Here is a 52,376-nt window from a genome sequence, read left to right as displayed (position 1 = left end):
TCCCACGTTGCACGTCGGATAAATGTTTATATTCTCGTTTCTTTGTGGTAAAATTGTCTTTGGTCATGTCGATACACTCCTATACTTTGGTTTAGACGCTAATAAGTATAACGTATCGACATGACTTTTTTCTATTTATTTTGTATGCACTTCATTTTACAACTTACCAAATCATAAGAAAAGTTGTATTTACTAGAAATTTCTTGGCAAACCTTGTGTAATTTCAATTGATGATAAATGGACTGTAAAAATAAATAACCAACATTAAATGTTTTTTGTTTCCCTTTTGGAATAACCTTATCGGGGTGATGTTTAATGAGGATGGTTTCGGTTTTTAATTTTTGTTCGAGTGTTAATTTTTTAGCATAGGCACGTGCCCACTCTTCTGGATCTACTCCAGGGTGTCTTTCACGAATTTGTTGCTCATTTCCTAGGGCTTCAATGACTTTTGTGGTTGATTTCCCATTAACGCCACGTACATTATCGATAACAGAATAAGAAACGGAATTTTTAGAAACACTTTTTTTAATTCGCATAACGACTTCACCTCACCTATATATCACCTATTATACACCAGTACTAAATAGTACTCAATAGCGAATGTAGAAATTTGACAAAAAAAATAAGCTATGACAAGCTTTTCGAGCGTTTTTATGAAGTGGAAGTGTCAAACTCCCGCGCAAGCCCACTTTGCGTTATTGTATCCATTTTTGCCGACACTTAGCGAAGTACCGGATTGGGAGAAGAGTTATCGTTACGAGTATCAAGCTATTTTTGGGGATGAAAAGGCGGCAGAAGCTTTAGCTGCATACCCAGAAATTCAGCAACTGAAAACAAAAATTCGCGCTTACTATCATGAATTTGCGTGAAATTTTGTAAATTTAGCAAAAAATAATGAATAAAAAAGAAAATCATCAGAACTTTTGTTTTAAAATGTTTACATTTCTAGGTGCTTAGTGTACTATTTAAAGGTATGCATGAAACTATTTCATATGTAAATTATTAGTTATTCGGAGGGAATTAAATGACTGCAAAATGGGAAAAAACTGCCACAAATGATGGCGTATTAACATTTTCTGTTGATCAAGAATCAATTCAAAAAGGTTTAACTCAAGCTTTTAATAGCGTGAAGAAAAACTTAAACGTACCAGGATTTCGTAAAGGGAAAGTAAGTCGTACTGTTTTTAACCGTATGTATGGCGAAGAAGCATTATATGAAGATGCTTTGAATGCTGTTTTACCAGAAATTTACGATGCAGCGGTTAAAGAAGCTGGAATTGATCCTGTTTCACGTCCAGAAATCGACGTTGAAAGTATGGAAAAAGGCCAAGATTGGGTTATTACAGCAAAAGTTACAGTAAAACCTGAAGTGAAATTAGGCGAATATAAAAACTTAACTGTTGAAAAACAAGACCGTGAAGCAACTGAAGCAGACGTTGACGCACGTTTAGCACAATTACAATCACAACATGCAGAATTAGTTGTGAAAGAAGACGCAGCTGTTGAAGGTGATACAGTTGTTATCGACTTTGAAGGTTTCTTAGGTGAAGAAGCGTTTGAAGGCGGCAAAGGTGAGAACTACTCATTAGAATTAGGTTCAGGTTCATTCATCCCAGGTTTTGAAGAACAATTAGTTGGTCAAAAAGCGGGCGATTCATTGGATGTTGTGGTAACTTTCCCAGAAGAGTATCAAGCAGAAGACTTAGCAGGTAAAGAAGCAACTTTCAAAGTAACAGTTCATGAAGTAAAAGGCAAAGAATTACCTGAATTAGATGACGAATTTGCAAAAGATATCGACGAAGAAGTTGAAACTTTAGCAGAATTAAAAGAAAAATTCTTAGCTGAAATTAAAGAAAGCAAAGAAGAAGCGGCGAAAGATGCAGTTGAAGAAGCGGCTATTCGTTTAGCAGTTGAAAATGCTGAAATCGTTGAATTACCACACGTGATGGTTCACGATGAAGTACACCGTGCAATGGACGAATTCTTAAACAACATGCAACGTCAAGGAATCGCGCCAGAAATGTACTACCAATTAACAGGTACAACGGAAGCTGACCTACACAAACAATTCGAAGGCGAAGCAGATAACCGTGTGAAAACAAACTTAGTGATTGAAGCAATCGCAAAAGCAGAAGGATTCGAGACAACTGCAGAAGAAATCGAAGCAGAAATCAAAGAATTAGCAGAAAGCTACAATATGCCTGAAGCACAAGTACGTCGCGTTTTATCAGAAGACATGTTAAAACATGATATTACAATGAAAAAAGCAGTTGAAGTAATTACTTCTACAGCTGTTGAAGCTTAATTTTACATTTAAAAAGACCGTCTGGGGAATTTCTCCTGGCGGTTTTTTAAATGAGGCCGTTGTTTCCGTAATTCTTTAGAATTCTTTAATGCAATTGAGTGAAAGTCTTTTTCTTTTAATTGAACTATGTTAGAATGTGCAAAGATTGTTAAATTAAGCTTTTCTACCTTTAGATTGAACGAAGGTGAAAAATCAAGGAGTGAACACCGTGTACGAAAATACAAAAGGAAATGATCCAGTTTGCTGTTCATTTTGTGGGAAAGCCCAAAATGAAGTGCGTAAAATCGTAGCTGGTCCAGGTGTCTACATTTGTGACGAATGTATCGAACTGTGTAAAGAAATTATCGATGAAGAATTTTATGAAGAAGCAGTTTTTGAGTTGATGGATCTACCTAAACCTAAAGAACTGTTAGATATTTTAAATCAATATGTCATTGGGCAAGACCGTGCCAAACGTGCATTAGCAGTAGCGGTGTATAACCACTATAAACGCGTAAACGCCGAAACAGAAGATGACGGAGTGGAATTGCAAAAGAGTAATATTTGTTTAATCGGTCCAACTGGATCAGGGAAAACATTTTTAGCACAAACATTGGCTCGTAGTTTAAATGTCCCTTTTGCAATTGCAGATGCGACAAGCCTCACCGAAGCAGGTTATGTCGGTGAAGATGTTGAAAATATTCTTTTAAAACTATTGCAATCAGCGGATTACGATGTTGAGCGAGCGGAAAAAGGTATTATTTACATCGATGAAATTGATAAAATTGCGCGTAAAAGTGAAAATGTCTCGATTACTCGTGACGTTTCAGGTGAAGGGGTGCAACAAGCCTTACTAAAAATTTTAGAAGGAACCGTTGCGGGTGTTCCGCCTCAAGGTGGCCGTAAACACCCACACCAAGAGATGATTCAAATTGACACAACGAACATTCTCTTTATTGTTGGTGGTGCTTTTGATGGGATTGAAACCATTGTTAAAAACCGGATGGGTGAAAAGACGATTGGTTTTGGTGCAAATAATCAAAAGATTTCAGATGACGAAAGTATCATGAAACATATCATCCCAGAAGATTTATTGAAATTTGGCTTGATTCCTGAATTTATCGGGCGCTTACCAGTGATGGCTGCACTTGACAAATTAACCGAAGCCGATCTTGTCCAAATTTTGACGGAACCAAAAAATGCTTTAGTCAAACAATACCAAAAATTATTGGCATTAGATGATACAAAACTTTCATTTGAGACGGATGCCTTAAAAGCGATTGCTGCAAAAGCAATTGAAAGAAATACGGGTGCACGTGGTTTGCGTTCGATTATTGAAGACATCATGTTAGATGTAATGTTTGATATCCCATCACAAGAAGACATTAAAGAAGTAATTATTACAAAAGAGGCCGCAAATGGCGATGCCCAACCGAAACTTGTTTATCAAGAGAAAAAAGTAGGATAATCTTAAAGCTAGCCAGATTGTTTGCTTACAATCTGGCTAATTCTAATGTTTATCTAGAAGGAAGGAATGAAAAAATGAACGTCCATTCAGCAGAAATTGTGATTAGTGCGGTGTCACCTGCACAATATCCAGAAAGTCCCTTACCAGAAATTGCCTTAGCTGGGCGATCAAATGTCGGGAAATCGTCTTTTATTAATACCCTAATTAACCGTAAAAATTTAGCGCGAACGTCTTCTAAACCTGGAAAAACACAAACTTTAAATTTTTATTTAATCGAAAACGCTCTTCATTTTGTTGACGTGCCAGGTTACGGTTACGCCAAAGTTTCAAAAACAGAGCGCGCAAAATGGGGGACGATGATCGAGACCTATTTAACACAACGAGAGCAGTTAAAAGCCGTCATTTCAGTGGTCGATTTACGCCATAAACCGACAGAAGATGATATTCAAATGTATCAATATTTGAAATATTATGATATTCCGGTGATTGTCGTTGCAACAAAAGCTGATAAAATTCCACGCGGTAAATGGAACAAACACGAAAGTATTGTAAAAAAAGCGCTAGAATTTGATTCAGCAGACCAATTTGTTTTATTCTCATCTGAAACAAAAATGGGGAAAGAAGAAGCTTGGGCTGCAATCGAAAAATTTATTTAAGCATAAAAAATAAACCCTTAAGAGAAAAAATCTCAAAAGGGTTTATTTTTAATTTTCTTGCTTTGTTTCTTTGTTTTCATTTGGTTGTGGTTCTAGGAATCGTTGTAGCGCTTTGTTTTTTTCTTCTGCCTCTTTTTCTAAGTCTTCTGGTAAAAAAGCAAATTCTTCAAACATTTTATCTAAAGAATCTTCTCGTTGAAATTTTAAGCCCATTTTGAATCCTCCATTAATCCGTCGCCAAAGACATTTTTCCTTTAGCTGTGGCATTTGCATTTTTTTCTAAGCGTTTGTCAATTCGATGAATAATTCCTTCGTTGACAGCAAGGCCACCCATATTTCTTCTAGCCTTAAGTAACAGTTCTTTTTCTTTTGAAGTGTTTGCTTGCCGGCGATAAAGATTCGCTAAGCGTTCCACGTACTCATAGTGGGTATAATCGGTTTGATTAATTAAAAATAAAAGAATATCTTCTGCCTTATCAAAGTCTTTATTGGTATAATAGTGAATCGATTCACGGTAAAGTTTAATTTCAATTTCGTTTAGTTTTTCGGCCTCTTCTTTTTTTGCTTTCCAATCGTTGATAGAGATTTTGCCAATAATGTTCCCTTGTTGATCATACTCAAAAATAACGGGTAAATCGTTCGGGTGGCCAGTATCTTCGTTAATTTTCTTCACTTGATATCACCATCCTCCATTTGTTCTCTTCTTACTATACTATAGCTTTTTTGAAAATACTAGATAGCACGAAATTTATGATAAAAAAATAAGATTCTCTTAACGTTTGACTCATAGGACATTAAATAAAAAACGCCTAAACTTTAGGCGCTTTTGACAAAGAGAAGCTTAGTTTAATTTTCGTAATTGGAAATAACCAATCATTTCTGAGACTCCCATAAAAATGAGAATGCCGGCAATAATGGTCATGATGCTTGTTGTCGCATTAAACATTAAAAACAAGCCAACAACAATTAAGATAATCCCGTATAAAATCCAAGGTAAAAAGGCTTGGTTCATACTTTTTAGACTAAGTGCTTGGAAAATGCGCATCGAACCATTGAAAACGATGAGTAAGCCAATAATAATAGTGGTTAGTGTTAATAAAGGTTTTGTTAAAACCAAAATAGCGAGTGCCGCAATGATTAAAATCACACCAAAGTAAACCTCGATACCGATGATTCCGCTGCGTTTCTTTTCTTTGAGTGCAGAAAAAACACTCAGTAGACCCAAAATACCCACATAACCAGCTACAATCCAAATCACTCCTTTAGTAAACTCCGCTGGGTAAAACCAAGCGATTAAACCTGTAATAAAATAAACAAGTGCTCGAATAAAAGTATAACGTTGGAACTGTTTTAATAAACTACCCATAAAAAACGTCTCCTTTCTTAAACTTTCTTTTCTTCTTTATTTTAACAAAGAAAAAGCGAAATCGGAAATAAAAATATGTTAAAATAGAAGAAAGTGGTTAGTTAGGAGGATAAAATGGCTGTTTTTAATCTTTTACTCGGTATTTTTACGGTTGTTTTATACAGTTATCTTTTTTTATTAAGAAAAGAGTTAGTCTTTGTTGCAAAAAGAAAAAGCAATCAGAGTTTTATTTGGCCCGTTTTTAGTGCGTTGTTTATTTTCTTATTTTATATGAAAGTGGACGATTGGCAAGAAGTGATGCGTGGGGGATTAGTGGTGTTAGTCGTATTGAGTTATCTATTTAATAATCGTGGATTAGCCGAAAATCGGATTGTGACTCATTCAATGGATAATCGCGGTGTAAAATATAGTGAAATCGATCGAGTTGTTATTTTTCATGATAGCGAGAATCAAGTTTTAAAAGTAAATTTTTTTCGATTGGGTTTACGCTTGCCCCTTTTCATTTTTACCCAGTCGCTAGAAGAGTTGTTGCCTTTTTTATCCAAACGTTTAAAAAAAGGGACAACGATTGACATTATTTTAAATCAGCCTTAACCGGGCGTTCCTTAGATGCGTATTATTTAAGGAGCGCTTTTTTGTTATTAGAAGAGCGAGAGGAGGCTTTTTTTTTTGCTAGAAATAAACGAAGAAATGTTAGGGTATGTTACAATTAGGATAGATTGAAAAATTTTGATTTTCGAATCTTCATATAAATGGCTTTACTTGAAATAAAATAAAGGAGGCAATCCGATGACACTACAATTTGTGACGGGAACAAGTAGCACCGATCACCAAACAACACTGATTCAAATGGCGCGAGAATGGTTACTTAAACCGAATCGCGAAGTTTTTTTTCTAGTACCAAACTATAATAAATTTGAACGCGAGATGGAGCTTTTGACGGCTTTAAAAGAAGCCGAAGAAAGCCAATCGTTCAGCACCATTAAAAGCCAAGTTTATAGTTTTCAACGCTTATCTTGGTATTTTTTAGAACGTGCCGGCCATTTAGGAAAACCTGCATTAAATGAAACTGGAAGTACCCTTTTAATGCGTAAAGTATTAACGCAAATAAGTGAGCAGCTTATTTTGTATCGGCGAGAAGTCAATCAAAAAGGGTTTATCGCGCAATTACTTGAGTTGTATCAAGAGTTTCAATTAGGCAAAATTGAGATGAATAACTTAATGCTACCGGATGAAACTAAAAAACAGTCGACCCAAGAAGCCAATTTTCAAATGAAGTTAAAAGAATTACAATTGATTTTTTTAACTTATGAAGAAGAATTAGCCAAACGTGATTTACAAATCGAGCAACCGCTTGTTTCATTGACGAATTTTTTAACCAGTGAAGGCGAAGAGGCCCAAGCTTTACTTGATTCTCTTCAGCAAACGAAATTTATTGTAAGTGGCTTTTCAAAGTTCTCAGCGCAAGAGTTCGCGCTCTTACAAGTTTTGATGATGAAAGCGAATCTTTGTGTCGATGTGGTCATGGATCAGGCGCAAAGTCAATTTGCAACGCATGACTTGTTTTTTGAAGGAAAAGAAACTTATCAATTATTGAAGCAATTTGCTTTAGATCAACAAATCCCGGTTTATTTTGACCAAAAGGCCGCGCAGTTAACGGACGTTTCACCAAGTTTTCATGGGCTTGAGACACACTGGCGGACCAATCAACGCCTAGAACAAGAGGTGAATGATTTTGTCGAAATTTGGCAAGTGGCCACACCAGAAGAAGAGTTGCGCCAAATTGCTGTCGAAATTAAACGTTTAATGAGCCAATCGAAAAAGCTAGGGCAAGCTTTGCGCTATCGTGACATTCAATTGTTAACGTTAACGCCAGCGGTCTACTACCCGCTGTTACCAAGTATATTTAAAGAGATGTCTTTACCTTTTTATTTAGATGAAAATAAAAAGATGGAAGAGCATCCGCTAATTGAGATGATCCAAGCTTTATTTGTTTTACCGAAATATCATTATCGCTTAAAAGATATTTTTCGCTTTTTAAGAAGCGAGCTGTATATTCCAAAGGATTGGTCGAAAGAAGCAACGAGTTGGCAAGACGCGCGCAATCAGTTTCGTTATCAAGTTGATTTGACAGAAAATGTTGCCTTAGCTCACCAGTTTCAAGGCAATGCTTGGCTAAAAGAAGCGGATTGGCAGTTAATTGATTATGATTTTGAAGCGAGTCAAATGAAAGACACGCAAATTTTAACAGAGCAGACGAATCAAGTACGCCAAGCATTTCGGCGGGATATTGTTACTTTTTTTAAACAACTAAAAAAAGCAACAACGATTCGCGAAGGGGTCACTTTATTTTATCAAATGCTAGTGGACTTAGATATTGAAGGGCAATTGATTCATTGGCGCGACCAAGCCATTGAAAACGGTGCGTTAGAAGAAGCGCGCAACCATGAACAAACGTGGGATAGTTTGATGGACTTACTAGACCAATTTGTCGAAATTAACGGTGATGATCCATTTGAATGGTCGCTATTTGAAGAGATGTTGACGAGTGGCTTAACGAATGCCCAGTTTGGTAAAATTCCAACGGCGATTGACCAAATTAAAGTCAATCCGCTTGATTTGGCTCGACCATTACAAGGGAAAGTGACGTTTGCGATTGGACTAGATGAAGCCACTTTTCCACGTAAAGTTGAAAATGCGACATTATTATCTAGAGAAGAACGGGCTTTTTTAAATACTTATTTGCCTGAGCAAGCCTTTATCCGCGACCGTCAGCAAGAAACGATTCGGCAAGAACCTTTTGTGGCGTATAATGTATTTTTATCAGGCAGTCAAAAATTATATTTAACTTATGCAGCAAGTCATGATGAAAAACAAAAGATTCAACCGTCAACGTATTTAAAGCGATTAAATCAAGCCGCAAACGTGCCAATTCAAGTACGTAAACCACTTAGCCTAGCCAGTCCACTAGTTGAACAAATTGGCTCTTACCGTGGCTTGGTTCGACAGTTAAACCAAATGACCCGACAAGTTCAGGAAGAAAAAGTTGGTTTACCGAAAGCTTGGCGTATTTTAAAAGAGGCCCTTTTACAAAGTTCTTACCAACAACTAGCTAAACGAGCCTTAACGAGTCAAATGGCTAAAAATATTCCCACAAAACTTTCTGAAAAGACCACCAAAAAACTTTATGGTAAAGATATTTATACTTCTGTTTCGCGAATGGAAACCTTTTATGAATGTCAATATAAATACTTTGCAAATTTTGGTTTGAGGTTAAAAGAAAGAGAAATTTACGGTTTAAGCCCCATTGTTACAGGGGAATTTTTCCATGATGCTTTGGACCACTTTTTGAATTTATTGATTCAAGCGAATGTGCGTCTGGCCGATTTAAAAGAGGCGGATAAGCAAATTTTTGTAAATCAAGTTTTACAAGAAATTTTCGGAAAACGCCAATACCATTTACTTGATGCGACACCACGAATGCAATTCATTCGTTATCAGTTAGGCAAGACGATTGAAAGAGTGACGTGGGCCTTGCATCAACAAGGAACAAAGAGTCAATTTGAAGCAAAAGCAACAGAAGTGCTATTTGGTCAAGTCGCAAAAGAACAAGGCGTTCCAGGACTCGAATTGCCGCTTACTTCTGGGGGAAAACTTTTTGTTCGTGGTAAAATTGACCGAATTGATACGGCTGTGATACAAGGTGAAACTTGGCTATCGGTGGTGGATTACAAATCGAGCCGTCGTGAATTTAATTTGACAGATGCGTATTTTGGTTTGGCGATGCAGTTAATTACTTATTTAGACGTCGCTTTAAAAGATGCTAGTGTACTATTAGGGATTGAAGAAGCCAAAGCAGCCGGAGCCTATTATTTCCATGTCCAAAATCCACTGGTGACCGTTGAGGGCGCAACAGAAAAAGAACGGTTAAAAACGTTCAAATATGAAGGCTTATTTGTTGATCACGCAGAAGTTTTCCCGCTTTATGATCAGTCTTTAGCTGAAAAGGAATATTCTTCTGTTTTCCCAATTCGAGCGGATAAAGATGGGAAATTAACGAAAGTTGGCCAATCGGCAAATAAGTTTTATCAAGAAGAAGAAATTGAACGGCTCCGAGCACATAATCAAAAAAATCTGATTGCTGGTGGGAACCAGATTCAATCTGGCGATATTCAGCTAAACCCATTTTATCAAGTAACGAAAAAGAAAACAGCTTGCGAATTTTGTGCCTTTCGTAGCGTTTGTAATTTCGATGTAATGCTACCAGAAAATCAGTACCATCGGATTACACCGTTAACAAAAGAAGAAATTATGAAAAAAATGGAAGGAGAGCAAAATGGCTAAGATTCCTTTAAAACCAAATAACGAAACTTTTACCGATACTCAGTGGCAAGCAATTTTTGACGAGGGTGACCATCTACTTGTTTCGGCTTCGGCTGGTTCAGGTAAAACAACGGTTCTTGTACGTCGAGTCATTGAAAAATTAAAAAGTGGCGTTGGTGTGGACGAATTGTTAATTGTAACGTTTACCGAAGCAGCTGCCAAAGAAATGAAAGAGCGAATTCAAGTCGCTTTAGAAAAAGCCGTAAATGAAGAAAGTGATCCTGAGCGCCGGCAGCATTTTTCACGCCAACTGACGCTTTTACCAATGGCGCATATTTCGACGCTCCATGCTTTTTGTTTAGCGGTGATTCGTCGCTATTATTATTTAATTGGTTTGGATCCTGTATTTCGTTTATTGACGGATGAAACCGAACGGCTATTGTTACAAGAAGAAGTTTGGGAAGCGTTGCGCGATGAAAAGTATGCCGAAAATGAAACGACCTTCTTTGAACTGACCCGTAATTTTTCAAGCGATCGTTCAGACGAAGGGTTAACGAAAGTAGTTATGGCCCTTTTTCGCTTTGCCCAAGCCCATCCGAATCCAAAACAGTGGTTGCAAAATTTAGCTGAAAATTATCAAGTTTCAACTTCTCTAGCTGCCCATCCGCTCTACCAAGCAGAAATTAAGCCCGCTTTCATTGAAACGTTAAGCCATAGTGTTTATTTACTACAAGTTTCTTTAGACGAGATGCGCAATCAAAGTGTATTTACTAAATTGGCTGTTTTATTTGAAGAAGAAAAAAATCAAGCGTATCACCTTTTAGAAGCCATCAAATCAGATCAATTAGAGCGAGCATATACATTGGTTCAACAACTTTCTTTTGCACGTTATGCCGGTGCTCCACGAAAAGAAGAGTATAAAGAGCAAGCGGCTTGGTTAAAACAACAACGGGATGCAGCCAAAGAAAATTTGAGCGCTATTCAAAGTTTCTTTACAGTCACACCAGATTTAATGGTGGAACAGATGCAAAAGGCTCAACCGATTGTCACTGCTTTAGCTGAATTAACACTAGAATTTATGGTGGCTTTAAACCAACATAAAAAAAATAAAGGTGTATTAGAATTTAACGATTTGGAACACGATGCACTGGCTATTTTACAAGGGGAAGACCAACTTGGTAGTGAAGCATCCATCTATTATCGCCAACAATTTAAGGAAGTTTTAGTTGATGAATACCAAGACATCAATCGTTTGCAAGAAGCGATTTTATCTTGGGTTCGTCATACAGAGACAGAAGTTGGAAATCAATTCATGGTAGGAGATGTAAAACAGTCGATCTATGCCTTTCGTTTAGCTGATCCGACCTTGTTTATTGAAAAATACTTGGATTATGAAAATGAGACGGGCGGTCGTCGCATTATTTTAGCGGAAAATTTCCGTTCAAGAAGTGAAGTCCTCCATTTAACGAACTATATTTTTCAACAACTGATGGATGAAGAATTAGGTCAAATCCCTTACGACCAATCGGCTGAGTTAGTTCCTGGTTTTCCTGATTTTCCTGAAAGTACCCATTTTGCACCTGAGCTTTTGTTATACGAAAAAGGAGAAAAAGAAGTAGAACTCCTTGAAACGCCCGATTTACCAGAATTTACTTTCGATGGGAAAACAGAAGGCGAATTGCTGATGGTGGCTTTAAAAATCCAACAGTTGGTGCGAGAAAAATTTGAAATTTATGATAAAAAAAGTAAAGAAAACCGTCCCGTGACTTATCGAGATATTGTCTTACTAGCACCAACTAGAAGTAATAATTTAACTTTAATTGATATCTTCCAAAAGGTCGGTATTCCACTAGAAGTAAGTGATGCTCAAAATTATTTTCAAGCAACGGAAGTTCAGTTAATGATTGCTTTATTGCAGTTAATTGATAATCCTTTTCAAGACATTCCGCTAGCCGCTATTTTACGCTCACCAATGGTTGGTTTAACGGAAGAAGAACTAGCATTGATTCGTTTGGAAAAAATGTCTGGTAGTTATTATGAAGCCTTCTTACTGGCTAAGGAACACAACTCTTTACTAGGTAAAAAACTGACAGGTTTTTACACACAATTAATGCATTGGCGAGAGCAGGCCCGACGCCAAACCATTGCTAATTTGCTTTGGGATATTTACGAAAAAACGGCTTATTTGGATTACGTCATTGGACTGCCTTCTGGCAAACAGCGCTATGCAAATTTAATTGCTTTAATAAACCGAGCTCAAATGTATGAACAAAGTAGCTTCCGCGGGTTGTATCAATTCATTCGCTTTATCGAAAAAATTCAAGAAAAAGAAAAAGATTTAGCCCAACCTTTTTCAGAAGCAAAAGAAAATGCGGTGCAATTAATGACTGTTCATGGAAGTAAAGGCTTAGAGTTCCCAGTTGTTTTTTTACTTGATTTAAACAAGCAATTTAATACGCAAGAATTAGATGGGTTATTTGTTTTAGATGAGCAATTGGGTGCAGGTATCCAAGTCGTGGATGACGAGCGTGTGAAATATACGACCTTACCTTATCTTGTGATTCAGCAAAAGCGTTTAAACAAAGCACTATCCGAAGAGATGCGAAAATTATACGTTGCTTTAACTCGAGCGGAACAAAAATTGTATTTAGTTGGTTCTTATAAAGATCAAGCCGATGCTTATAAAAAATGGTCTCCAGCTTTAAATGAAACGAATTTGATGTTAAGTCAAAGCTTGCGTTTTAAACGAAAAGGGAATTTAATGGACTGGATTGGATTGACCTTAATACGCCATCCAAAAACAGCTTCATTTTTTGAAGACGCGGAGATACCAACAAAAACGTATCCTCATCCAGCTGTTTTTTCATTGGAATGGTGGAGTCAAAAAGATTTATTGACACGTTTAAAAACGATTGAAATGGATCGTTCACCTTTGCTTTTTGATGAAGAAGAAGCGCCGGACTTGACTGAAGTTTTTCAAACACTTACTTATGAGTATCCGATGAAAAAATCGACGCTAACAACGAGTTATCAAAGTGTTTCGGAAATGAAACGACTGTATAACGACCCGGATGACCAACAAATCGTTAAACTTGCTTGGGAGACAACGGTTGAACAAAGTCAAAAACAACCTTATCGTTATGTCAGCGAGCGACTAAGTCAACCTAAGTTTATGCAAAAACAAACGATTGCGGCCACAGAAATAGGGACCGCAACACATACGTTACTGCAACTGTTACCTTTAAGTAGTGCACCCACAAAAGCAACATTAGAAGAACTCGTTGATCGTTTCGTTTGTAAGCAACGACTTTCAAAAGAAATCGCAAAAAAAATCCCCCTAGATAAAATTATGTGGTTCTTTACAACAAAATTAGGGCAAGAATTAATTGCCAATCACTCACTCGTAAAACGCGAACAACCGTTTTCAATGATTAAAGAAGCAAAAGAAGTGTACTTAGATTTCGATGAAGAAAAAGCCAATTTATTAATACATGGGATTATTGATGGTTACATTGAATACCCCGATCGAATTGTATTATTTGATTTTAAAACCGATCATCTTTATGGCGAACAAGCGGCCAAACAATTTGCCGAAAAGTACACTGGGCAACTAAGATTATATAAAGAAGCCCTAGAAGAAGCATTAAAAAAACCAGTCACAAAGACATACTTGGTCGCTTTAAACACACAAGAAATTTATTCGTTTTTTGTAGAAGAAGTATAACTTAATGTCTACTGATTAGATAAAAACATTGAAACAACGGGTTAAAATGGACCCGTAGATAAGGACAGTTTGAAAAAACACCTTAGCTATGGGGTCTGTTTTTGTAAGCTGCTTCGAGTCATAACGAAGCAAAACGCGCAAAAAATAACCTTGCTTTTAAAATTGATTTCTAGTAGACTAGTAGCAATGAAATAGATAAAAAGCCTCGATGGAAAAGAGTAGTTTTGTGGATGCTAAAAAGGGAGCTCTGTCATGGACTGAAAGCAGAGTTGGACGAAACAAAATGAAGTTCACTTCCGGAGCTTGCTTATATGAGCCGGTTAGTTAATCACTAGTCGTTAAACGAATGAAGAGCATAGTTTGTTTAGCTATGAATGAGGATGGTAACGCGAGTATTCGTTCCTTTTTGTAAAAAAAGGAGGGATACTCGTTTTTTTGTCTTTAAAATATTTAAACAAACGGCATTTTATCAAGTAAAAAGATAGAAATAAAGGAGGATTCACATGTCTTTACAAGAGAAGTTAGAAACGCTAAAAGTTGCAACGTTAGCAAAAATTGAAGCAGTGAACGAATTAAATGCTTTAAACCAAATTCGTGTGGAAGTATTAGGGAAAAAAGGACCAATCACGGAAGTTTTACGAGGAATGAAAGATTTAAGTGCAGAAGAACGACCAAAAGTGGGTAGTTTTGCGAATGAAATTCGTGATTTATTGGTTGAAAAAATAGATGAAAAGAAAACGACTTTAGAAGCAGCAGCGTTATTGGTTGCTTTAGAAAAAGAAAGTATCGATGTAACGTTACCAGGTAAACAAATGCCTGTTGGGACGCGTCATGTGTTAACGAAAATTATGGAGGAAATTGAAGATATTTTCATCGGTATGGGTTATCAAGTGGTTGAAGGATTTGAAGTAGAAAAAGACCATTACAACTTTGAGCGAATGAATTTACCAAAAGACCATCCTGCTAGAGATATGCAAGATACCTTTTATATTTCAGAAGAAGTTTTAATTCGTACACATACTTCGCCCGTTCAAGCCAGAACAATGGAAAAACATGACTTTACAAAGGGGCCGCTTCGAATGATCTCACCAGGAAAAGTTTTCCGCCGTGATACCGACGACGCCACTCATAGCCATCAATTCCACCAAATTGAAGGATTAGTAATTGACAAAAATGTAACCATGGGTGATTTAAAAGGAACGTTAGAAAAATTAATGCAAAAAATGTTTGGCGCGGATCGTCAAATTCGTTTACGTCCTAGTTATTTCCCATTTACTGAGCCATCTGTTGAAGTAGACGTTAGTTGCTTTAAGTGTGGAGGTAGTGGTTGTAATGTTTGTAAACAAACCGGTTGGATTGAAATTTTAGGTGCTGGAATGGTACATCCGAACGTTTTAGAGATGTCTGGAATTGATTCAAGTGTTTATTCTGGTTTTGCTTTTGGTTTAGGGCCAGATCGAATCGCAATGTTACGCTATGGTGTCAATGATATTCGTAATTTCTATCTCAATGATATTCGTTTTATTCATCAATTTAAGGGGGAGTAAGGTAAATGTTCGTTTCATATAAATGGCTTAATGATTATTTAGATTTAAGTAAAGTAACACCAAAAGAATTAGGCGATACGATGTCCATTACTGGTATCGAAGTCGAAGGGATTGAAGTATTAGCAGAGGGATTAAAGAAAATTGTGGTTGGTGAAGTGATGGAGTGTGTCGATCATCCCGATTCAGACCACCTACATATTTGCCAAGTAAATATTGGGGAAGAAGAGTTAACGCAAATCGTTTGTGGTGCACCGAACGTGAAAGCAGGAATTAAAGTCATTGTAGCATTACCAGGCGCGCGAATTGCTGGGAATACTAAGATAAAAAAAGGCAAAATGCGTGGGGTTGTTTCAAATGGCATGATTTGTTCTTTACAAGAAATTGGCTATAGCGACTCAGTAATTCCAAAAGAGTATGCGGAAGGAATTCAATATTTACCTGAAGTAGCCGTTCCAGGAGAGGAAGTTTTCTCTTATTTAGATATGGACGATGCAATGATTGAGTTATCAATCACACCAAACCGAGCAGATGCGCTAAGTATGCGTGGCGTAGCTTATGAGGTTGGCGCGATTTATCGCCAAGTACCAAACTTCCATGATGAAGAATTAAATGAAGTCAATCGTTTAGCCGAAGATAAAATCAAAGTCTGTGTCGAAAATACAGATGATACACCGGCTTATCAAATTCGTATTATTGAAAATGTGAAAATCCAACCAAGTCCGCAATGGTTACAAAACCGTTTGATGAATGCGGGGATGCGTCCGATTAATAATGTGGTTGATGTGACGAACTATATTTTATTATTGTTTGGTCAACCGTTGCATGCGTTTGATTATAATCTGATTGGTAGTCAAGAAATTTTAGTTCGTCGAGCAAACGCAGCTGAAAAAATGACAACTCTTGATGGTGAAGAAAGAACGTTAACGCCTGAAAATATTGTTATTACCAACGGAGAAACACCGATTGCGCTTGCTGGTGTTATGGGTGGTTTAGATTCAGAAATTAACGAAAAAACGACTACCGTTGCGTTAGAGGCCGCCTTATTTGATCCGCTAATGATTCGTCGGACATCAAAACAATTTAATCTACGTAGCGAATCTTCTTCTCGCTTTGAAAAAGGTATTAATAAAGCAACCATTGGTCAAGCATGTGACGTCGCAGCAGCTATGATTGCGAAACTTGCTGGTGGAGAGGTTCTAACTGGCACCGTTGTTGGCTCAAAGGTAACCGCACAAGATGCGCATGTTGCCATCGCACTTGATAAAATTAATCGCTATTTAGGTACGACCCTTTCAGAAGAGGAAGTCAATGAAATTTTGACCGCTCTTGGTTTTGGATATGAAGTAACGAATGGGATGTATCAAATCACGGTTCCACCAAGACGTTGGGATATTCAAATTGAAGCCGATATTATCGAAGAAGTTGCTCGTATCTATGGTTATAATCGCTTGCCATCGACCCTTCCAAGTGGTGAAACAGTGGCTGGGGAATTAAGTAAAGGCCAAAAAATGGTTCGAAAAGTTCGTCACTTACTTGAAGGAAGTGGACTAAGTGAAGCGATTAGTTACGCGCTAACAACAGAGGAAAAAGCGGGACAATTTATGTTGACGCCAAGCTTGCCTACACGCTTAGATTGGCCGATGACGGAAGAACGTGCTGTTTTAAGAATGAACTTAGTAAGTGGGCTTTTGGATGATGTTGCTTATAACACCGCTCGTAAAAATCAACAAATTGCTTTTTATGAAATCGGGAATGTTTTTCATCAAGCCAGTCAGGCGAAAAATGAATTGCCAATTGAAGAAAATCATTTAGCTTTGGCTCTTTCTGGTGAATGGTTAGTCAAAGATTGGCAAGGCAAAGCGGAAAAAGTGAATTATTTCCATTTGAAAGGAATTTTAGATCACTTATTTGCAGGTTTAAGTTTATCATCGGAAATTACTTATCAGAGTAAAAATGACTTGAAAGAAATGCATCCAGGACAAACAGCTACGATTCATTTAGGTGATCAATGCATTGGTTTTGTTGGTCAGGTTCATCCAACAACCGCTAAAGCTTATGATATTGCGCAAACATTTGTAGCAGAAATTCATTTAGATGCTTTAATTGAAGCGCCAAGCACCTTTGTTTATGAAGCTGTTAGCAAATTCCCAAGTGTTTCACGTGATATTGCACTGCTTGTAAAAGATACGTTGGACCATCAAACAATTGTTCAAGGAATTAAACAAGCCGCAGGGAAGTTTTTAACGAATGTTACTATTTTTGACGTCTATCAAGGGGAAAATATTGAAGCAGGCTTTAAGTCGATGGCTTATAGTTTAACTTTTGCTAATCCGGAAGCGACTTTGACGGAAGAAGAAATTACTCGAGCAATGGAAAAAGTATCGAAATATTTAACAGAAGAACTAGCGGCTGTCATTCGATAAATAAAAAGTATTAGCTGTGTTGCATAGATAAAACCGTCACGAAATTTAATTTCATGACGGTTTTTAATTGATTTCATTTAGAAATATTGAATTCCCATCGCACGTTTAACTTCTGCTAAAGTTTCAGCCGCAACTTTTTCAGCTTCTAAGCTACCTTGACGTAAGATATCCATGACTGCTTGTGGATCTTTGGCAAACTCTTCACGACGCGCACGAATAGGAGCAAATTCAGCTTCTAACACATCGATTAGATAACGTTTAATTTTTACATCCCCTAAACCGCCTCGACGATAATGCGCTTTTAGTTCTTCAATATATGCTTTATCTTGTCCGAAAACATCTAAATAAGTAAAGACCATATTGCCTTCAACTTGGCCTGGATCAGCTACATGAATATGATTAGGGTCGGTATACATGCTCATCACTTTCTTTTTAAGTATATCCGCTGAATCGGCTAAATAAATGCCATTTCCTAGTGATTTACTCATTTTTCCTTGTCCATCAATTCCAGGTAGGCGGCCCATTCCTTTTGGCGGTAGCACGGCTTTTGGTTGCACTAAAACTTCCTTGTTATACGTCGAGTTAAAGCTGTGGACAATTTCTTGTGTTTGTTCTAACATTGGTTTTTGATCTTCACCAACAGGAACTAGGTTAGCTTTAAAAGCTGTAATATCTGCTGCTTGAGAGACAGGGTAAATAAAGAAGCCAGCAGGGACGCCTTCGCCAAAGTTTTTTTGTTCAATTTCTGTTTTAACAGTAGGGTTTCGACGAACGCGGGCAACACTTACTAAGTTCAAATAATACATCGTTAATTCTGCAAGTTGTGGAATTTGCGATTGAATAAACATCGTTGTTTTATTTGGATCAAGTCCGACTGCTAAATAGTCAAGTGCTACTTGTAAAACATTCGCGGAAACTTTTTCTGGATTTTTGGCATTATCAGTTAAGGCTTGCATATCGGCAACCATAACAAATAATTGATTGTTTTCTTCTTCTTGCATCGTTACACGTGTTTTTAAGGAACCAACATAATGACCTAAGTGTAATTGGCCTGTTGGGCGATCACCTGTTAAAATTGTATTCAAATTCTTCACCTTTTTCTTTCGTTCTCTGTCATATCTTACCTGTTTTTTAAGAAATAAACAATTGTCCAAAATGAATTTCTTAGCTTTTTTGCTTTTATTTTACGAATTGTTTTTAAAAACGTTAAATAAAAGGCAAAGAAATCAAAAGATGACTTGAAATAACGACTAAAAAAAGGGAAAATATAAAGAGATTGTAGTTAAGAAAATAAAGGAAGTTATCAAATGAAGAATACACAACCAATTGGCTTTATCGATTCAGGGGTTGGTGGCTTAACCGTTATCAAAGAAGCATTAAAGCAATTGCCAAATGAAAATATGATTTACCTTGGTGATACGGCTCGTTGTCCTTATGGGCCACGACCGGCGAAACAAGTCATTGATTATACTTGGGAGATGACGCGTTTTCTTTTAACAAAAGACATAAAAATGCTAGTCATTGCTTGTAATACGGCGACGGCGGTTGCTTTAGATGAAATTCGCCAACAGCTTTCGATTCCAGTCGTTGGTGTTATTTTACCAGGAACTCGGGCGGCGGTTAAAGCGTCAAAAAATCAACGGATTGGTATTATTGGCACAGTCGGTACAATTAATAGTGGTTCTTACGAAAAAGCCATCTATAGCCGAGTCCGTCAAGCTGATATTTATAGCTTGGCTTGTCCTAAATTTGTTCCACTCGTTGAAAGTAACCAAGCCCAATCGCCTATTGCTAAAAAAGTCGTTGCCGAAACGTTAAAACCGTTACAAAATAAAAAAATTGATACGCTCGTTTTAGGGTGTACCCATTATCCACTTTTACGCCCGATTATTCAAAATGTGATGGGAAAAGATGTTGAGTTAATTGACTCTGGTGCCGAAACAATTTCAGAAGTTAGTATGTTATTAGATTATTTTCAGTTAGCCAATTTAGAAGCAACCAATCCTGGAACGTTGGCTTGCTATACGACGGGTTCAACAAAAATGTTCAACGAGATTGCCAATGACTGGTTGCCCACTCAAACGGTTCAATCGATTCAAATACAGTTAGGAGAATAAAAAATGCGCTACGATGGTCGAAATCAAAATCAATTACGAAAAATCGAAATAAAAACACATGTCTTTAAACACCCAGAAGGTTCAGTTGTCGTTTCTTTTGGCGATACAATTGTTGCTTGTTCGGCGACGATAGAGCATTCTGTTCCACCTTTTTTACGAGACAGTGGGAGTGGTTGGGTGACTGCTGAATATAGCATGTTGCCACGTGCCACGAATACGCGGAATCGTCGTGAAAGCAGTAAAGGAAAACTAAGTGGGCGGACAATGGAAATTCAACGTTTGATTGGCCGTTCTTTACGTTCAGTCGTTGATCTGGATCTTTTAGGTGAAAGAAGCATTGTCGTTGACTGTGACGTGTTGCAAGCGGATGGGGGGACTCGAACAGCGAGCATTACCGGTGCATTCGTTGCTTTACGTTTGGCCATTGATAAATTACTTCAAACAAAAGAACTGACCGAAGACCCAATCAAAGAACACTTAGCAGCAATTAGTGTCGGTATTTTAGCTGATAATCAATGCGTGGCAGACTTAGATTACGAAGAAGATTCTCAAGCAAAAGTAGATATGAACTTGGTGATGACTGAAAGTGGCCGCTTTGTTGAAATTCAAGGGACGGGTGAAGAAAGCACGTTTGATGGTGCAGAATTAAATCAAATGTTGATCCTTGGTAAAAAAGCGATTGAAGAGCTAATTGAAAAACAAAAAGAGGCCTTATACGTCTCTTTACCAAAAGAGGTACAAACCGAGCGATTTGTTATGATTGCAACCGGTAACCAAGGGAAAGCAAAAGAGTTTGAACAAATGTTTGCACAAGCGGGCTATCAAATAAAAACATTAAAAGATTTTCCAGAAATTCCAGATGTGAAAGAAACAGGCAAAACTTTTGAAGAAAACGCACGTTTAAAAGCCGAGACGATTGCTAATTTATTGCAATGTCCTGTTTTAGCGGATGATTCAGGTTTAGAAGTGGATGCTTTAGGAGGATTGCCTGGTGTTTACTCTGCTCGCTTTGCTGGTGAACATAAAAGTGATGCTTCAAATAATGCCAAATTACTATATGAATTAACAGATGTGCCTGACGAAAAAAGAGGCGCCCAATTTCATTGTACTTTAGTTTTTGCCGCCCCTAAAAAAGAAAGCCTAGTCGTTGAGGCGAATTGGCGTGGCACAATCGGTCGTATTCCACAAGGAGAAAATGGTTTTGGTTATGACCCATTATTTATTGTGGATGGTTTAAATAAAACTTCCGCTGAACTAACGAGCGAAGAAAAAAACGCGCTTAGTCACCGAGGGCAAGCAATTCAAATGTTGCAAGAAAAATGGCAAGCGTGGCTAGAAGGAGAATAAAAATGAAATATTTAGTCGTTAGTGACAACCATGGGAAAAGAGCCGTATTAGAAAATTTATTTGCTCATTATAAAGATGAAGTAGATTACATGATTCATTGTGGCGATTCAGAATTTGATGCCGATGATCCACTTTGGCAAGGTGTTTTTGTTGTGACTGGCAATTGCGATTATGACAACAATTATCACCAAAACTTGGTAATTGAAACGCCACTTGATAAGATATTGGTTACACATGGTCATTTATATGATGTCCGTTTTGGTTTAAATCGCTTAAGTTTAAAAGCGCAAGAAGTAGGAGCTAACTTAACTTTATTTGGCCATACGCATCAAATTGCTTGTGAAAAATCGGGTGACTGCTTATTTTTAAACCCAGGTAGTATTGCTCAACCAAGAGGAACCATTTTAGAAAAAAGCTATTGTATTATTGAGAGCACCAAAGATGAATTTAATGTTCAGTATTTTCGAAATGATTTCACCAAAATTTCAAATTTATCTTTTATATTTAAGAAGTAAGTTAGGTACACTAAATTGGAGTGAGCGTTTTGATTGGAAAACACATTGAAGAAATTTTAAAAGAAAATGAAGAAACATTTATCGTTCCTGCTGACAACGTAGCAACCTTATTATACACACATCCCTTAGAACACGCGCTATTGATTCTTTCCACAGTTGGTTATGCAAAAATTCCTGTTTTGGATACCGATGACCGTTTAATTGGCTTAGTTAGTTTGGCAAATATTGTTGAAAAAATGATGGGGTTAACTGGATTTGACTATGGTTTGTTAAGTAACCTCACTGTGGCAGATGTTATGGAAGTAAACGTTCCAACCGTCCAACATTCAGAAGACTTAGAAGATATTTTACATTTACTCGTTGATGCTTCTTTCTTACCAGTGGTTGATGAGCAACAAATATTCCGAGGCATCATTACAAGAAAAGAAATTTTAAAATCGGTTAACCATCTCGTTCATGAAGTTGAAAAAAGATATACACTTGAACCAAAAGTTGCAATAAAAAATAAGTAAACGAAAGCCCTAGGAATCACCTAGGGCTTTTTGCTTGTTTATTTTAGCGTAATCGGACTACTTGGAATGGTGTATCCTGCATCTGTTAATTCTTGAATCGAAAGAGAAAGCAATTCTTGTTGGATTTTTAATTGCATGCCATTTTCAACGGTAAAATTTGTTCGAATAGCATAGTTGCTATTTCCTAAGTCAACTAACCCAAAAATAGCAGGAGGGGTTTTTAAGACTGACGCATAGTTTGTTTCGATTTTATCGTTCGCTTGTTGAATCGTCGCTTTTATTTGCTCCAAACCTTCAGTAGGGACAACGCGAACATCTACCACAACGCGGCGGTCCCCACGTGATGAGTTACTAACCGTAGTAATATTTCGATTCGGAATAAAGTGAATAATACCGTCTGCAGAGCGTAATTGTAGTGTTCTTAAACCGACAGAAATCACTGTTCCTTCAATGGCTAGATTTTTTAGTTCAATGTAATCACCAACGTCAATTTGTTGTTCAAAGATAATGAAAAAACCAGTAATAATATCGTTCGTAAATCCCTGTGCGCCTAAACCAATCGCTAAACCAACGATCCCAGCTCCGGCGAGTAAAGAGCTGACTGGGACGCCTAAAATGGATAAGAGGGCATAAATAAAGAAGAAGCCTAAAGTATAATGCGTCATATTTGTGACGAGTGCTTTTAAAGTTTTTAAGCGAACGGCCGATAATTTTGAACTTTGATTGTTTTTAAATGCTTGCTCTACTGTGAAGATGGCTAATTTTCGTAAAATTAAAAATAAAACAATTAAAAAAGCGATCGCCATGCTTTTTTGAATCATTAAACCAATCACTTCATCCCAATTAATATTTTCCCACCATCGTTGCAAGGCATTTAATTGTTTAGCCGCGGGTTCAATAATAGGGGTATGGTCGGCAGTCGTGCTTGTTGTTGCTGTTAAAAAATAAAACATCTTTTTTTCCTCCAAATTCTCAGTCTCTTTATTTTAACCATTTTGGTAGGAAAAGAGCAACTAATTTAAAAAAAAGCAGAAGAATCTAAGTTCTTCTACTTTTACAAGTTGATTATGAAAGATGAACGCCTTTATCAACGAAAATCACTTCGCCGATAATGCCGCTTGATAATGGACTAATTAAAAACGCACAAGTATTACCGACTTCTTCAATCGTTACACCAATATGATCTGGTGTTCGATCTTCTGAAAGTTGAATTAGTTTTTGGTAATCTTTTACGCCAGTGACTGCTAGTGTTTTTATGGCACCCGCTGAAATGCCATTGACGCGAATTTTTTGTGGTGAAAGCTCAGCAGCTAAATAACGAACGGCTGACTCAAGAGCAGCTTTGGCAATTCCCATCATGTTGTAGTTTGGAACGGCGCGTTCAGCTCCCAAGTATGATAAGGTAACAATGCCACTGTTTTCGGCTAAGATTGGTTTTGCAAAACGAGTCACCGCAATTAAAGAATAAGCACTGATGTCTTGCGCTAATGCATAACCATCGCGTGAAATTTCAGTTACTTGTCCTTGTAAATCTTCTTTATTAGCATAAGCGACGGCATGGACAACACCGTGAATTTCGCCGGCATAATTTTTAATTTCTTCGAAGGCTTTCGCAATGCTTTCATCGCTGGCAACGTCACATTCGACTAAAAATTCGTTTCCTTCAAGTAATTTTTCTAAAGGTTTCTTCATTCGCTCGCTTTGATAAGTGTAAATCACTTCTGCCCCTTGATTACGTAATGCTTGTGCGCATCCCCAAGCAATACTTCGTTTATTGGCTACACCCATAACGACGATTTTCTTTCCTGCTAAAAAACTCATATTTCCACTCCTTAAAAATGAATAAATAATATCAAATAATGATTCCTATGATTTCCTATTATTAGATAAAATTGTTTGATTGTCAAACTAAATATACTTTTTTTAATCTGAAGTTGCCAAAAAGATAAAAATATGATACTTTGATAATCAAAGTATTATATTTCTTTTAATTTCTTGAAAAGAGGGAACTCAATGAAAAAATTATTAACGGAAACAGAAGTAATGGATCTGATCCCAAACCGTTACCCAATTATCTATATTGATTATGTTGATGAAATTGAATCCGGTAAAAAAATTATTGCAACAAAAAATGTAACGATTAACGAAGATTTTTTCCAAGGGCATTTTCCAGGTAATCCGGTCATGCCAGGTGCGTTGATTTTAGAAACATTGGCACAAGCTGGTTCAATCTTAATTTTAAAATCAGAAGAATTTTTAGGCCGTACAGCTTACATTGGTGGGATTAACCGTGCAAAATTCCGTCAAAAGGTCGTGCCAGGTGATACGATGAAATTATCTTTTGAAATTATGAAAGTCAAAGGCTCTGTTGGGACAGCCGATGCGATTGCTACCGTTGAAGGCAAAGTTGTTGCGGAGTGCGAGTTTACTTTTATTGTGGGGGAGCAAAAGCAGGCAAATAAATAAACAAAAAAAGAGGCTGAACGTTAATAAAATAGCGTTCAGCCTTTTTTAATTATTTTGCTTCTTGCAATACTTTTGTTCCTGTAATGGTTACAGGGTCAACTGGTTTTGAAGCTTCTCCTTGGCTAGAGGCTTCAACTTCTGCTTGGGCGATTTTATCGACAATATCCATGCCTTCTGTTACTTGACCAAAGACCGTATAACTACCATCTAAGCTAGGAACCCCGCCTGTTTTATAAGCTTCAATGATTTTTTCTGGTGTAAACTGAATCGCTAAATTTTTTGAAGCATCTTCATCGTTTTGCACGATAAAAAATTGACTACCTTGACTATCTAAAGCACTGCTTCGCGCCATCGATAGTGCCCCGCGAATATGATACAGTTGGTTTGAAATTTCCACTTTAAATCCTTTACCCCAGATGCTTTCGCCACCAGTCCCATTGCCGTCAGGATCGCCTCCTTGGATCATGAAACCTTCAATGACACGATGAAAAGGCGTACCGTCATAGTAACCTTCTTTCGCATGCGTTACAAAGTTTTCAACGGCTTTGGGCGCAATTTCTGGGAAAAGTTTGACAGTGATATTTCCAGCAGTCGTTTCAATCTCAACGACGCTTTCATTTTCTTGAATCGCTGTTTCTAATTGTGGTAAAGCAATTTTACTTAAATCAACTTTTGATTCACTTGTAGAGGCCTCTTCTTTTTGAATATCGCCTTTTGCACTGACAGAACAAGCGGCAAGGGTAAAACTAGCCATGATTGCTAAAGTGAGTAAGAATCTATTCTTTTTTTTCATTTTTTGGATAATTCCTTTCTTTTTTCCTTTCATTATCTTATCAAAATTTGAATAAATTTGGTAGCGTTTGTTAAGAAAAGATAAAATGGTAAAATTAGATATGATTTGTTATAATGAATGCGGTTTAATAATTAATTAGAATCCATAGGGGGAATTTTTAGTGGGAAAATTAGGTATTTCAATTTATCCAGAGCGCTCAACATTTGAAAAGGACAAAGCTTACTTAGATTTAGCGCATCAATATGGCTTTAAACGCGTATTTACGAGTTTATTACAAATTACGGAAGACAAAGATAAAGTATTGGCAGAATTCAAGCAAGTCGTTGATTACGCGAATTCTTTAGATATGGAAGTAATGGTTGACATTAACCCAGCCTTATTCTCACAATTGGGGATTTCGTATGATGATTTGTCTTTCTTTGATGAAATGGGTGCGTATGGCGTACGATTAGACTTAGGATTTACAGGGGCAGAAGAAGCTAAGATGACGCGGAACCCTTATAATATTAAAGTTGAAATTAACATGAGCCAAGGAACCAGTTATGTTGATAATATTATGGCTTATTCACCAAATACGAGTAACTTACTAGGATCACATAATTTTTATCCACATCGCTACACAGGGTTAGAGTACAATCATTTTGTTGCTTGTTCTGAAAAATTCAGAAAATATAATCTAAATACAATGGCTTTCGTGAACTCGCATGCCGCAACGTTTGGACCTTGGCCAACTCAAGATGGGCTTTGTACTTTAGAAGATCATCGCGAACTTGAAATTGCGACTCAAGTGAAGCATTTATTATTGACTGGCTTAATTGATGATATTTCAATTGGTAACGCTTATGCCTCAGAAGAGGAACTAAAAGCAATGGCAGAAGCTTTTTACTCACCATACCCTCAAATTAAAGTCGTTCCAGGAAAAGCAATTACTGAAAACGAGCGTGTTTGTTTATTTGACCATTTACATAGTTACCGTGGGGATCGCTCTGCTTACATGTTGCGTTCGACTATGACACGTGTCATTTACAAAGACAAAGAATTCCCAGCCCATAGCACACACGATATTGTTCGCGGGGATGTTTTAATTGATAACGTCGGTTACGGCCAATACAAAGGTGAAACGCAAATTGCCTTGAAATCAATGAAGAATGACGGCCGCGTGAACGTAGTTGGGCGTATTTCAGAAGATGAATTATTCTTATTGGAATTTTTAAAACCGTGGTCAAGCTTTAAATTAATTGAAGCAAAATAATTTTCTAAGCATAAAAGACGTCTGAGAATCTCAGGCGTTTTTATTTTATCGCGATTGTTATGGTCAAATAACCATTATTGGCTAGAGTGTTTTATCAAAGCATTTATCAAGAGAGTGAAAAGATAACAGCTTACCTGCTTTTATATTATGTAAACAAATGATTTTTGGTAATTTTTGATAAAACTTTTGAAAATCCATTTGAAATGATAGACAAATCTAGCTTTGGTGGGTACAATAGATAAGACTTTTGTGCTGAATGTTAAGTAGTAAATAGATAGGAGGACAAAATAATGTCCATGTTTTTAGATGAAGTAATAATCGATGTGAAGGCCGGAAAAGGCGGCGACGGAATGGTTGCTTTTCGCAGAGAGAAGTATGTACCAGATGGCGGTCCAGCTGGTGGTGATGGAGGAAAAGGTGGTTCGGTTGTCTTAATCGTTGATGAGGGCTTACGAACATTAATGGATTTTCGTTTTAATCGTCATTTTCGAGCACAACCAGGGGAAAACGGGATGAGTAAAGGGATGCATGGCCGTGGCTCTGAAGATACGTATATCAAAGTCCCTGAAGGAACGACGGTTCGCGATGCCGATACGGGTGTCTTATTAGGCGATTTAATTGAACACGGACAAACGCTAGTAATCGCAAAAGGCGGTCGAGGTGGTCGGGGGAATATTCGTTTTGCTTCGCCAAAAAATCCAGCACCCGAACTTGCTGAAAATGGCGAGCCCGGACAAGAGCGTCGCATTAATTTGGAACTAAAAGTTTTAGCTGATGTTGGTTTAGTCGGGTTTCCTTCTGTTGGTAAATCAACTATTTTATCGGTAATTTCTTCGGCGCGACCTAAAATTGGCGCGTACCATTTTACAACCTTAGTTCCAAACTTAGGCATGGTTCATCTTCCAGATGGCCGAAGCTTTGTCGCGGCAGATTTACCTGGATTAATTGAAGGGGCTTCTCAAGGCGTTGGTTTAGGGACACAATTTTTACGTCATATTGAACGAACACGTGTCATTTTACATGTGATTGATATGAGTGGGATGGAAGGTCGAGATCCTTATGAAGATTATTTAGCTATTAATCACGAACTAGCCTCTCATAACTTACGTTTAATGGAACGTCCTCAAATTATTGTAGCAAATAAAATGGATATGCCAGATTCAGAAGAAAACTTAAAATTGTTTAAAGAACAATTGGCAAAAGAACAAGTTGATGAATTCGCAGAGCCAATCCCTGTTTTTCCAATCTCAGGGGTAACAAGAAAAGGAATGGATGCCTTAATGAGTGCAACGGCTGATTTACTTGAAGTAACAGACGAATTCTTATTATACGAAGACGAACCTAGAGAAGAAGAAGTAGTTGAGTATAACTTTGTAGCAGACGAACCAGAATTTGAAATTAACCGTGACCCGGATGCGACATGGATCTTATCTGGTGATAAATTAGAAAAACTTTTCCAAATGACCAACTTTGCGCATGACGAAACGATTATGCGTTTTGCTCGTCAGTTGCGAACAATGGGGGTTGACGAAGCTTTACGTGCGCGTGGAGCCAAAGACGGCGATATTGTTCGTATTGGTGAATTTGAATTTGAGTTTGTGGAATAATAGTCAAAAAGTTGCGAAAGATCAAATGCTTTTGCAACTTTTTTTATAAAAAACGGGTGAAACCATATGTTTTTTTTCGATTAATTGGTAAAATTAAAGAAAAGAACAAACGGAGGGATTCAAATGCCAAAACGAGTGATTGTAATTAATTTTACTGAAAATGCAAAAGCTTACCAAGCGTTTTCAGAAGTCAAAAGAGCCCATTTATCTGGAAAAATCAGAGGCGAGCAAATGGCTGTTGTTACCCATTCTGCTGAAGGTGCACACCATTTTAAAGTGGAAGATTTTCTTGATTTCACCGGGAATAATAAGACCTCTCGCGGCGGAATGATTGGCATGCTTGTTGGTATTTTAGGTGGCCCTTTAGGAATCTTGCTTGGTTGGTTTGGTGGAAGTATGATTGGTGCCAGTCAAGATGCGCAAGAAGTAAGAAAAGCCAATACTATTTTTGAGTTATTAAGTAAAAATATTGGTGAAGGTCAAACAGGCTTAATTTTAATTGCTTTTGAAGAGGATAACCGAATCTTAAATGAGATCATCATGTATGAGTTAGGTGGCATCATTCATCGTTTTGACTACGATGAAGTGGAAGAAGAGCTTCAAAAAGCGCAACAAGTGGAACAAGTAACAAAAGAAAATGCGCAAAAAAACTGGGAAGAAAATCACCCAGAAGAAAAATAGTTGAGAGAAAGTTAGGTCGATATGGAATTAGAATTTTTAGGTACCGGCGCAGGCGTTCCAGCCAAGCACCGAAACGTTAGTGGCATAGCACTAAAATTATTAGATGAACGAAATGCCATTTGGCTTTTTGATTGCGGTGAAGGCACGCAACTTCAAATTTTAAGAAGTAATATTCGCCCAAGAAAAATTGAGAAAATCTTTATTACGCATCTGCATGGGGATCATATTTTTGGGTTGCCGGGCTTAATTAGTAGCCGATCTTTCCAAGGTGGCGACGAAGCTCTTGAAATCTATGGACCAAAAGGAATTGAAGAGTGGGTCCGAACGACTTTACGTATTTCCAAAACACATTTGAGCTATCCGCTTCGTTTTTTTGAAATTAAAGAAGAGGGGATCATTTTTGCAGACAAACAATTTAAAGTTTCTTGTAAAAAATTAGACCACGGCATTGAAAGTTTTGGCTATCGAATTGAAGAAGCCGATCATGTAGGAGAATTGCAGGTCGATCGCTTAATGGCAATGGGATTAAAACCAGGGCCTTTATTTGGGGAGATTAAAAAAGGTAAGATGGTTACGTTACCAAATGGTCAACAAGTGAATGGTCGCGATTTTATTGGCGAAACGATTAAAGGCCGAATTGTTACAATTTTAGGTGATACTAGAAAAACAGTTCAATCCGTTGAGCTTGCCCGTAATGCCGATATTTTGGTTCATGAAAGCACCTTTAATAAGGATGAAGCGAAACTTGCCAAAGCCTATTTTCATTCAACAACGCAACAAGCGGCTGAAGTTGCAAAAGCGGCACAAGTTAAAAAATTAATTTTAACGCATATTAGTGCTCGCTACTTAGGTAAAGATATTTCTGATTTAGCAAATGAAGCCAAAGAGGTTTTTGAAAATGTTCGAATTGCCAAGGATTTCGATTGTTTTGAAATCCCCTTAAAAAAGGAGGCGCTCGATGAAACTAAAACATAAAGTCGTTGTGGTGACTGGCGGAAGTACTGGGTTAGGTGAGGCAATTTGTTATGAAGCAGCCAAACAAGGAGCCATAGTGATTGTTTGTGCTCGGCGGAAAGAACAGATTGAAAAAGTAAGTCAAAAATGCCAACAGTTAAGCGGTCAACCTTCCTTTGCTTTTTTAGTTGACGTTTCGGTCCCAGAAAGTATCGAAGACTTGGTAGTTAAAATTAATCAAGCAGTAGACAATGTTGATATTTTAGTTAACAATGCCGGGTTTGGCGTGTTTGAGGAATTTCTTTCTTTTGATTTAGAGCAAGCACGCCAAATGTTTGAAGTGAATTTTTTTGGAATGTTATATTTAACTCAGGCTCTTGCAATCGGGATGGTTGAAAAAAAACAAGGACACATTATCAATATCGCTTCCATGGCGGGTAAAATGGCGACACCCAAGTCGACCGTTTATTCGGCAACAAAATTTGCGGTTTTAGGTTTTTCAAATGCCTTACGTCTGGAATTAAAACCTCACCATGTACAAGTGACAACGGTTAATCCTGGTCCAATTAAAACAACCTTTTTTGACCAAGCCGATCCATCTGGCGAATATTTGGACAAAATCGATTGGTTTGTTTTGGATCCACAAAAATTAGCCAAATTAATTGTTAATAACATGATCCGACCAAAGCGTGAAATTAATCGACCATATGCGATGTCATTTGCTGCACGGTGTTATGATTTATTTCCAACAATTGGCGACTATTTAGCTGGTGGTATTTTTAATAAAAAGTAAAATTGAGGAGAATCCAATGAAAAATCAATGGCGTTTGTACTTAGGTTTATTTTTTACCTTCATAATTGTTATTTTTGCGATTTTAAATAATCAAATCGTTTCAATTAATTATGGTTTTGGTCATTTTGAAGCACCATTAGTTTTAGTTATTTTCAGTGCCACTTTGATTGGAGCATTGATTGTCTCTTTGATGACGACAGGTGTCATTTGGCGCCAAAAAAAAGAACGAAAAAAACTACAAAAAGAAATAACGGACTACAAACAAAACTTTGAAAAAAAGGTTGAAGAACGAGTAGAGGCTTTAATATTGGAAAACAATCAATTAAAAGAGTCGCAACCGTCAATGTCTCTTACGGAATTTGAAAGTAGTCCCGAAGAAATCAGTGAACTGGAGTAGTTTAAACAATAAAAAAACGCCTAGTTTGAGTATGCTAAGGCGCTTTTTTTATTTGCTTTAGTTTGATATACTAGTCAAGTTAGGAGTGATTAATTGAAAAAAGCAAAATATGATTGGCAAATACCAATCAATGAAAATCTCCCTGAAGAATTTATTGCCGCGGTGTCTGAGCAAGGGTTAGCCCCTGTTTTTGCTCAATTACTATGGAACCGGGGAATTCAAACAAGTGAAACGATTCAAACATTCTTAAATCCAAGTATGGAACAATTACATGATCCTTATTTATTTTATGATATGGAAAACGTTGTTGAACGGATTCATCAAGCGATTGTAGAAGATGAAAACATTTTAATTTACGGGGATTACGACGCGGATGGTATCACTAGTACAACCGTCTTAAAAGAAGCTTTAGAGATACTCGGTGCACAAGTTGAGACTTATTTACCAAATCGTTTTGAAGATGGTTACGGTCCAAACAAAGCACGTTACAAAGCGTTTATTGATGCGGGCGTTCAATTAATTATTACGGTTGATAATGGTGTTTCTGGCCATGAAGCAATTGATTTTGCCAATGAATGTGGGGTTGATGTGATTGTTACAGACCACCATGAGTTGCCACTAGAATTACCAAATGCGTATGGAATTATTCACCCGCGACACCCAGAAGGTTCTTATCCTTTTAAAGATTTAGCGGGTGTAGGGGTGTCGTTTAAATTAGCTTGTGCGCTTCTCGATGAAATTCCCATGGAGTTACTTGATTTGGTTGCGATTGGAACGGTAGCAGATATGGTATCATTGACAGATGAAAACCGGATTCTCGTAACGTGGGGGTTAAAACAGCTAAAGAAAGGCACAAGACTCGGCTTAAATCAGTTGTTAATGGTAAGTGGCATCAAACTTTCTGATGTTGATGAAACAACGATTGGTTTCTCAATTGCCCCTCGTCTGAATGCTGTTGGTCGTCTAGGAGATGCAAATCCAGCCGTTGAATTGATGGCAACGTTTGATGAAGAAAAAGCAGCTTCTTTGGCACAAGCATTTAATCAAATTAATCAACAACGAAAAGAATTAGTTGAAGAAACAACAAAAAAAGCACTAGATCAAGTACGTTCAGAAAATCATGTCCATTTAGTTGTAGGGGAAGATTGGCATGAAGGGATACTAGGAATCGTTGCAGGAAGAATTATGCAGGAAACTGGAAAACCAACGATTGTCTTAACTAAAAAACAAGAGGATCTTTATAAAGGTTCTGGCCGTAGTTTCCAAAAGTTAAATCTTTTTTCTGTTTTGCAAGAAAACCAAAGTTTGTTACATACTTTTGGCGGGCATCATTCCGCAGTTGGTGTAAGTGTTATGAAAGAGCAACTCGCGCAATTACAACATAACTTAAATCAATATGTTGAGACGCACCAAATTGATTTTTCACAAGGGTTACCATTATCTGTCGAAGGAAAACTTCCATTTTCAGCGATCACTTTACCATTTATTCAATCATTGAAAATCTTAGCCCCATTTGGCATGGATAACCCCGTACCACAATTTATTATCGAAGAGGTAGATATCGTTGAAAGTCGGATTATCGGTTCGAATCAGCAGCATTTAAAATTTGTAGTAGGGGATGCAACTGGTGCTAGCATTGAAGGTGTAGGGTTTGGTTTTGGTGGGGAACAAAGTGAATTTCAACATGCTAATTTACGTTTGGCTACAGAATTAACGATTAACGAGTGGAATGGGAAGAAATTGCCCCAATTACGTTTATTGGATTACGAAGTGCCAGATTTTCAAGTTTTTGATTTTCGTGGGAAAAGACAACAACAAAGTTTCTCTTCAAGTGAGTCAATTATTCATTTTGCCTTTAGTCAAAAATTATTTAAGTCTTTTAAGACAACAACCAACCAACCGGTAATTTATGTGGATTCATTTGAGCATTTTAGTGCCTCTTTTTCAACGCAATGGTTGGGTAAAACAATTGCGTTTATTGATGCCCCGAGTCAGATACAATTAGTTAAAGAGATTGTAAACTATACAAAAACGACACGTGTTTACCTATTAGGTCAGACCGCTGATGAAGCGTATCTAGATGGAATCGGTTCAAGAGAACAGTATGCCACTCTTTTTCGCCTGTTAAAACAACAACCTTCACTAGATGTTAGACATAAACTAATGGATATTTCACGTTACACAAAAATTCCTAAGAATTTGTTAATTTTTATGATTCAAGTTTTTTCTGAATTAGAATTTGTTACAATAACTGATGGTGTTTTGAAAGTAAACCAAACCCCTAAACAAAGATCTTTAGAGGAAAGCCAACTTTACCAAAATCGTTTAATGAAAATAAAAAGTGAAGAATTTTTATTATTAAGTGACATATCAAAAATTAAGCAGTGGTTCGCTGCAAACGAGGAGAAATAAAATGAATTTAAAAGATTATATTGCTAGTATTCCCAATTACCCATCAGAAGGAGTGACGTTCCGAGACATTTCACCACTCATGGCTGACGGGCAAGCCTATCGTTATGCGACACAGCAAATTGTGGATTATGCAAGCGAAAAAAAGATTGACATGATCGTTGGTCCAGAAGCACGTGGTTTTATTGTCGGCTGTCCAGTTGCTTATGAAGCTGGCGTTGGTTTTGCTCCAGTTCGTAAACCAGGAAAATTACCTCGTAAAACAATTGAAGTTTCTTATGAATTAGAATATGGTACGGATACTCTAACCATTCATGAAGACGCAATCAAACCAGGCCAAAGAGTTCTAATTTGTGACGATTTACTGGCAACTGGCGGGACAATTAAAGCCAGTATTGAGTTAATTGAACGATTAGGCGGTGTAGTTGTTGGCTGTGCTTTTTTAATTGAACTAACGGATTTAAAGGGCCGCAATAAAATTAAAGATTATGATATTCTTTCGTTGATGGAATTTTAAAGAAACTCTAAGCTAACTTGTAAAACACCCTACAAGAAAGACTCTTAAAAAGTCTCTCTTGTAGGGTATTTTTGTCTATAAATAGGAAAGTGGATTGAAAATAAAATGCTATTTCGAATAGACGAAATAGCATTCAAAAACGAAAGATGGGCGTTCTTTTGAGTCTCTCGGAAAAGTTAATAGTTGTCTGAAGAGTAGAAGTAGGATTGTTCTGACTCTGTTTCATAATAGTATTGCTGTGATTGTGCTTGTCTAATTTTTTTATCATCCCAAAAAGAGAGCCACAAAGTGAATAATGGAGCGACAATCAATAAGGCAATAAGCGAGCCAAAGTGTCCAATAATAATCCCGATTAATAAAATCCCAATTAGTAAACCAAAACGACGCATTGCCTTCATAAAAATCACTCCTCATAATTTGCGAACTTTTGTTCGTGTTTTCATTATACGAATGTTTGTTCGGTTTGTAAAGAGTGATTTTGTAAAAAAATAAAGAAAAAAAGAAACTCACAAAGTAGTGAGTTCTTTTTAGCAAAATAATTTAATTAAAATTGCGATATAAACCAACAACTAAACCTAGTATTTTAACGTTTGGTAATAAGATTGGTTCTAAAAAATCGTTTTCAGGTTGTAAACGAATATGGTCTTTTTCTTTAAAGAATCTTTTGCAAGTTGCTTCATCATCATCCGTCATAGCGACCACAATGTCACCGTTGCGAGCGATGTCTTGTTTGCGAATAATAATTTGATCACCATCTAAAATCCCCGCATTAATCATACTTTCTCCGGAGATCGTTAACATAAAATGTTGGCTTTCACTTTTTAATAAGTGAGGCGGCATTGGGAAAAAATCAGAAGCTTCTTCAATAGCTAAAATAGGCTCTCCAGCTGTAACAACCCCTAATAAAGGAATACTTTTTTGTTCTGCACCAATTGCTTCCATGCCTTGAGGGGTAAGTTCGATGGCTCGAGGTTTCGTTGGATCTTTTTGGATATAACCTTTTTTTTCTAGTCGGGATAAATGCCCATGTACGGTTGAAGTGGAAGATAGTTGAACCGCTTCAGCAATTTCTCGAACAGTTGGTGGATATCCTTTTTCTGCGACACGTGTATGAATAAAGCGTAAAATTTCCAATTGGCGGCTTTCAGTTTGTTTAGCCAAAGAATACACCTTCTTTCTTTGATTTGATTTAATTTTAGCATAATCAAAAAGCGAAATCAAACGGATGTTCGCTTTTTGTAAGGATTGTATTTTCTCGTATTTTTGTATAAGATAGCAGAGAGGGAAGAAGGGGGATTTTTTATGTTATCAAAAGAAAAATTAAATCGAATTAATGAGTTGGCGAGAAAGAAGAAAGCAACCGGTTTAACGCAAGCGGAAGAAAAAGAACAACAACTTTTACGCCAAGAATACTTAACTGCTTTTCGCGGTGGGATGAAGCATCATATTGAAGGGATGAAAGTCGTTGATCCGCTAGGAAACGATGTAACCCCGGATAAATTAAAAGCAATCCAAAAAGAAAAAGGGTTACATAATCGAAAATAAATCAAACTTCCTGACAAAAAGGCTTGAAAAAAAAGAGGTTGTCTTTTATAATAAAAGAGAATTAAGGTAAAAAAAACCTAAATAGGAGGCGCTAGCTGTGTTTGATAAAATCGATGAGTTAGGAGTCAATACATTAAGAACATTAAGTATTGATATGGTACAAAAAGCCAATTCTGGACACCCAGGACTACCAATGGGGGCTGCTCCAATGGCGTATGCTTTATGGACAAAACATTTAAAGGTAAATCCAAGTACATCAAGAAATTGGGTGGATCGCGATCGTTTCGTATTGTCAGCAGGACATGGCTCTGCTTTGTTATACAGCTTACTTCATTGTGCAGGTTATGACGTAACGACAGAAGATATGCAAAATTTCCGTCAATGGGGAAGCCGCACACCCGGACATCCAGAAGTAAATCACACAGACGGCATTGAAGCGACGACGGGTCCTTTAGGACAAGGAATTGCGATGGCAGTTGGAATGGCGATGGCCGAAGCTCATTTAGCAGCGACTTACAACCAAACGGATTTTTCAGTTGTTGATCACTATACTTATGCACTTTGTGGTGATGGTGATTTAATGGAAGGTGTCTCTCAAGAAGCTTCTTCAATGGCTGGACATTTAAAACTAGGAAAATTGATTGTATTATATGATTCAAATGATATTTCCTTAGATGGCCCCACTTCAAAAGCTTTCACTGAAAATGTCGGTCAACGGTACGAAGCTTATGGTTGGCAACACTTGTTAGTGGAAGATGGCAACGATTTAGCAGCTATTTCAGCAGCAATCGACGCAGCAAAAGCCGAAAAAGACAAACCAACATTGATTGAAATTAAAACAGTAATTGGTTTTGGCGCGCCAAAAGAAGGGACATCGGCGGTTCATGGTGCCCCTCTGGGAGCAGAAGGCATTCAAGTAGCGAAAGCGGCTTATGGTTGGGATTATCCAGAATTTACTGTACCAGCAGAAGTGGCAGAGCGCTTTAAACAAACAATGATTGAAGAAGGTCAAAAAGCAGAAGATGCTTGGAATGAGTTATTCAATCAATATGAAGCTGCTTATCCAGAATTAGCAGCACAATTTAAACAAGCTTTTGCCAAAGAATTACCTGAAAATTGGGCAGCAGATTTACCAACGTATGAAGTAGGTTCAAGCCAAGCGAGCCGTGTTTCAAGTAAAGAAATGATTCAGGCATTATCGAAAGCTGTACCAAGTTTATGGGGCGGATCTGCGGACTTATCTTCTTCTAATAACACAATGGTTGCAGCTGAAAAAGATTTTGAACCAGGTCAATATGAAGGCCGTAACATTTGGTTTGGTGTCCGTGAATTTGCAATGGCCGCAGCGATGAATGGGATTCAATTACACGGCGGAACGCATGTTTATGGTGGTACTTTCTTCGTCTTTGTAGATTACTTACGTCCAGCAGTTCGTTTAGCGGCTCTACAAGACATCCCAGTTACTTACGTCTTAACACACGATTCAGTTGCGGTTGGAGAAGATGGACCAACACATGAGCCGATTGAACAACTTTCAAGTTTACGTAGTATCCCGAATTTACATGTGATTCGTCCAGCTGACGGAAACGAAACACGTGCAGCTTGGAAAATTGCAATGACTTCAGAAAAAACACCAACTGTTTTAGTTTTAAGTCGTCAAAACTTACCAGTTATTGAAGGGACAACGACTTTAGCAGATGAAGGCGTAACAAAAGGGGCTTATGTTGTTTCTGCTCAAAAAGGTGAAAAACCAGAAGGGATTTTACTAGCAACTGGTTCAGAAGTCTTTTTAGCGACTGAAGCGCAAAAAGCTTTAGCGGAAGAAGGTATTGATGTTTCAGTTGTCTCAATGCCAAGTATGGATTTATTTGAAGCACAATCAGCAGAATACAAAGAGTCTGTTTTACCAAGAGCGATTAAAAAACGCGTAGCAATTGAAGCGGCATCACCATTTGGTTGGGATCGTTATACAAAATGTCGTGGCAAAGTCATTGCAATTAATCATTTTGGTGCCTCTGCTCCAGGTGATAAAGTCTTAGCAGAATTTGGTTTTACTGTTGAAAATGTTGTAAATACTTTCAAATCAATTTAATTGACATGATAAGTCGGATTTTGTTTCAATTAGAGAAACAAAATCCGGCTTTTTTGCTAGATAATTTCTGAAAGTCATAGTATCATAGCTTTATGAGTTCAAAATAATTCAAGGAGGGGAAAATCGTGACTGCGTTTGATGAAGCATTAACTTGTTTAAAAGATGAAAAAATTCGGATTACACCTCAACGAATCGCTATTTTAGAGTTTTTAACAGAGGTTCAAACACATCCAACGGCGGAAGAAGTGTATCAAGCGATTGAGAAAAGATTTCCAGGAATCAGTGTCGCAACCGTTTATAATAATTTGAAGCGATTCACCGAATTGGGCTTTTTAAAAGAGATGAATTATGCTAGTGCTTCTAGTCGTTATGATTTTTCTTTAAAGCCTCATTACCATGTAATTTGTGAGAGTTGTGGGAAAGTAGCAGATTTTTATTATCCTAAATTAGATGATGTAGAAGTCGCTGCAGCTCAATTAACCAATTACACTGTAAAGAGCCATCGCCTAGAGATTTATGGAATTTGTCCAAATTGTCAACAAGTTGAAGGAGAGTGATTTAGCCAATGACCATTATACAAACATCAGATGCTCCTAAAGCAATTGGCCCTTATGTTCAAGGTAGAATTGCAAATGGATTTTTATTTGCCTCTGGTCAGGTACCATTGGATCCGCAAACGGGCCTCGTTGTCGGAAAAACAATAGAAGAACAAACAACCCAAGTTATCAAAAATATTTCAGCCATTTTAGCAGAAGCCAACATTAGTGCCGATGCTATCGTAAAAACAACTTGTTTCCTAAAGAATATGGATGATTTTGTTGCTTTTAATGGCGTTTATGCTACTTTATTCGGAGAAGTTTTGCCGGCAAGATCTGCAGTTGAAGTGGCACGTTTACCTAAAGATGTGTTAATTGAAATTGAGATCATTGCAGCTGTTTCAAGTAAATAGTTAAAAGAAGGGGACTGATGTTAGTTTCCCTTTTTTATCGTAAAGAAAGGAAATATAAATGATCTCATTAGAAGAATATCTTGCAAGTGGTCAAACGACTTATTCAAATTTAGTTTTAGATAATTATCGAAAAATTGGATTAACGAATGAAGAATTTTTGCTTTGGTTACAATTATTTCGCTATAACGAAGCAGGGAATCATTTTCCGGACTTAGCAATGATTGCAAGTCAATTAAGTTTTACTCAGCAAGAAATCTATTATTTATTGAATCAATTAGTACAAAAGCAAGTGGTGCAAATTATTTCAACAAAAGATACTTCTGGAAAAATTGTCGATCACTATGATTTGAGTTTGATTTTTAATAAAATTGCTGTTTTAAAAGAACAAGAAAAAATGACACAAACGAAGAAAAAAGAACAAGAAAAAATTCGCGAATTATACCAAAGTTTTGAAGCTGAATTTGGACGTCCGCTTTCTCAAATTGAATTCCAGCGCATTGGTCAATGGCTAGATGAAGACCATTATCAAGTGGAACTGATTCAACTTGCTTTAAGAGAAGCTGTTTTAAATCAAGCCTATAGTTTAAACTATATTGACCGAATTTTACTTTCTTGGGAGCGTAAAAATATTCGGACGAGCCAGCAAGTACAAGAAGAACAAAAGCGAAGAAAACGACAATTGATGCAAAAAGAAGCACCAAAGGAAAAACAATTACCAAAAATTTCATTACATAATTGGTTAGAAGAGGATTGAAATGATTAGTAAAGAAAAGACGCAGTGGGCAATGAATCAAATGTATCAAATGTTTCCGGATGCCCATGGTGAATTAGTTCATGAAACACCATTCCAGTTATTAATTGCGGTTATTTTAAGTGCCCAAGCAACCGATGTTTCTGTTAATAAAGTGACGCCAGCTTTATTTGAAGCTTTTCCAACACCAGAAAAATTAGCCCAAGCTTCGGTAGATGAAATCAGTCAACTGATAAAAACAATTGGTTTGTATCGAACGAAATCTAAGAATTTGCAGCGTTGTGCGCAACAACTGGTTGAAGATTTTGCTGGTCAAGTTCCCAATACTCGTGAAGAGCTGATGCAATTAGCTGGGGTAGGGCGCAAGACGGCCAATGTTGTGTTAGGCATCTCTTTTGGCATTCCTGCAATCGCCGTTGATACGCACGTTGAACGTGTATCGAAGCGTCTAAGGATATGTAAGTTAAATGCTTCTTTGTTAGAAGTAGAAGAGACCTTAATGCGTAAAATTCCTAAAGAGCAATGGGTAAAAGCACACCATACGTTAATTTTTTTCGGGCGGTATCACTGTCTGGCGCGTTCACCAAAATGTGTGACTTGTCCCCTTCTTGAAATTTGCCAAGAAGGAAAAAGCCGAATGAAAGAAAAAAATAAAAATAATCGGTAAAAGAATAACTTATAAAAGTTTTCAAGTTAAAAAAGATTACCTGATTAGAGGATGTACATGAAAGAATCTTGTGAATCTTATTTTGTAATCGATACTGTTAAATTTAAAAAATCTCTTTGAAGGATAGACCTTCAAAGAGATTTTTTTGTTTATGGCGTCGGTGTTGGAGCTGGTGTTGGCGCAGTTGGTGTCGTGTTGGGTGTTTGAGGCGTTTGCTCATTGTTGCCATCACCATTTTCAACTGGTGTACTTTGAACAGGAGGGATTTCTACTGTTTCACTCGGTACTGTTTCAACAGGTGGAGTGCTCGTCGTTGTACTTGGTTCTGCACTCGATTCACTTGATTTAGATTCCTCAGACGCTTTTTTAGATGATTCTTTTGGTTTTGAGACAGCTGGTTGTTCAATTTTGGTTCCTTCCAAGTAGAGCTCAATTCCAACACGAGTTAAACCAGTAGGCATCTCCCAGTCGATATTAGGTACAGAAGCAGAGACATACTGCATCAATTCGCGATAAACGTCACTAGCAACTCGGGCATACTCACTTGTAATTGGTGTGAGTTTTTCATCGTAACCTGTCCAAACGGCTAGGGAATAATTAGGTGTATAGCCAGCAAAAGTTGAGTCTGGAGAGATGGAATAAGGCGAATTAATTTTGCTCAATTCTTCATCCGTATAATTGGATGTTCCGGTTTTACCAGCTTGATACAACCCACGAATACTTGCATTTGTTCCTGTCCCGCTAGTAATAACCCCTTTTAATATATCAGTAACCATATAGGCAGTCGTTTCTTCCATCGCTTTTTCACCAGTTACGTTAAATGCATCGGTTTCTTCTGAGCCATCTTGGAAAACAATTTTGTTAACATATTGGGGCTCGTAGTATGTTCCACCGTTGGCAAAGGCTGCATAGGCGGCTGCCAATTTTAGACTAGAAATACCATACTTAGTTCCATCTTCTGTACTAATATTACTAGAAATGGCATTAAATTGTTGTAATTCTGCGTATTCAATTCCCAGTTTATTAATAAATTCATTGACTTTATCGGCACCGACATCCCAAAATAATTTTGCAGCAGGGACATTTCGTGATTCGACTAAAGCTCTTCTTAACGTCATGGACCCCCAATATTGGTTATCCCAGTTTGTAACGGACAGGTTGGTTCCAACATATTTATAAGGTTCATCAACAATATATTTTCCAGTTGAATATTTTAAATATTCAAAAGCAGGTGCATAATCCATTAAAGGTTTCACTGTCGAACCAAAATCTCGGCGAACATTGGTGGCTAAGTTTTGTCCAAGCATGGTTCCCTCAGGAATTTTACGACCCCCAATTTGAGCGGTAACTTTACCGGTATTTACATCAATTAAAGTTGCAGCGACTTGCATTTCGTCATCTGGGTAGGCGACATACTGGTCCGAATTAACAATGTCGTAAAGTTGTTTTTGGGCTTGGATGTCAATATTAGTATAAACTTCTAAACCATCCGTATAAACGTCTTTTCCTGTTTTTCTTTTGACTTCGGCAATGACTTCCGTTAAGTAGTTATCAAAATATTTCCAATTTTCATTTCCTGGTCTTAATTTGATTAAACCGTCATCAATAGGTGTTGCAATCGCTTCTTGATATTCTTGTTCGGTTATTTTATCGTTTTCTTTCATTGTATATAAAACAATATCTCGACGATTTTTGGCGTTTTCTGGGTTAGCATAAGGATCAAAGTAAGAAGGGGCATTTGGCAAACCAGCAATTAAAGCGGTTTGAGCTAAAGTTAACTCATCTAAACCTTTGCCAAAAAAAGCTTTTGACGCCGTTTGCATGCCGTATAATCCATTAGACATATAGACCTTATTGATATAGTACGTTAATATCTCTTGCTTAGATTTTTCTTTTTCTAATTGGACAGCTAGCCAAGCTTCTTGTGCTTTTCTTTTGATTGTTTGATCTGAAGCATCCGTTGAGAAAAAAGAGAGTTTAATTAGTTGTTGTGTTAACGTACTACCACCTTGCATTCCGCCGGTTGTAACATTCGATAGCGCGGATCCGACAATTCGAATGGGATCAATTCCAATATGTTTGTAAAAGCGTCGATCCTCAACAGAGACAATAGCATCTTCTAGTAACGGTGGTATTTCATTGGCAGTGATTGTTTCTCTTTTTTCAGCACCAATTGATTGGAATTCTTCGCCGTTTAATGCAAAAAACTTAGAGGAATTCGGTGATTCTAATCGTGTTTCATCTAGTGATGGGGCGCTTTTAGCATAGTACCAAAAAAGGCCAACGCCAGATAAAAAGGCAATACAGCCAATGAGGACAAATCCTAGAAAAACATTTAAAATAATAGTACCGGCAGAACGCTTTTTCTTAATCGATTTCTTTTTCTTCTTTTTATTTTGTTGTCTTGTTAGTTTTTGTGACTCATTATTCATTTTCTTGTTGTGCTCCTTTTTGCTTAATATGGCTATCTACTGCTTTTAAATAGGGGACTCTTGGTGCAATTCCTAGTTTGATTTCAATGCCAATTTCCTCGATTTTTTTTAGCGACAATGATTTTTTTCCTGTTTCTTGTTTTTCCCAGTGATAAATAATCATTTGACTATCCACAAAAAAACAACGCTCTAAAGTAGAGAACCAGAGTAACACAAAACAAATCCCATTTTGCTTGAGGCAGTTTTTCATATGCTCAATTTGATGCAAGTGAAAGTTTTTGAAAGGAAAAGAGGTCTTGTTTTTGGTTTCTTTTGCTTCGAAGTCTAAATAATACCCTTGATATACCCCGTTATAATCTGTCGTTGAAGCTTCTCTAAAATAGGCTTCTTTAATGACCGCGGCACTTCTTTTTGGGTAATCCACCTTAACAATTTGCACTGGTGTTGGTTTTTTATGGATAACGGCTAGCTGATGGTTTAAATAGTACTCGTTGCTAGCATTGATCGATTCCTCAAATCGCATGCCCCGGTTAGCAAATGACGGAGTAAGCGTTTTGGGTTGTCTTTTTTGTTTTTCCTTATACAATGGAAGATGACCATTGGGGTATTGAAAGTTCATTACAATCACACTCCTGACAAGTATTATAACAAAAAGTGAAAGAGAATGAAAAGAGGAGTTTATGGAAACGAAAAAAAGTGTTTATATATCTGGGTATCGTAGTTATGAAATGGGTGTCTTCAATGAAAAAGACCCCAAAATTAAAATTATTAAGAAAGCGATAAGTTCGCAATTAGAAGCATTTATTTTTGAAGGAACTACGTGGTTTATTGTATCGGGGAACCTTGGAGTAGAGTTATGGGCGGCTCAAGAGGTGTTACGTTTAAAAGAAAATTACCCAGAAATTCGGCTAGCTATTTTGTTGCCTTTTGTTGGATGGGGTGAAAATTGGAACGAACAAAACAAACAAGCCTTTGATGAAATAAAGCACCGGGCTGATTACGTGAATACTGTCAGCCATAAAAAATATGAGAATCCGCAACAACTAAAAAACCACACGCAATTTTTATTAAGAAAAACGCAAGGCTGTTTACTCGTATATGATGAAGAGTATCCTGGAAAACCACACTATTTTTTACAAGAAGCGAAAGAACAGCAAAGAAGGCAGAATTATTTGATTCAGCAAATTTTGATGGACGATTTAGAAAATAGTATAAATTCCTACGATTTTAATTGATTTATTGGGCTTTTTTGGTAAAATAGGAAAGAAGGCTATTTTTAGTAGAATTTAACTCATGGGGTGTGGATATGGCAAATACAACTTATACAGCAAAAGATATTTTACAACAAGAATTTAAAACAAAAATGCGTGGTTATGATCCAATCGAAGTAGATGAGTTTTTAGATGGTATTATTAAAGACTATGAAACATTTACAAAAGAAATTTTAACTTTACAAGAAGAAAATGATCGTTTGAATGCAAAAGTAGCACAATTAAGCAAGAGTCAAGCAATTTCTTCTCGCATTCAAACAACAGAAGCACCAAAAAGCCAAGCAGTAACGAACTTTGATATCTTAAAACGCTTGTCTAACTTGGAAAAAGAAGTCTTTGGTAAAAAATTAGACCAATCAGCTGCAGCAGAATCTTTTGTTGCGCCAACTTTAACGACTGAAGATTTAGAGCAAACACGTCAGTTTTAATGAACAGATGATTTTATTGTGATTTTCAGATAATCGCGGTTTGACTTGATCAAGCTGAGGAAAGTCCATGCTCACACAGGCTGCGATGCCTGTAGTGTTCGTGCCTAGCGAAACCATAAGCTAGGGTATTTTTTAGGAAATAACGGCAGGAAAAAAAGCTAAGGTGAAAACTATGCTTGAGTACCCTTGAAAGTGCCACAGTGACGAAGCGCTTAAAGAAATTTAAGCGGTGGAACGCGGTAAACCCCTCGAGTGAGCAACCCAAACAATGGTAGGGGCGCTTTTTGTAACGGAAATGAACGGGACAAAGAGGCAATGTAAATTGCAGATAGATGATTATCCAGATTGTTTTTCCCTGAAAAAACAATCGGACAGAACATGGCTTATAGAAAATCACAATACATCAGGGAATCCTTCCGTTTTGGGAGGTTTTTTTTATCATAAAGGAGAATACTATGAAAGAAAATCAAGTTTTTAATTTAGTGGCAACCGCTGCAAGTGGGTTAGAAGCACTTGTTGGCAAAGAGTTACGTGATTTAGGGATTGAATGTGAAGTCGAAAATGGTCGTGCCCGTTTTAAAGGCACCATGGAGACGATTGCAACCGCAAACTTATGGTTAAGAACCGCCGACCGAGTAAAAATTGTTGTCGGGGAATTTGATGCCTACACTTTTGACGAGTTATTTGAAAACGTGAAAGCTTTGCCTTGGGAAGATTACTTGCCGCTAGATGCAGAGTTTCCAGTTGCAGGTAAATCAATAAAATCAAAATTATTTAGTACACCCGATTGTCAAGCAATTACTAAAAAAGCAATTGTAAATCGTTTACGTGACTACTACCACCGCCCAGCAACCGTTCCTTTAGCTGAAACAGGCGCACTGTTTCAACTAGAAGTGGCTCTTTTAAAAGATCACGTCATGGTGACTTTAGATACAACTGGTCCAAGTTTATTTAAACGAGGCTATCGTCTAGAAAAAGGGGGTGCGCCTTTAAAAGAAAACATGGCCGCTGCTTTAGTTATGTTAACGAATTGGCGCAAAGACCGACCTTTTTATGACCCAGTTTGTGGTTCAGGAACCCTTTGTATTGAAGCTGCTTTAATTGGGCATAATATCGCTCCAGGTTTTAACCGAGAATTTGCTTGTGAGAAGTGGGATTGGTTTAAGCCTGAAATTTTTGATAAAGTCCGAGCTATAGCAGACGATGCGGCTGATTATGATGTGGAATTAGACATTACTGGCTCAGATATTAATGGTAAATTAATTGAGATTGCTCGAGCGAATGCGGAAGAAATTGGCTTAGGGGACTCGATTACTTTTAAACAACAAGCCGTAAAGGATTTTAAAACAACAAAAGAGTATGGTGTGATTGTTGCGAACCCTCCTTATGGTGAACGCCTAGGCGAAGAAGAAACCGTGCGCCAACTGTATCGTGAAATGGGTCAAGTCTTCAAGCCTTTAAAAACTTGGAGCAAGTACATTTTAACGAGTGACTTAATGTTTGAAGATTTTTATGGAGAAAAAGCAACTAAAAAACGCAAACTATATAATGGCGCATTACGGACCGACCTGTTTCAGTATTGGGGAACCCGACCTCCGCGAGCACCGAGAGAAGATTAAAAATCACTACTTGAGTAAATTTGAGGATTATGACTGATTTTATCGTCATAATCCATTTTTATGTGTAAAAGATAGAACCAATGGACAAATAAATTTTCAAGTCACATGAGGTAAAAGTAGGTTTTTAAAAATGAATGTGCTATAATCACAAAGATGTTATTAAGAAAGAAGGTGTTTGAATGACATTTGAAACATTTGCATTCCAACCATTTATTTATGAAGTACTAAATAATAAGGGCTTCAAGCAACCAACCGAAGTCCAACAAAAAATGATTCCTCTAATTCAAAAAGGCCACAGTGTGATTGGACAATCACAAACAGGGAGCGGTAAAACCCATACTTTTTTACTTCCTTTAATGGATAAAATTGATCCAACAAAAGACCAAGTCCAAATTGTAATCACAGCACCAAGTCGTGAATTAGCGACACAAATTTACCAAGCGGCAAAACAAATCGCAGACTTCTCCAATCCTGAAATGCGTGTTGCCAATTTTGTTGGTGGAACAGACAAACAGCGTCAATTAAACCGTTTGAAAAACCAACAACCTCACTTAGTTGTAGGTACCCCTGGGCGGATTTTAGATTTAATTAACGAACAAGCATTGAAAGTTCATACCGCGTTTGCTTTTATTGTTGATGAAGCAGATATGACGTTAGATTTAGGTTTTTTAAAAGAAGTTGATCAAATTGCGAGTCGTTTACCTGAAAAACTACAAATGTTAGTCTTTTCAGCAACAATCCCAGAAAAGCTCCGTCCATTCTTGAAAAAGTATTTAGAGAATCCAATTATTACTGAAATTCAGCCGAAATTGGTGATCTCAGAAAATATTGAGAATTGGCTAGTTTCGACTAAAGGAAAAAACACAAATCAGCTAATTTATCAATTATTGACAGTAGGGCATCCTTATTTAGCCATTGTATTTGCGAATACAAAAGCACGAGTAGATGAGATTGCCAGTTATTTAGTTGATAAAGATTTAAAAGTTGCAAAAATCCATGGGGATATTACACCGCGTGAACGTAAACGAATCATGCGTCAAGTTCAAAATTTAGAATTCCAATACGTGGTAGCGACAGACTTAGCTGCTCGTGGTATCGATATTGAAGGTGTCTCCCATGTTATCAATGCCGAAATCCCTGACGATTTAGACTTTTTTATTCATCGTGTCGGACGAACTGGGCGCAATAATTTAAATGGAACCGCCATTACACTTTATGAACCGAGCCAAGAACAAGCAATTGCTGATATTGAAAAATTAGGTGTTGTATTTGAACCAAGGGAAATTAAAAATGGTGAAATCGTAACAACGTATGATCGAAATCGTCGTCAAAAACGTGAAAAATCACGTGAAGAACTCGATCCAAAAATGCTAGCAATGATTAATAAAAAGAAAAAAACAGTCAAACCTGGCTATAAGAAGAAAATGCAATGGGAAATTGACAAAAATAACAAAGCGAAACGAAAGCTTGAACGCCGTCAAACGACGCGAACTGCGCGTAAGAATAAGAAAAATTCAAACAAAGCTTAAAGACAAACAAAGAGAAAAAATTAATGGAGAGATTTGCTTTCTCGTTAGTTTTTTCTCTTTATTTATGTTCTGCCGATCATCGTAAATAATGTTTACTGAATATTGACTTAAAGTTATTAAAAATAAAAAATATCCTGCACTATTTAAAAACTTTTATTTAACAAAAGAATATGAAATAATTTATTTTAAGAAATAATGAGTGACGAGTATCCATTAACAAATAGGGGAATTTCGTCAAATGAAGGGCTGCAAATAAGGATTTTCTTGAATTTGCATAATGGTTTCTTCATCACTGAAGCCATATTTTTTTTGAATTAGTAAAGCATCCAAAGCCATTCGTAAAGGTTGTACAATATTGCCTTTATTATTAAGGAATTTTTTAACATATTTCTTTTCTAGCTCTACCCAAGGAATACGATTTACTTTTTTATCCAATGATTTTTTTGGTTTATTTTAAGCCAAGAGGTTGATAAAAAACTGCAAAAGTAAGTTATGTTTAAATTTGTGGTTTATACATTAAAAGCCTCTAATATTGATAAAAGTGCATGGATTTCTGTGTTCTACCGTTAAAATTCGGGTACTTATTATATAAAATCTCGAAGTCAAACACCGTTGTTTCAATGTTTTTTATTCAATCGATAGATATTAAATAAAAAGGATAAAACTTGTAACAATGGTCATTGCTTAGCTTCACAAATGAATCATAAGACCCCGTCAAATCGAGTCGGTGAGTAATCGAGAATTTTAAAAGTAGAAAGAAACGGATGAATTCACATGTTCGCAAGAGGGATTTAATGCTATACTAGATAAAAAGACAGGAATAAGGGTGGGAACTAGATGGATTTTTTTGAGGCGTTAGAGTGGAGTAATTGGAAAAATTTATCACAAGAACTTCGGACACAAGTTATGAATCAAGTCTTAATGTACTTTGTTAGCCCATTAAAGTACGTTTCTGACGTTGAGTACAAGGAATTTGAACTTGCTGGTGTTAAATGCAAGACATTTGAATGTTCAATTGATGGAGAGCGGTTTGTTTTAATTCCAGGAAACAAAGAAGCAATCTTGGGGTGGAATTTTGGTACACAAGGTTTACCGATTACTTGCTGGGATCAAGAACCTAACGAAGAGAATCTTTATTTTGAAGAACTACGTAAAAATTATCAATTCATAACAACAGAAGATTGGGATTTTTTTGTTAACGAATCAACAAGTAGTCTACGAAAAGTTGCTATTTCCCCGATGCTTGTTCAAAAAACAGCACTTCCAGCGGGGACACGAGCGATTGGAGAATTAAATGCGGTCACTGGAGAATTTACCGGCATCGTTGAAGATTTTTTACCAATTGAACAAGCGATACGCACTTATTTTAAACAAGGGACGTCATTGTTAGATAGTCTTACTTTTCAATTACCGAGTGAACTGTATGAAGAAAATCAATTTTACGCCAAATTAAATCTAGCTGATGAAACTTATCAGGTTTATCACCATGAAAGTTGTACTTTTGAAACTTTAAAAACAGCTGTAAACCAACAAGTTTTTGATTTATTATCTGAAGATGAATGGGAATACGTTGTTGGTGCTGGTACGAGAAAGTTGTTTCGTTGGGGAAATGATCTTGAACAAGGTGAAAATTACCAAGGGCGTCAAGTAGCACGAAAAATAAAACAAGAAAATATGTTTGGTCTAGTTATTGATCATAGTCGTCGTTTTTGGGAATTAACGGATTCAGGATTTTTAAAATTAGAAAAAATGGAAGCAACGGGTATTCCGTTGTTTGATTGGATGCCATTGTCGTCTTATTATCGCTCGCGTAAAATTTTAATCAAAGAAAAAAAATTACATCCAGCAGACTATGCTTACCGAAAAGTAATTGTAATTTCAAAAGATTAGTTTAGTGGCAAGGATTGACTTTTAGCGCAATCTTTTTTATACTTCATAAAGAAGATAAGAGGATATAGTTTAATTACGTTCATTTCACAGAAAGTTTTTCAAAGCTGAGAGAAAAACAAGGTCTAGTTAAATTGCTCCCTCTTGTAAGATTTGATAGAAATATCAACGCTACTCCGCGTTACCGAGATAAAGAGGTAATGATAGATATCATTGCAAACAAGGTGGTACCGCGTTTAGACGTCCTTGTGTTGCAGTGGTGTCTTTTTTTGTCTAAAAAAATAGAAAGAAGGAATAAAAATGAAACAATTAAGCAGTGCTCAAGTGCGCCAAATGTATTTAGATTTTTTCAAAGAAAAAGGCCATACCGTTGAACCTAGTGCGTCTTTAGTTCCAGTAAACGACCCCACATTATTATGGATTAACTCAGGGGTTGCGACTTTAAAAAAATACTTTGATGGTTCAATTGTGCCGGAAAACCCTAGAATTACCAATGCACAAAAATCAATCCGAACAAATGATATTGAAAACGTTGGCCGAACTGCTCGTCACCACACCATGTTTGAAATGTTAGGGAATTTCTCTATTGGCGATTATTTCAAGAAAGAAGCGATTCATTGGGCTTGGGAATTTTTAACCTCACCAAAATGGTTAGCTTTTGAACCAGAAAAATTGTTTGTGACGGTTTATCCGAAAGACTTAGAAGCAAAAAGAATTTGGTTGGAAGAAATTAAACTTCCAAGTGATCATGTGATAGACGTGGAAGATAATTTCTGGGATATAGGTGCCGGACCAAGTGGACCAGATACTGAAATTTTCTACGATCGCGGCGAAGCATTTAACAATCTAGCAGAAGATGATCCAGAAAATTACCCTGGGGGCGAAAATGAGCGCTACTTAGAAATCTGGAACTTAGTCTTCTCAGAGTTTAATCACAAACCAGATGGCACTTATGAACCACTTCCTCATAAAAATATTGATACGGGGATGGGATTAGAACGTGTGGTGTCAATCATACAAAATGCACCGACGAACTTTGAAACAGATTTATTTATCCCAATCATTCAAGCAATTGAAAAATTAAGTGGCCAAGTGAAATACGGTGAGAATGCGGTTAGTGATATTTCTTATAAAGTCATTGCTGATCATGTGCGTGCTCTTTCTTTTGCAATTGGTGATGGGGCATTGCCATCTAACGAAGGTCGCGGTTATGTTCTTCGTCGTTTATTACGTCGTGCAGTGATGCATGGGCAAAAACTAGGCATTCAAGAAGCATTCTTATATAAATTAGTACCGGTTGTAGGCCATATTATGGAAAGCTATTATCCCGAAGTTTTAGAGCAAAAAGCGTTTATTGAAAAAGTAATTCGTACAGAAGAAGATCGTTTCCATGAAACCATTAATGAAGGTTTAGCAATTTTAAATGCAGTGATTGCCGATTTAAAAACAAAAAATGAAACCATTTTAAATGGTGAGACGATTTTTAAATTGTATGATACATATGGTTTCCCTGTTGAACTGACAGAAGAAATTGCAGAAGAAGCAGGCTTTACTTCTGATCATGTTGGTTTTGAAGCAGAAATGCAAGCGCAAAGAGAGCGGGCACGAGCTGCTCGAAGCAATGAAAAATCAATGGATGTTCAATCTGGATTGTTGACTGGCATTAAAGTAGCAAGTGAATATACTGGGTATCAAACATTGAGCCAAGCAAGCGAACTACTAGTCTTGATTCAAGCAGAAACACTAGTTGACCAATTAGATGAAGGACAAGCACAAGTTATTTTTGCCCAAACACCTTTTTATGCAGAGATGGGTGGACAAGTTGCGGATAAAGGGGTCCTTTTAGATCAAAATAATCAGTTAGTAGCACAAGTGACAGATGTCAAACGCGCGCCAAATGGGCAACACTTGCATCAAGTGACGCTTGTTTCACCTTTGAAAGTAGGGGAAGTTTACACTCTTCAAGTAGATAAAACGTATCATAATGGTGTGATTAAAAATCATACAGCGACTCATTTGCTTCACCGCGCACTTAAAGAAGTTTTAGGCGAACACGCCAATCAAGCCGGTTCTTTAGTTACCGCCGAGTATTTGCGCTTTGACTTTACTCATTTTGGTCAAGTTACGGCAGAAGAATTAGCGAAGATGGAAAGAATCGTAGAAGAAAAAATTTGGGAAGCTTTGCCAATCTCAACGATTGAAACCGATCTAGAAACTGCTAAAAAAATGGGTGCAATGGCCTTGTTTGGCGAAAAATACGGTAATGAAGTTCGTGTAGTAAATGTTGATGGTTGGTCGGTTGAATTGTGTGGCGGAAACCATGTAGCAAATACGGAAGATATTGGCTTGTTTAAAATTGTTTCAGAATCAGGGATAGGTGCAGGTGTTCGCCGAATTGAGGCCGTGACAAGCAAAGAAGCATATGAGTTGCTTCATAAGGAAGAAACGCAGCTATTAGAAATTGCCCAAATTGTGAAAGCGACTCAAGTAAAAGAAGTAGTGCACAAAGTAGAACAACTTCAATTACAATTACGTGATTTACAAAAAGAAAACGAACAATTATTAAGTAAATTAGCGAATCAACAAGCGGGCGATCTTTTTAAAGACGTGAAAGAAAGCAATGGTACCACTTATATTGCGGCACAAGTTTCGGTTAAAGATATGAATCAACTACGTCAACTAGCGGATCAGTGGAAACAAAGAGAACTTTCTGATTTATTGATTTTAGCAACTTCTGCTCAAGAAAAAGTTAACTTACTTGTTGCAGCAAGTCCAGCAGCGATTGCAAGAGGTCTAAAAGCAGGGGACTTAATTAAAGCCATTGCCCCTCTTGTTGGTGGTGGCGGTGGTGGCCGACCAGATATGGCGCAAGCTGGTGGGAAAAATCCAGCAGGGATTCCAAATGCTTTAGCAGAAATTGAACGTTGGTTAAACGCATAAATTTAATGGGCGCTAAATCCTGGCTCTTTGTCAAATAGTGTTGTTTAGCAATATCCGTATAATTAAGAAGGACTCAGGTTCTTCTTTTTTTGTTATTTAATTTTGGCTTTTTAAA

General features: G+C 37.1%; 47 protein-coding genes, 1 other RNA gene and 1 other annotated feature. Of the genes, 35 read left to right on the top strand and 13 right to left on the bottom strand.

Features of this window, described 5'->3' with window-relative positions; all coding sequences use genetic code 11:
- Positions 1-131: 131 nt before the first annotated feature.
- Complete coding sequence (locus JOD14_RS06870) at positions 132-536, bottom strand: hypothetical protein (protein WP_204654103.1); 405 nt, start codon at positions 534-536, stop codon at positions 132-134.
- Between the two features lie 117 nt (positions 537-653).
- Here JOD14_RS06870 and JOD14_RS06865 point away from each other — a divergent pair, with 117 nt between their 5' ends.
- The 4 genes from JOD14_RS06865 to yihA all read left to right on the top strand — a co-directional run bounded on the left by JOD14_RS06865 (position 654) and on the right by yihA (position 4,408).
- Positions 654-869, top strand: a complete 216-nt coding sequence (locus tag JOD14_RS06865; protein ID WP_204654102.1) for a hypothetical protein — start codon at positions 654-656, stop codon at positions 867-869.
- A 155-nt stretch (positions 870-1,024) separates the two neighbouring features.
- Positions 1,025-2,305, top strand: a complete 1,281-nt coding sequence (tig, locus tag JOD14_RS06860) for a trigger factor (RefSeq protein ID WP_204654101.1) — start codon at positions 1,025-1,027, stop codon at positions 2,303-2,305.
- A gap of 208 nt (positions 2,306-2,513) precedes the next feature.
- Complete coding sequence (clpX, locus tag JOD14_RS06855) at positions 2,514-3,752, top strand: ATP-dependent Clp protease ATP-binding subunit ClpX (RefSeq protein WP_204654100.1); 1,239 nt, start codon at positions 2,514-2,516, stop codon at positions 3,750-3,752.
- A gap of 74 nt (positions 3,753-3,826) precedes the next feature.
- Complete coding sequence (yihA, locus tag JOD14_RS06850; RefSeq protein ID WP_204654099.1) at positions 3,827-4,408, top strand: ribosome biogenesis GTP-binding protein YihA/YsxC; 582 nt, start codon at positions 3,827-3,829, stop codon at positions 4,406-4,408.
- A 48-nt stretch (positions 4,409-4,456) separates the two neighbouring features.
- Here the strand turns inward: yihA and JOD14_RS06845 are convergent, their stop codons facing one another.
- The 3 genes from JOD14_RS06845 to JOD14_RS06835 form a co-directional block, all read right to left on the bottom strand.
- Complete coding sequence (locus JOD14_RS06845; RefSeq protein ID WP_204654098.1) at positions 4,457-4,621, bottom strand: SPJ_0845 family protein; 165 nt, start codon at positions 4,619-4,621, stop codon at positions 4,457-4,459.
- A 13-nt stretch (positions 4,622-4,634) separates the two neighbouring features.
- The gene (locus tag JOD14_RS06840) at positions 4,635-5,081 is read right to left on the bottom strand and encodes a hypothetical protein (RefSeq protein ID WP_204654097.1); all 447 of its coding nucleotides are present in this window, start codon (positions 5,079-5,081) and stop codon (positions 4,635-4,637) included.
- A gap of 168 nt (positions 5,082-5,249) precedes the next feature.
- Positions 5,250-5,774: a DUF308 domain-containing protein gene (locus JOD14_RS06835; protein WP_204654096.1), complete on the bottom strand. Its 525-nt coding sequence runs from the start codon at positions 5,772-5,774 to the stop codon at positions 5,250-5,252.
- A 114-nt stretch (positions 5,775-5,888) separates the two neighbouring features.
- Between JOD14_RS06835 and JOD14_RS06830 the strand changes: the two genes are divergently transcribed.
- The 5 genes from JOD14_RS06830 to pheT all read left to right on the top strand — a co-directional run bounded on the left by JOD14_RS06830 (position 5,889) and on the right by pheT (position 17,791).
- Complete coding sequence (locus JOD14_RS06830) at positions 5,889-6,368, top strand: hypothetical protein (protein ID WP_204654095.1); 480 nt, start codon at positions 5,889-5,891, stop codon at positions 6,366-6,368.
- Positions 6,369-6,563: 195 nt separating this feature from the next.
- Positions 6,564-10,118, top strand: coding sequence for a PD-(D/E)XK nuclease family protein (locus JOD14_RS06825; RefSeq protein WP_204654094.1), 3,555 nt, complete (start codon positions 6,564-6,566; stop codon positions 10,116-10,118).
- Positions 10,111-13,821, top strand: coding sequence for a helicase-exonuclease AddAB subunit AddA (gene addA / locus JOD14_RS06820; protein WP_204654093.1), 3,711 nt, complete (start codon positions 10,111-10,113; stop codon positions 13,819-13,821). The genes JOD14_RS06825 and addA overlap by 8 nt, the downstream gene beginning before the upstream one ends.
- A 196-nt stretch (positions 13,822-14,017) precedes the next feature.
- Positions 14,018-14,228: a binding site (T-box leader), on the top strand.
- 96 nt (positions 14,229-14,324) lie between these two features.
- Complete coding sequence (gene pheS, locus JOD14_RS06815) at positions 14,325-15,368, top strand: phenylalanine--tRNA ligase subunit alpha (RefSeq protein ID WP_204654092.1); 1,044 nt, start codon at positions 14,325-14,327, stop codon at positions 15,366-15,368.
- Positions 15,369-15,373: 5 nt separating this feature from the next.
- On the top strand, positions 15,374-17,791 hold the full coding sequence (gene pheT, locus JOD14_RS06810) for a phenylalanine--tRNA ligase subunit beta (RefSeq protein ID WP_204654091.1): 2,418 nt from the start codon (positions 15,374-15,376) through the stop codon (positions 17,789-17,791).
- A 77-nt stretch (positions 17,792-17,868) separates the two neighbouring features.
- Here pheT and trpS read toward each other — a convergent pair whose 3' ends face one another.
- Positions 17,869-18,876 (bottom strand): tryptophan--tRNA ligase, encoded by a 1,008-nt coding sequence (gene trpS / locus JOD14_RS06805; protein WP_239576124.1) that lies wholly within the window; start codon positions 18,874-18,876, stop codon positions 17,869-17,871.
- A 222-nt stretch (positions 18,877-19,098) separates the two neighbouring features.
- On the opposite strand from trpS, the gene racE reads away from it, so the two are divergent.
- Genes racE through cbpB form a run of 4 tightly spaced genes read left to right on the top strand, consistent with a single transcriptional unit; the run spans position 19,099 to position 22,282 of the window.
- Positions 19,099-19,908 carry a glutamate racemase gene (racE, locus tag JOD14_RS06800; protein WP_204654089.1) on the top strand — a complete coding sequence of 270 codons (810 nt, stop codon included), beginning with the start codon at positions 19,099-19,101 and terminating at the stop codon, positions 19,906-19,908.
- Between the two features lie 3 nt (positions 19,909-19,911).
- On the top strand, positions 19,912-21,255 hold the full coding sequence (gene rph, locus JOD14_RS06795) for a ribonuclease PH (RefSeq protein ID WP_204654088.1): 1,344 nt from the start codon (positions 19,912-19,914) through the stop codon (positions 21,253-21,255).
- A 2-nt stretch (positions 21,256-21,257) separates the two neighbouring features.
- Positions 21,258-21,770: a metallophosphoesterase gene (locus JOD14_RS06790; protein WP_204654087.1), complete on the top strand. Its 513-nt coding sequence runs from the start codon at positions 21,258-21,260 to the stop codon at positions 21,768-21,770.
- A 29-nt stretch (positions 21,771-21,799) separates the two neighbouring features.
- Positions 21,800-22,282, top strand: coding sequence for a cyclic-di-AMP-binding protein CbpB (gene cbpB, locus JOD14_RS06785; protein WP_204654086.1), 483 nt, complete (start codon positions 21,800-21,802; stop codon positions 22,280-22,282).
- A gap of 38 nt (positions 22,283-22,320) precedes the next feature.
- On the opposite strand, the gene JOD14_RS06780 is transcribed toward cbpB, so the two are convergent.
- Positions 22,321-23,235 carry a mechanosensitive ion channel family protein gene (locus JOD14_RS06780; protein WP_204654085.1) on the bottom strand — a complete coding sequence of 305 codons (915 nt, stop codon included), beginning with the start codon at positions 23,233-23,235 and terminating at the stop codon, positions 22,321-22,323.
- A gap of 112 nt (positions 23,236-23,347) precedes the next feature.
- Positions 23,348-24,103 (bottom strand): enoyl-ACP reductase FabI, encoded by a 756-nt coding sequence (gene fabI, locus JOD14_RS06775; RefSeq protein WP_204654084.1) that lies wholly within the window; start codon positions 24,101-24,103, stop codon positions 23,348-23,350.
- Positions 24,104-24,295: 192 nt separating this feature from the next.
- Between fabI and fabZ the strand changes: the two genes are divergently transcribed.
- The gene (fabZ, locus tag JOD14_RS06770) at positions 24,296-24,748 is read left to right on the top strand and encodes a 3-hydroxyacyl-ACP dehydratase FabZ (RefSeq protein ID WP_204654083.1); all 453 of its coding nucleotides are present in this window, start codon (positions 24,296-24,298) and stop codon (positions 24,746-24,748) included.
- Positions 24,749-24,797: 49 nt separating this feature from the next.
- Here fabZ and JOD14_RS06765 read toward each other — a convergent pair whose 3' ends face one another.
- On the bottom strand, positions 24,798-25,541 hold the full coding sequence (locus JOD14_RS06765) for a peptidylprolyl isomerase (protein WP_204654082.1): 744 nt from the start codon (positions 25,539-25,541) through the stop codon (positions 24,798-24,800).
- Positions 25,542-25,701: 160 nt separating this feature from the next.
- Between JOD14_RS06765 and JOD14_RS06760 the strand changes: the two genes are divergently transcribed.
- From JOD14_RS06760 to JOD14_RS06725, 8 genes are all read left to right on the top strand, one after another.
- Complete coding sequence (locus JOD14_RS06760) at positions 25,702-26,793, top strand: MupG family TIM beta-alpha barrel fold protein (RefSeq protein ID WP_204654081.1); 1,092 nt, start codon at positions 25,702-25,704, stop codon at positions 26,791-26,793.
- A 290-nt stretch (positions 26,794-27,083) separates the two neighbouring features.
- On the top strand, positions 27,084-28,400 hold the full coding sequence (gene obgE / locus JOD14_RS06755) for a GTPase ObgE (protein ID WP_204654080.1): 1,317 nt from the start codon (positions 27,084-27,086) through the stop codon (positions 28,398-28,400).
- 123 nt (positions 28,401-28,523) lie between these two features.
- The gene (locus JOD14_RS06750) at positions 28,524-29,081 is read left to right on the top strand and encodes a DUF1269 domain-containing protein (RefSeq protein WP_204654079.1); all 558 of its coding nucleotides are present in this window, start codon (positions 28,524-28,526) and stop codon (positions 29,079-29,081) included.
- Between the two features lie 21 nt (positions 29,082-29,102).
- Positions 29,103-30,056, top strand: a complete 954-nt coding sequence (rnz, locus tag JOD14_RS06745) for a ribonuclease Z (protein ID WP_204654078.1) — start codon at positions 29,103-29,105, stop codon at positions 30,054-30,056.
- Positions 30,040-30,828, top strand: coding sequence for an SDR family NAD(P)-dependent oxidoreductase (locus JOD14_RS06740; RefSeq protein WP_204654077.1), 789 nt, complete (start codon positions 30,040-30,042; stop codon positions 30,826-30,828). Before rnz ends, JOD14_RS06740 begins: the two co-directional genes overlap by 17 nt.
- A 16-nt stretch (positions 30,829-30,844) precedes the next feature.
- Positions 30,845-31,225, top strand: coding sequence for a LapA family protein (locus tag JOD14_RS06735; protein ID WP_204654076.1), 381 nt, complete (start codon positions 30,845-30,847; stop codon positions 31,223-31,225).
- A 93-nt stretch (positions 31,226-31,318) separates the two neighbouring features.
- A complete protein-coding gene (gene recJ / locus JOD14_RS06730) occupies positions 31,319-33,637 on the top strand; it encodes a single-stranded-DNA-specific exonuclease RecJ (RefSeq protein WP_204654075.1) in 2,319 nt (772 codons plus the stop codon).
- Between the two features lies 1 nt (position 33,638).
- Complete coding sequence (locus JOD14_RS06725; RefSeq protein ID WP_204654074.1) at positions 33,639-34,151, top strand: adenine phosphoribosyltransferase; 513 nt, start codon at positions 33,639-33,641, stop codon at positions 34,149-34,151.
- A gap of 176 nt (positions 34,152-34,327) precedes the next feature.
- On the opposite strand, the gene JOD14_RS06720 is transcribed toward JOD14_RS06725, so the two are convergent.
- Together JOD14_RS06720 and lexA are read right to left on the bottom strand one after the other, a co-directional pair.
- On the bottom strand, positions 34,328-34,549 hold the full coding sequence (locus JOD14_RS06720; protein ID WP_204654073.1) for a hypothetical protein: 222 nt from the start codon (positions 34,547-34,549) through the stop codon (positions 34,328-34,330).
- Between the two features lie 142 nt (positions 34,550-34,691).
- A complete protein-coding gene (gene lexA, locus JOD14_RS06715) occupies positions 34,692-35,312 on the bottom strand; it encodes a transcriptional repressor LexA (RefSeq protein ID WP_204654072.1) in 621 nt (206 codons plus the stop codon).
- A 141-nt stretch (positions 35,313-35,453) separates the two neighbouring features.
- On the opposite strand from lexA, the gene JOD14_RS06710 reads away from it, so the two are divergent.
- The 6 genes from JOD14_RS06710 (at position 35,454) to nth (ending at position 40,155) form a co-directional block, all read left to right on the top strand.
- Complete coding sequence (locus JOD14_RS06710) at positions 35,454-35,696, top strand: DUF896 family protein (protein ID WP_204654071.1); 243 nt, start codon at positions 35,454-35,456, stop codon at positions 35,694-35,696.
- Positions 35,697-35,793: 97 nt separating this feature from the next.
- Positions 35,794-37,788 (top strand): transketolase, encoded by a 1,995-nt coding sequence (tkt, locus tag JOD14_RS06705; protein WP_204654070.1) that lies wholly within the window; start codon positions 35,794-35,796, stop codon positions 37,786-37,788.
- Positions 37,789-37,910: 122 nt separating this feature from the next.
- Positions 37,911-38,345: a transcriptional repressor gene (locus tag JOD14_RS06700; protein WP_204654104.1), complete on the top strand. Its 435-nt coding sequence runs from the start codon at positions 37,911-37,913 to the stop codon at positions 38,343-38,345.
- Positions 38,346-38,353: 8 nt separating this feature from the next.
- A complete protein-coding gene (locus JOD14_RS06695; protein WP_204654069.1) occupies positions 38,354-38,737 on the top strand; it encodes a RidA family protein in 384 nt (127 codons plus the stop codon).
- A 58-nt stretch (positions 38,738-38,795) separates the two neighbouring features.
- A complete protein-coding gene (locus JOD14_RS06690) occupies positions 38,796-39,491 on the top strand; it encodes a DnaD domain protein (protein ID WP_204654068.1) in 696 nt (231 codons plus the stop codon).
- A 1-nt stretch (position 39,492) separates the two neighbouring features.
- Positions 39,493-40,155 carry an endonuclease III gene (nth, locus tag JOD14_RS06685; RefSeq protein ID WP_204654067.1) on the top strand — a complete coding sequence of 221 codons (663 nt, stop codon included), beginning with the start codon at positions 39,493-39,495 and terminating at the stop codon, positions 40,153-40,155.
- A 149-nt stretch (positions 40,156-40,304) separates the two neighbouring features.
- Here nth and JOD14_RS06680 read toward each other — a convergent pair whose 3' ends face one another.
- Positions 40,305-42,587, bottom strand: coding sequence for a PBP1A family penicillin-binding protein (locus tag JOD14_RS06680; protein ID WP_204654066.1), 2,283 nt, complete (start codon positions 42,585-42,587; stop codon positions 40,305-40,307).
- Entirely contained in the window at positions 42,580-43,206 is a 627-nt protein-coding gene (gene recU / locus JOD14_RS06675) for a Holliday junction resolvase RecU (protein ID WP_204654065.1), read from the bottom strand. The genes JOD14_RS06680 and recU overlap by 8 nt, the downstream gene beginning before the upstream one ends.
- Before the next feature lie 61 nt (positions 43,207-43,267).
- On the opposite strand from recU, the gene JOD14_RS06670 reads away from it, so the two are divergent.
- The 5 genes from JOD14_RS06670 (at position 43,268) to JOD14_RS06650 (ending at position 47,434) form a co-directional block, all read left to right on the top strand.
- Positions 43,268-43,822, top strand: coding sequence for an SLOG family protein (locus tag JOD14_RS06670; RefSeq protein WP_204654064.1), 555 nt, complete (start codon positions 43,268-43,270; stop codon positions 43,820-43,822).
- A gap of 71 nt (positions 43,823-43,893) precedes the next feature.
- Positions 43,894-44,286 carry a cell division regulator GpsB gene (gene gpsB / locus JOD14_RS06665; RefSeq protein ID WP_204654063.1) on the top strand — a complete coding sequence of 131 codons (393 nt, stop codon included), beginning with the start codon at positions 43,894-43,896 and terminating at the stop codon, positions 44,284-44,286.
- 21 nt (positions 44,287-44,307) lie between these two features.
- Positions 44,308-44,677: RNase P RNA component class B (gene rnpB, locus JOD14_RS06660), an RNA gene on the top strand.
- A gap of 64 nt (positions 44,678-44,741) precedes the next feature.
- Entirely contained in the window at positions 44,742-45,905 is a 1,164-nt protein-coding gene (locus tag JOD14_RS06655) for a THUMP domain-containing class I SAM-dependent RNA methyltransferase (protein ID WP_204654062.1), read from the top strand.
- A 179-nt stretch (positions 45,906-46,084) separates the two neighbouring features.
- A complete protein-coding gene (locus JOD14_RS06650; RefSeq protein ID WP_204654061.1) occupies positions 46,085-47,434 on the top strand; it encodes a DEAD/DEAH box helicase in 1,350 nt (449 codons plus the stop codon).
- 234 nt (positions 47,435-47,668) lie between these two features.
- Here JOD14_RS06650 and JOD14_RS06645 read toward each other — a convergent pair whose 3' ends face one another.
- The gene (locus tag JOD14_RS06645; RefSeq protein ID WP_204654060.1) at positions 47,669-47,869 is read right to left on the bottom strand and encodes a transposase; all 201 of its coding nucleotides are present in this window, start codon (positions 47,867-47,869) and stop codon (positions 47,669-47,671) included.
- Positions 47,870-48,271: 402 nt separating this feature from the next.
- Between JOD14_RS06645 and JOD14_RS06640 the strand changes: the two genes are divergently transcribed.
- Together JOD14_RS06640 and alaS are read left to right on the top strand one after the other, a co-directional pair.
- A complete protein-coding gene (locus JOD14_RS06640) occupies positions 48,272-49,324 on the top strand; it encodes a DUF7278 family profilin-like fold-containing protein (protein ID WP_204654059.1) in 1,053 nt (350 codons plus the stop codon).
- 297 nt (positions 49,325-49,621) lie between these two features.
- Complete coding sequence (gene alaS / locus JOD14_RS06635) at positions 49,622-52,261, top strand: alanine--tRNA ligase (protein WP_204654058.1); 2,640 nt, start codon at positions 49,622-49,624, stop codon at positions 52,259-52,261.
- Positions 52,262-52,376 lie beyond the last annotated feature (115 nt).

This window comes from Enterococcus lemanii, assembly GCF_016909125.1.
Lineage (GTDB): Bacteria > Bacillota > Bacilli > Lactobacillales > Enterococcaceae > Enterococcus_I > Enterococcus_I lemanii.
The sequence above is the reverse complement of the archived record's forward strand: the minus strand, read 5'-3'. Positions and strand labels throughout refer to the sequence as shown.

Excerpts from the sequence above, each read along its gene's own strand:
- JOD14_RS06870 (WP_204654103.1), bottom strand. The coding sequence starts at position 536 with ATGCGAATTAAAAAAAGTGTTTCTAAAAATTCCGTTTCTTATTCTGTT.
- JOD14_RS06865 (WP_204654102.1), top strand. The coding sequence starts at position 654 with ATGAAGTGGAAGTGTCAAACTCCCGCGCAAGCCCACTTTGCGTTATTG.
- tig (WP_204654101.1), top strand. The coding sequence starts at position 1,025 with ATGACTGCAAAATGGGAAAAAACTGCCACAAATGATGGCGTATTAACA.
- yihA (WP_204654099.1), top strand. The coding sequence starts at position 3,827 with ATGAACGTCCATTCAGCAGAAATTGTGATTAGTGCGGTGTCACCTGCA.
- JOD14_RS06845 (WP_204654098.1), bottom strand. The coding sequence starts at position 4,621 with ATGGGCTTAAAATTTCAACGAGAAGATTCTTTAGATAAAATGTTTGAA.
- JOD14_RS06835 (WP_204654096.1), bottom strand. The coding sequence starts at position 5,774 with ATGGGTAGTTTATTAAAACAGTTCCAACGTTATACTTTTATTCGAGCA.
- JOD14_RS06830 (WP_204654095.1), top strand. The coding sequence starts at position 5,889 with ATGGCTGTTTTTAATCTTTTACTCGGTATTTTTACGGTTGTTTTATAC.
- JOD14_RS06825 (WP_204654094.1), top strand. The coding sequence starts at position 6,564 with ATGACACTACAATTTGTGACGGGAACAAGTAGCACCGATCACCAAACA.
- addA (WP_204654093.1), top strand. The coding sequence starts at position 10,111 with ATGGCTAAGATTCCTTTAAAACCAAATAACGAAACTTTTACCGATACT.
- pheS (WP_204654092.1), top strand. The coding sequence starts at position 14,325 with ATGTCTTTACAAGAGAAGTTAGAAACGCTAAAAGTTGCAACGTTAGCA.
- pheT (WP_204654091.1), top strand. The coding sequence starts at position 15,374 with ATGTTCGTTTCATATAAATGGCTTAATGATTATTTAGATTTAAGTAAA.
- racE (WP_204654089.1), top strand. The coding sequence starts at position 19,099 with ATGAAGAATACACAACCAATTGGCTTTATCGATTCAGGGGTTGGTGGC.
- rph (WP_204654088.1), top strand. The coding sequence starts at position 19,912 with ATGCGCTACGATGGTCGAAATCAAAATCAATTACGAAAAATCGAAATA.
- JOD14_RS06790 (WP_204654087.1), top strand. The coding sequence starts at position 21,258 with ATGAAATATTTAGTCGTTAGTGACAACCATGGGAAAAGAGCCGTATTA.
- JOD14_RS06780 (WP_204654085.1), bottom strand. The coding sequence starts at position 23,235 with ATGTTTTATTTTTTAACAGCAACAACAAGCACGACTGCCGACCATACC.
- fabI (WP_204654084.1), bottom strand. The coding sequence starts at position 24,103 with ATGAGTTTTTTAGCAGGAAAGAAAATCGTCGTTATGGGTGTAGCCAAT.
- fabZ (WP_204654083.1), top strand. The coding sequence starts at position 24,296 with ATGAAAAAATTATTAACGGAAACAGAAGTAATGGATCTGATCCCAAAC.
- JOD14_RS06765 (WP_204654082.1), bottom strand. The coding sequence starts at position 25,541 with ATGAAAAAAAAGAATAGATTCTTACTCACTTTAGCAATCATGGCTAGT.
- obgE (WP_204654080.1), top strand. The coding sequence starts at position 27,084 with ATGTCCATGTTTTTAGATGAAGTAATAATCGATGTGAAGGCCGGAAAA.
- JOD14_RS06750 (WP_204654079.1), top strand. The coding sequence starts at position 28,524 with ATGCCAAAACGAGTGATTGTAATTAATTTTACTGAAAATGCAAAAGCT.
- rnz (WP_204654078.1), top strand. The coding sequence starts at position 29,103 with ATGGAATTAGAATTTTTAGGTACCGGCGCAGGCGTTCCAGCCAAGCAC.
- JOD14_RS06740 (WP_204654077.1), top strand. The coding sequence starts at position 30,040 with ATGAAACTAAAACATAAAGTCGTTGTGGTGACTGGCGGAAGTACTGGG.
- JOD14_RS06735 (WP_204654076.1), top strand. The coding sequence starts at position 30,845 with ATGAAAAATCAATGGCGTTTGTACTTAGGTTTATTTTTTACCTTCATA.
- JOD14_RS06725 (WP_204654074.1), top strand. The coding sequence starts at position 33,639 with ATGAATTTAAAAGATTATATTGCTAGTATTCCCAATTACCCATCAGAA.
- JOD14_RS06720 (WP_204654073.1), bottom strand. The coding sequence starts at position 34,549 with ATGAAGGCAATGCGTCGTTTTGGTTTACTAATTGGGATTTTATTAATC.
- JOD14_RS06710 (WP_204654071.1), top strand. The coding sequence starts at position 35,454 with ATGTTATCAAAAGAAAAATTAAATCGAATTAATGAGTTGGCGAGAAAG.
- JOD14_RS06695 (WP_204654069.1), top strand. The coding sequence starts at position 38,354 with ATGACCATTATACAAACATCAGATGCTCCTAAAGCAATTGGCCCTTAT.
- JOD14_RS06690 (WP_204654068.1), top strand. The coding sequence starts at position 38,796 with ATGATCTCATTAGAAGAATATCTTGCAAGTGGTCAAACGACTTATTCA.
- nth (WP_204654067.1), top strand. The coding sequence starts at position 39,493 with ATGATTAGTAAAGAAAAGACGCAGTGGGCAATGAATCAAATGTATCAA.
- JOD14_RS06680 (WP_204654066.1), bottom strand. The coding sequence starts at position 42,587 with ATGAATAATGAGTCACAAAAACTAACAAGACAACAAAATAAAAAGAAG.
- recU (WP_204654065.1), bottom strand. The coding sequence starts at position 43,206 with ATGAACTTTCAATACCCCAATGGTCATCTTCCATTGTATAAGGAAAAA.
- JOD14_RS06670 (WP_204654064.1), top strand. The coding sequence starts at position 43,268 with ATGGAAACGAAAAAAAGTGTTTATATATCTGGGTATCGTAGTTATGAA.
- gpsB (WP_204654063.1), top strand. The coding sequence starts at position 43,894 with ATGGCAAATACAACTTATACAGCAAAAGATATTTTACAACAAGAATTT.
- JOD14_RS06655 (WP_204654062.1), top strand. The coding sequence starts at position 44,742 with ATGAAAGAAAATCAAGTTTTTAATTTAGTGGCAACCGCTGCAAGTGGG.
- JOD14_RS06650 (WP_204654061.1), top strand. The coding sequence starts at position 46,085 with ATGACATTTGAAACATTTGCATTCCAACCATTTATTTATGAAGTACTA.
- JOD14_RS06640 (WP_204654059.1), top strand. The coding sequence starts at position 48,272 with ATGGATTTTTTTGAGGCGTTAGAGTGGAGTAATTGGAAAAATTTATCA.
- alaS (WP_204654058.1), top strand. The coding sequence starts at position 49,622 with ATGAAACAATTAAGCAGTGCTCAAGTGCGCCAAATGTATTTAGATTTT.